Here is a 57671-nt window from a genome sequence, read left to right on the forward strand (position 1 = left end):
CTGTTCGAGGAGCGTGACCCGGGGCACGTCGAGCAGGTGCGGCTGGTGCCGGTGCTGCGCGCGGAGCCGACCGGGCACCCTCTCATCGACGAGCTGCTGCGCGAGCCGTCGAAGTGGCGCTGGGACGATCACGGCTACGTCATGGGCTGGTGGCCGTCGATGCTCCCGTCGCACCGTGAGGCCGTCTCCGTCAACTATCTGCCCCACCTGCTCTACCAGTGGAACCACCCGGGGGTCTACCCGCCATACCTGGAGGCCGTGGCGGACTCCGACGGCCCACTCGGGGACGCGACCGCGCTCATCGTGGCCTACTTCCTGGCCGAGCGTCGCCCCGACCCGGTCCCTTTGCTGCTGCGACTGGCGAGCCGGGGAGTCCTCCCCGCCGGGGCGGTCGGCCGTCAGCTCGCGCTGCTGATCCGCCGCACCTGGTTCGAGTCCCGTCCGGTGCTGGCATCGCTGCGGGAGGCCGCGCATCAGGGGGCGCACGAGCAGGTGTGGGAGATCTTGATGGCCCTGCTGCCGGATCTGCTGCCCGCTGCCGGAGAGCGGCCGAACGTCACTCATACCGAGGCGGTGACGCTCGCCGCCGACCTGGCCGCCTGGGTGGGCGCCCGCGGCGAGATCCCGATCGTGTCGGCGCACGCCGCCACCGGCCGGGCGAGCCGGGGAAGCCGCTTCGCCCGGGAGTGCGCGCGCCTGCGCGACCTGCTCGCCGGATGACGCCAGGCGCCGCCGGAAGCGATCTCCCCTAAGATCGTCCTTCTTTGTCCCGGAAAGGGCGCCGAGTGTTACGACAGCGTGCGGGGTGGATCGCGGCCGGGGCCTACCTGGCGGTCTCGGCCGTCGGCGCCGTGGTCACGGCCGCCACCGGGCGTCTCGACGCCCTCTGGGCGGCCGTCCTGTGGTACCCGCTCGACGACTACTCCTCGGACGGCCTCGCCGCGGCGGCCGCGGTGGGTCTCTTCACGATCCTCGCGCTCAAGACCTGGATGCTCCGCCAGGTCTTCACCTTCCCCCCGCGTGCGCCGCGGCCCGCCGACCGGCGGACGGTCTGGCTGCGGCGCCTGCTCTACCTGGCCGTCGCCCACGCCCTGATCCCCCCACTGCCGGCCGTACGGCTCCCCGGCCTCGTCGGCGAGGCGCTCACACTGGCCCTGTGGTGCCCGCTGCAGGTGCTGTTCGCACTTGCCCTCCGCGGACGGCTCCGGGTGTTCGCGCTCGTCACCGCCTTGCCGGGGTCGGCAGGCCTGGCGATGATCGCGATGGACGAGGTGCCCGGGGTGCGGGCGCCCCGGTTCCTCCTGCTCGCCTGCCTGGCGATGGCGGCGGCCTGGCAGGTGGCCGTCCTCTTCGGCCAGCACCGCGACGGCCGCTGGAGTCGCGACACCGTCACGGCCGGCTGGCGCCACGTCACGGTGTCGCTGGCGACCCCTCTCGCCGCCGTGGCCGTCCTCTGGGCGTTCACCTCCACCACCGTGCCGCTGATGGGGATGCTGGAGGAGTTCGACGTCTTCCTGGCGGTGTGGCTGGCCCGCTCCGCCCGCGAACTCACCGGCCCACGCGGCAGGCCCCGGGAGCGTACGCCGCTCCGCCCGTCCGGGCCGATCCTGCTGGCGGCGGTCCTGCTGCCGTTCCTCGTGCTGGTCGGGCCGGAGGAGACCGCGCGTCCCGCCTACAGCGACTCGTGGTACGACGCCGGGCCACCCGAGGCGACCCGGTCCGAGGACGGGGCACGCGCGGACCACGAGAGCGACGTCGTCGCGGAGGCCAACGCCCGCTGCCGGGACCCCTGGCCGCGGCTACGGGCCCGGCGGCAGGGCACGGCCGCGTACTTCCTGTTCGAGGGCGGGGGATACGGCGTGTACGACCCGGACGACACCACGGAGGGCGAGGACCCCTACACGAGCGTCGACGACGGGTTCCTCGGCGCGGCGGGCAGTTCCGCGGTCGTGATGACCTACGGCGAGAACGAGCCGATGTGCCTGACCGTGAAGGCGTTCGGCTCCGCTCCCCGGCTGCGGCTGAAGGGCTGGGAGCGGGTGGCCGAGGTCGGCCTGGTCAGCCGCAGCGGACGCCTGGAGGTGCCTTCGTACGCGGACGGCGGCGACGAGGGCGCGGGGGCCCGGCTGCCGAACCTGGCGTTGAAGGGCCCCGGACGCTATCGGCTGCGCGTCTACGCCCGGGGAGGCGAAACGGCCGAGGAGCACCTGGTCGTCGTGTTCCCCGGCCGATCGGTCAAGAAGGTCGTGTACCGGTGAGCCGGCGGCTCATCTGCACTGCTCCAGCATCGCCGCCTTGTCGGCGGAGGTCACCGGCAGGTCGTACTTGAGGGCCACCTGGGCGAATCGCACGGCGTAGGAGCAGCGGATGTCGCGGCTGGGCGGCAGCCAGGTGGCCGGACCGGAGTCGCCCTTGGAGCCGTTGGTGGAGCCGTCCACGGGGATCAGGTTGAGCGGGTCGTTGGCGATCTGCTTGCGCTTGCTCTCGCTCCACCGCGACGCGCCCATCTGCCAGTCGTACGACAGGGGCATGACGTGGTCGATCTGGACCTCCGCCGCGTGCGACTTGCTCCAGTCGATGGTCTTGCCGGTGTACGGGTCGTACAGGGTCATGGAGGCGATGACGCAGTTCGACCCGCTGCGATACTTGATGTCCCGGCCGTCCCGCTTGAGCAGGTCGTTGCGGGTGTCGCAGCCGTTGCGCCCCCACGGCACGTCGTCCACGTTGTCGGCCCAGGCGTAGCCGAACTTGTCGCGGTCGTAGCCGGTCTTCGCCCCCCGGCCCTTCGTCGCCACCTTGTCGATCAGATCGCGAGCCTTCGCCCGGTCCTTGTCCGACGAGATCGCCTTCAGGCCGGGGCCGGTGCCGTCGGGGTTGTCGAGCGGGTTGACGCCCCGCTCCGTCCCCGAGTCGCTCTTCGCGCCGCCGCCCTTGCCCGTGGGGTCGCCGTCTAGTTCGGGCATCGGCCCGCAACCCGCCAGTACGGCCACCGCCACCGAGATTCCGGCGATCAACCGGGTACCACGCCCGCCCACTGCCACCCCTAGGTAATGAAATATCCCTCTCAGATATAGCAAAGAGTAAAAAGGTGGCAAAGGAGGCGCGCAGAAGAGCCGCGGCATACGGCGAGGGGCGCGGCACGCCGTGCGCGCCACGCCCCTCGAACGGGCCCCGTGAACGGCCCGACGGATCAGATCCGGTGGATCAGGCCGGGATCCAGTCCTGCCAAACGATCTTGTTGGCGTCGACCCACTTCTTCGCGGCCGCCTCGGCGCTCATCTTGTTCACCGACATGTCGTAGGCCACGGCGTTCTGGTCGTCGTTGGTCCATGTCCAGTTCTTGATGAACTCGTACGCCTTGCCGCCGGTCTTGGCGAACTTCACGCTGACGATCTTGTCGAGCAGGTACGGCGGATAGTCGCACTTGATCGTCTTGACGTTGTCGTCACACCCGATGGCGTACGGCGGAAGGTTGATCTTGACGAGCTTGAGCTGGTTGAACAGCCACTGCGGCTCGTAGAAGTACATCAGCAGCGGGGTCTCGTTCTCGGTGGCCTTGCGAGCCGCCGCGATCAGCGCGTCCTCGCTGCCGGCGTAGACCACCTTGTAGGGCAGGTTCAGGTTCTTGATGAGCGCCTCGTCGTTGGTGACGAAGGACTTGTCGCCGGCGAGGAACTGGCCCAGACCCTCGCTCTTGTCGGTCTTGAACAGGTCCTTGTACTTGACCAGGTTGTGCCAGTCCGTGATGTCCGGATATTTCTGGACCATCCACTCGGGGACGTACCACCCGATGACGCCCTTGTTGCCGTCCTCACCCGCGGTGATCGCGACCTTCTTGTCTTCGATGTACTCCTTCTTCAGCTCCGGGTGGCTCCAGTTCTCCAGGACGGCGTCGACCGTGCCCTTCTCGAAGCCCTTCCAGGAGTCCGCCTCGGCGCTCTCGATCTTCTCGACCTTGTAGCCGAGCTCGTGCTCGAGGAGATAGGCGACGACCGCGGCGCTGGCCTCGTAGCCGATCCAGGGGTTGATCGCGAGTCGTACGGTCTTCGTGCCGCCCCCGGCGCCTGCTCCGGCGGCGTCATCCGAACTCCCGCCACTGCAGGCGGTCATGGCCAGCGCGAGCGTCAGCACGCCGGCAAGGAGACGGATCCTCATATCTAGCCTCATCTGATGTCGTACGGGCGGCGAACGCGAGCGGCGGGGCCGCGGCGACACCGGCAGAGTATTCCACAACAAGCGGGATCGGCCGCGATCGTGGAGATCGCGGCCGACGAGTGCTCAACTCCCGGACGGGCGCACGGGGGACACGTCCCGGATCACTTGGGCATCCAGGCCTGCCACTTGGCGGTGTTGGCCTCCACCCACTTCTTGGCCGCGTCCTCGGCCGACATGCCGTTGTTGGTGATGTCGTCGGCGACCGCGTTCTGGTCGTCGTTCGTCCACTGGAAGGCCTTGACCAGCTCGTAGGCCTTGCCGCCGGTGTCGGCGAACTTCTTGCTCACGATCTTGTCGAGGTCGTACGGCGGGTAGTCGCAGTCGACCTTCTTGGGGTCGCTGTCGCAGCCCTCCGTGTACGCGGGGAGGTTGACCTTCACCAGCTTGACCTGGTTGAACAGCCACTGCGGCTCGTAGAAGTACATGAGCAGCGGCTTCTTCTGCTCGGTCGCCTGCTTGGCGGCCTTGATCAGCGCGGCCTCGCTGCCCGCGTAGACCACCTTGTAGTCGAGCTTCAGGTTCTTGACCAGCGCCTCGTCGTTGGTGACGAAGGACGGGTCGCCGTCCAGCATCTGGCCCTTGCCGTCCGACTCGGAGGTCTTGAACAGGTCGGCGTACTTGTTCAGGTTCTTGTAGTCGGTGATGTCGGGGTACTTCTGCGCCATCCACTCGGGCACGTACCAGCCGATGACGCCCTTGTTGCCGGTGCTGCCCGCCTCGACGGCGACGTTCTTCTCCTCGATGTACTTCTTCTTGAGGTCCGGGTGGCCCCAGTTCTCGATGATGACGTCGACGTCGCCCGACTCCATGCCCTGCCAGGACGGCTCCTCGGCGAGCGTCACCTTCTCGACCTTGTAGCCGAGCTCGTGCTCCATCAGATAGGACACCACGGCGGCGCTGGCCTCGTAGCCGACCCAGCCGTTGATGGCCATCTTGACCGTGCCCGCCGCGGACGCGCCCGCGGAGCCCGCCGCGCTCGCGCTCGGCGCGGCCGCGGAATCGTCCTCGACCTTGGCGCCTCCGCAGGCGGCCGCGCTGAGGCCGAGAACGAGAATCCCTGCGATTAGGCGTAACTTCTTCATGCGTTCCTCTTCTTGTGGGGAGAGCGGCGCCCGTTGGCGCCTTGCGTGATCCGGTCGAGCATGATTCCGAGGAGGACCAGGGCGACGCCGGCCGCGAGGCCCTTGCCGTAGTCCTCCTGCTGCGCGAACCCGGCCACGACGTCGTATCCGAGGGCCCCCGCACCGACCAGCGCGCCGATCACCACCATCGCCAGCGTCATGACGATGCCCTGGTTCGCCGCCAGGAGCAGCGAGCCGCGGGCCATCGGAAGCTGGACCTTCCACAGCAGCTGCCGGTCGGTGGAACCGGCGGACTTCGCCGCCTCCATCACGGTCGCGGGGACCGCCCGCAGGCCGTCCTCGACCAGGCGCGCGACCACCGGCACCGCGTAGATGAACGCGGCCACGATCGCGGTGAAGCGGCCGTTGCCGAACAGGGCGACGGCGGGCAGCAGGTAGGAGAACGACGGCATCGTCTGCGCGGCGTCGAGGAGCGGCCGCAGCACGGCGGCGAACCACCGCAACCGCGCCGCCGCCGCGCCGAGCACGAGCCCGACCGCGATCGTGATCAACGAGCCGACCAGCACCATCGTCAGCGTCTCCATGCCGTGCTCCCACAGGCCGAGCGCGGCGACGCCCAGGAGGCAGGCGGCGGCGACCAGGGCGGGGCCCGCGCCGCTCACCCGCCAGGCGAACGCCAGCACCGCCGCCGTGACCAGCCACCAGGGAGCGCTGGTCAGCACGTCCTGCAGCGGGTTGAGCAGGCCGTACGCGACGGCGTCGTTGAGGAAGCCGGTGAAGGTGTACCAGTGCGCCTCGATCCAGTCGGCCACGTCGTTGATCGGCCGGACGATCTGCACCTGCCACCGCTCGGGGAACTCCTGCGCCAGCACGGGGGTCAGGGCGAGCCCGGCGGCCGTGAGGACGGCGAAACCACCCCAGCGGACGATCCTCGCCCGGCTCCCGCCCTCGCGCCGCTGCGCCGCCGCCCGCGTCATGCGGTCGAGCACGATGGCGATCAGCACGATCGCGACGCCGGGCACCAGCGCGGCGCCCACGTTGACCCGGGCGAGCGCGCGGAGCAGGTCCTCGCCAAGACCCGGCGCCGCGATCAACGCCGTCAACGGCACCATCGACAGAGCCGCGGCGATCGTCTGGTTGACGCCCAGCATGATCGTGTTGAGCGCCAGCGGCAGGCGGACCTTGCGCAGCGTCTGCCAGCGGGTGGCGCCCAGCGACTCCGACGCCTCCACCGTCACGCCGGAGACCCGCTCGATGGCCAGCGCGGTGATCCGGATCGCCGGCGGCATCGCGTAGATCATCGTCGCGATCGTCGACGACGCCGACCCGATGAGGAACAGCAGCACCATCGGCGACAGGTAGGAGAACGTCGGCATGATCTGCATGACGTCGAGCACCGGCGTCACGATCCGGCGGACGCGGGGCGAGCGGCCGGCCCAGATCCCCAGCGGGATGCCGAACAGCAGCGACAGCACCACCGCGGACAGCGTCAGCGCGAGCGTCTCGACGCTCGCCTCCCAGAACCCGAGCACGCCGAGGCCGGCGAAGCCCGCGAGCGAGACGAGCGCGATCCGCCAGCCGCCCGCGAGCCAGCCGAGGCCGGCGGCCAGGCCGACGAGCCCGGGCCACCCCAGCGCCACCAGGGCACCCTGGATCAGCGCGAAGACCTCCGCCGCACCCAGGCGGAGGTAGTTGACGACGTACAGGAAGATCGGGCTGCTGTTGCGGTTGGCGTCGACCCAGTCGCGGGCGTCGTTGAGCCAGTGGAAAAGGGTGGCGTCGTCGTCGTGCGGCAGCGTGGCCTTGGAGCGGAAGGCCACGTAGAGGGCCACCACGGCGACGACCCCGGCGACCGGCGCGACCCACCGCGGCAGGCGCCGGACCCGCGCCGGGGCCTGCACGGGCGGCGCCACCTGAACAGGCGCGCTCACCATCTACGCCTCCCCGGGCGCGCCGGCGGAGGCGACCGCCGCGCCCCCACGAGTCCTCGCCTTGGCGGTCGCGGAGGTGTCGCCCTCGTCCCGCGCCGGCTGCTCCTCCTGAACGTCCTCGCCGGACGGCTCCTGGTGGACGTCCTCACCGGACGGCCTCTCCTGAACGGCCTCGACGGCGGGGGCGTCCTCGCCTGCCCCTCCGGAGGCGACGGGCTCGTCGTCTCCGGACTCCTCCGAGCCGGCGGGTTCCTCGGCAGCGTCCTCTGCGGACTCGTCGGCGGCTTCCTCGGCGGGCTTCCCGGCGGCTTCCTCTGCGGACTCGTCGGACTCGTCGGCGGGCTTTTCTGCGGGTGCGGAGACGACCACGGATTCGGTCTCGGGCCGCACCGCGCCGAGGAGGTCGACGCGGCTCACCACGCCGACCAGTTCGCCGTCGGCGACGACCCGGATGGGCCGGTCGGACGCCATCGCGGCCGGGACCGCGTCGTGGATCACGGTGTCGGCGGGCAGTTCGGGACCGTCGAGCGGCTCGTCAGGCGCGGGGGCGCGGGAGATCCAGCGCAGCGACAGCACCTGCGCCCTCGGAACGTCCCGTACGAAGTCGGCCACGTAGTCGTCGGCGGGCGCCCCGACCAGTTCCTCGGGAGTGCCCAGCTGCACGATCGCGCCCGCCCGCATGATCGCGATGCGCTCGCCGAGCTTGAGCGCCTCGGACAGGTCGTGGGTGATGAAGACCATGGTCTTGCCGACCTCGCGGTGCAGCCGGATGACCTCGGCCTGCATGTCGCGGCGGATCAGCGGGTCGAGCGCGCTGAACGGCTCGTCGAACAGCAGCACCTCGGGGTCGACGGCGAGCGCCCGGGCCAGCCCCACCCGCTGCTGCATGCCGCCCGACAACTGCTCGGGATAGGAGTCCTCGTGGCCCTCCAGCCCGACCAGCGACAGGATGCGCCGGGCCTTCTCGTGCCGCTCGGTCTTTCCGACGCCCTGGATCTCCAGGCCGTAGCCGACGTTGTCCACGACCTTCCGGTGCGGCAGCAGCCCGAAGTGCTGGAAGACCATGCTCACCCGGTGACGGCGAAGCTCCCGCAACTGCCTGGCCGACATGGCGCGCACGTCCTGACCGTCGATGCGCAGCTCGCCCGCCGTCGGCTCGATCAGCCGGGTGAGACAGCGCACGAGCGTCGACTTGCCGCTGCCGGACAGGCCCATGACGACGAAGACCTCGCCCGGGCGTACCTCGAAGCTGACGTCCCTGACGGCGGCGGTGCACCCCGTCTTCGCCCGCAGTTGCGCGGGCTCAAGCTCGGCGTCGGGGCTGCCGATGATCCGGTCGGCCTTGGGACCGAAGATCTTCCAGAGCCCGCGAACCTCGATCGCGGCTGTGCCCACTCTGATTCCCCTCACTTGGCGCTCGCCCGCGAGGCGGCGTGGACGCCCGGAAACGCCAAAGCACGGCGCGAGGGCTGCCGCTCGCACGCCGTGAATGAAGAGCGGGGGGCCAACGACTCCTCAGGGCACACGCACAGGCGTTGCGCTACGCGCAACACGGATCCTGTTTTGACAACAGGTCTGAGGCTAGGGCCCTGCTGCCCCTCATATGGTGAAAAATGCCACCTAATCTCCATATCGTGATCGTCCAGTGATCTTTTGCCCCACGGGCCTTACCGGGCAGTGAGGGCGCGGCGGCACGGCGTGAGGGCCCGTCCCGGCGAGGTGGCACCCGGGGCCGGGCTCAGGTGGTGAGAATGCCTCCGTCGACCGGGAGCACCGCCCCGGTGACGTACGAACCGGCGTCGGAGGCGAGGAAGACGGCGGCGGCGACGAGTTCCTCCGGGTCACCCGAGCGCTTCATCAGGACCCGCTGCTCCCGCATGCTGTCGAGGTAGCCGTCGGGATACCGTGCGGTCATCTCCGAGTCGAAGAAGCCAGGCTCCAGGCAGTTGACCCGGATGCCCCGGCGCGAGGTCCACTGCTGGGCGAGGTCACGGGTCAGGCCGACGACGGCGGCCTTCGACGCGCTGTAGGCCGCCTGCGGCAGCCCGGCCGTGGTCTCGCCGAGCACGCTGCCGATGTTGACGATCGACGATCCCGGCCGCATGACCCGGGCGCAGGCCTGGGCCATCCAATAGGTGCCGTTCAGGTTGACGTCGAGCACGCGGCGGAACTCGCCGGGCGTCTCCCGCAGGGCGGGCACGGCCGTGCCGACGCCCGCGTTGTTGATCAGCACGTCGACGCGGCCGAACTCGCCCATGGCCGCGTCGACGAGGGCCTGGCACTCCTCGGGGACCGACACGTCGGTCGGGACCGCCAGGCAGCGGCGGCCGGTCTCCTCGACCAGCCGCCGGGTGCGCTCCAGCCCTTCGGGACGGCGGGCCCCGATCGCCACGTCGGCGCCCGCCTCCGCCAGGCCCCTGGCGAAGGCGACGCCGAGCCCCGACGAGGCCCCCGTCACGATGGCCACCTTGCCGTCAAGACGGAACCGGTCCAGGATCACGCCGCCTCCTCGCTCAAGAATCGAACCCGACTCTAGAGCAAGGTTTCGCCAGGGTGGCGGACTGGCGGATCAGAGGCCGTACTCCTTGGAGATCCGCTCGTGCCGCTCGGCCTCGATGCCGACCTCACGGGCGAGGTCGAGCCACGCCAGCGGGTGCGACCACTGCTCGGTGACGTCGTCGAGAACGGCGTCCAGCTCCGCCGGCCGCACGGCGGGCGGGATCGCGATCCAGCCGAACACGCCGGGAAGCTGCTCGCCGGTGGCCGGGTGGGTGACGCGGTAGTTCTCGTCGCTGTAGACCCACATCGGCCAGCCGCGCTCGGCGAGGACCTCGTTGAACTCGGCCCACTCGTCCTCCGACGGCGCCGCGCCGTCGAAGAACCAGCTCGTGTAGCCGCCCGGGCGCAGCATCGTCACCCCGGCGAACGGGATGACGAAGCTCTCCCGCTCCTGCTCGTTCTCGGGGATCGGCTCAAGCGGCCGGGGGTCGATCACGACGACGTCGCCCGCGTTGTACTCCATGCCGCGCGGCTGCGGGATCGCCAGGCGCGCGGTGGCCGGGCCGGTCCGTACGGCGAGCACCTCCCGCTGGCTGCCGTCGGGGGCGGGGAGGATCACCCGGACCAGGTGCCACTCCTCCTCGATCGGGCCCTCACCCGGCTCGATCGGCATGCCGAGCTTGGTGCCCGCGGCGCGGACGGTCGCCCAGTCCTCCACGGCGGTGGACAGGACGATGATCCGCCAGACGTCCTCCTCCTCGCCCTCGCCGGAGTCGAGCAGCGGCTTGAGGATCTCGGCCGCCTTGACGTTGTCGCCGAGCTGCTGGACGGCGCCCGACCACAGGCGGCGTGCCTCCAGCCCGCCCTCGTGGGCGACCGCCTGCTCGGCCTCGGCCGCCGTCTGCTCCCAGCGCTCGCGCGCGCGGTGGAGCCGGGCGAGCGCGAGGTGCGAACGGGTCTCCGGCAGCCGGGCCGCCAGGGTCTCCACCCGCTCGTCCTGCCCGGCCTCGATGAGCAGGCCGGTGAGGTAGGAGATGTCCTCGTCGCCGGCGGCGGCCGGGTCGCCGTCCTCGACGATCGTCTTCCAGTAGACGTCGGCGCCCACCGGGGCGTAACCGAGGAACCCGAGCGTCGTGGTGTGCCGCCGGGTCGCCTCGAGGTCGGTGCCGGACAGCGGCCACAGCCAGCCCACCCACCGCTCGGGGTCGGCCGTGCGGCCGTCGGCGGCGTCGAAGTAGGCCACCAGCTCGTCGCGGGGGCCGGGCGGCGGAAGCTCCTTGGCGGCGTCGGCCGCGGCGCGCAGCTCGGCCACCCGCTCGGCGAGTCCCTCGGTGGCGCGGAGGTCGGCGATCGCGGCCTCGGCGTAGTCGGCCAGCAGGCGGGCCTGCCACAGGCCCTGCCGGGCGACCGCCAGGTGCCCGGCCGTCAGCGCCAGCTCGAACCTGGCGCCGTGGCCGCCCACGCTCTCGAAGTAGGCGATCCACTGACGCAGGATGCGGCCGAGCTGCCAGGTGTTGGCGATGCCTTCGGTGAGCATCCGGACGGTGCGCGCCCATTCCACCCATTCGCGCGCGTGGTCGCCCACCACGTCGAGGTCGGGCAGCGCGTCCACGGCCTCCTGCATACGGCCGAGAGTGGCCAGCACCCGCGACCTGAGCAGGGTCTCGCGGCGGCCCTTCGCGACCGGGTCGTCCGGCTTGAAACCGGTCGAGGCGTCGAGCGCGGCCAGGGCGTCGTCCGGGCGCCCGGCGGCGAGCAGCGCCCGCGCGGAGGCGGCGCCCAGCTCCCAGCTCGCCTCGCGTCCCTCGCCGCGCAGGCGCTCGACCGCCGCCTCGGCGTACGCGACGGCCTCGGCCGCCTGGCCCGCGTCGATCAGCGCGGCGACGTACTGCGTGGCCAGGCCGGAGAAGGCGAGTGAGTCCGGGCCGACGCCGTCGAGGGCCGCGCCGAGGGCGGCCAGCCGGGCCTCGGCGTAGCCGGGGCCGTCGGTGTTGGCCTGGGCCATCGCCAGGACCTCCACGGCGCCGGGGGCGGCGGGACAGTCGCGGACGTCGTCACGCTGGGCGAAGTCCGCCAGCGCGACGGCGTCGTCGAGCGCGGCCGCGCCGATCGCCCGGTCGCCCACCCGGCCGAGCAGGTGCCAGTAGCGCGCGAAGAACTCCAGCCACGGCTTCTCCAGCGTCTCGGCGTTCTGCGCGATCGCCGGCGCCACGACGTCGAGCTGGGTGAAACGGCCCTCCAGCGCCTGCGCGGGCACGTCACCCAGCGCCATGGCCAGCCCCGTGTTGCCCGCCTCGTGCAGTTCACGCTGGGTGCCACCGACCCAGGCCCAGATGTCCACGTCCATGAGCAGTCAGTCTGCCAGGTCGCCGACCATGACCCAAACGAACGCGGCCTTCGGCTCACCGGCGCGTCAGCGCGCCCGGGCCGCCTGGGACGCCTCCCGGAGGAGGGTGCAGAGCTCGGCGAGCTCCGCCGGGCCGAGCGCCGCGTACGCGCGGGCGACGAGGTCGTCGGTCAGCTCCTCCGCCCTGGCCCTGCGCTCCGCCGCCTCCGCCGACGGCTCCGGGTAGGGCTCGGGCCAGGCGAGGAAGCGGGCGACGTCGGAGGTGCGGTCGTACGGGATCGGGGTCCCGGTGTCGTTCGCGCCCACGAGGGTGGCATCCAGCGGGCCGAGTCCGTGCGCCACCACGGCCGTCGCGTGCCGGGCGCCGCGCAGTTCCCGCACGACGTGCAGCAGGTGGGCCGCCAGGGCGGGCCCGCCGCCGGGCCGCGGCATGGCCCGCCATCCGGCGAACAGCGGCGCGCAGAACGGGTCGGCGCCGTCGGCGACGGCGGCGAGCAGCTCCGCCAGCCGGTCGGCGTTCCCGAACCCGGCGAGCCTGCGCCCTCCCCAGTCGTGGCAGGCGCCGGCGTAGAGCGCGGCGGCCTCCTCGGCCGGGAGCTTGCGCCCGCCCTCCCACGACTCGCGGACGTGCCGGGCCGGGAAGAAGACGACCGCCGCGAGCACGACGTCGGCGTCCACCTCGCCGAGGACGCCGCACCTGCCCCGGAAGTACATCTCCCGTGGACCGAGGCCGTGGCGCTCACACAGCTCCTTGACCTCCCGGGAGATCATGAAGCCCCCGCCGAGGGCCCCGATGGCCGCCTTCGTCTCCACCACCGCGTCACGCGGGTCCATACGCCCTCCTCGGTCTAATCTCCAGACCCAGAGTGGCGGATCAGAACAAGGTTCTGCAAGTCTCCGAAACGATCAGAGGACGGCGGGCCACTCCCCCGAGGCGACGAGGACGGCCGGCCCCGACAGGTAGCTCGTGTCCTCCTCCAGCGTGACGGTGACCGTGCCGCCGAGCACCCGGACCTCCCAGGTGCCGGTGGTCTCCCCGGCGGCCTGGGCGGCGGCGACGGCCGTCGCGACCGCCCCGGTGCCGCACGAGCGCGTCTCCCCCGAGCCCCGCTCGTGCACCCGCATGGTCACCTTGTGATCGCCCACGGCGTTGAAGATCTCGACGTTGACGCCCTCCGGGTAGTCCGCGCGGTCGAAGTCCGGCTCGCGGCCGAGGTCGAACCCGGCCACCGGCTCCTCCACGGCGCACGCCAGGTGGGGGTTGCCCATGTTCACGTTCACGCCGCGGCACTCGCGCCCGTCGACGACCGCGCGGCTGTTCCCCAGCACCCGCGGCCTGCCCATGTCCACGGTCACGTCGCCCGTCACCCCGAGCCGTACGCGCTTGAGGCCCCCGCGGGTGGCGACGGCGAACTCTCCGGGCGCCGCGAGGCCCGCGTCCACCAGGTAGCGGGCGAAGACCCGGACGCCGTTGCCGCACATCTCGGGTATGCCGCCGTCCGCGTTGCGGTAGTCCATGAACCACTCCGCCTCGCCGGCCTGCCCGGCCACCTCGGGGCAGAGCTTGGCGCGCACGACGCGCAGCACTCCGTCGGCGCCGATGCCCGCGCGCCGGTCGCAGAGCGCGACGACGTCCGCCGCGGACAGATCCAGCGTGGCGTCGGCGTCCGGCAGGATGACGAAGTCGTTCTCGGTGCCGTGGCCCTTCACAAACCGCATGGCAGCAGTCTAGGAGGCGCCGGTGATCACAGCGATCGCGCGGTCGGCCAGGTCGGGCGCGTCGAACGGCAGCCAGACCACCCGGGGGTCGCGGCGGAACCACGACTCCTGCCGCCGGGCGAACCTGCGGGTGGCCCGCACCGTCTCCTCCCGCGCCTGATCCTCGGACCACTCCCCGGAGAGGAAGCGCAGCACCTGCGCGTACCCGAGCGCCCGGCCGGCGGTCCTGCCCTCGGCCAGGCCGCGCGCGGCGAGCGCGCGCACCTCGTCCACCAGCCCGGCCTCCCACATCAGGGCGACCCGGCGCCCGATCCGCTCGTCGAGGACCGGCCGCGGCACCTCGACGCCGATCTGCACGCTGTCGTAGACCGCGTCGTACGACGGCATCGTGGCGGAGAACGGCCGCCCGGACAGCTCGATGACCTCCAGCGCGCGGACGATCCTGCGGCCGTTGCTCGGCAGGATGTTCTCCGCCGCCACCGGGTCGAGGCCCTTGAGCCGCTCGTACAGGGGCGCCGGGCCGGTCGCGGCGAGCTCCTTCTCCAGCCGGGCGCGCACGTCCGGGTCGGTGCCCGGGAACTCCAGATCGTCGATCGCGGCGCGCACGTAGAGCCCGGAGCCGCCCGCCAGCACGGGCACCCGGCCGCGGGAGCGCAGGTCCTCGATCAGGGGGCGGACGAGGCGTTGGTACTCGGCCACGCTGGCGGTCCGCGTCACCGGCCAGATGTCCAGCAGGTGGTGGGGGACGCCGCGCCGCTCCTCATGGGTCAGCTTGGCCGTGCCGATGTCCATGCCCTCGTAGAGCTGCATGGAGTCGGTGTTGATCACCTCGCCGCCCAGACGGAGCGCGAGCTCGACGGCCAGGTCGGACTTTCCCGCCGCGGTCGCGCCCACCACGGCAATCACAGGTAGCTGCCCCACACCCTCCAGTGTCCCAGCGGCGAGGAGGTCAGATGTCCCAGTCGAGGGTGGGAGGCAGGTGGCCTTCGAGGGTGAGCAGCCACCGCTTGGACTCCACTCCCTCGCCGCCGCTGAAACCGCCGAGCCCGTTGCTCGCGACGACCCGGTGGCACGGCACGATGATCGGGATCGGGTTGGCGCCCATGATCGAGCCGATGGCCCGCGCCGGGACCCCCGTGCCGCTCCGCGCCGCCAGCTCCCCGTACGTCACCACCTCGCCGTACGGGACGGTGGCGAACAACGTGCCGAGGACCTGCCGCTGCAGGGGCGACATGAGCCGCCAGTCCACCGGCACGCGGAACTCCTTCAGCTCGCCCCGGAAGTACGCCGCCAGCTCCTCCCCGGCGGTGGCCGTACGGTCCGGGTCGTCGGCGACGGCCATCCCGAGGCGATCGGCGATGCGCTCCCTGAGCAGGGGGCCGTCCTGGAAATGCGTCGCGGCGACCCCGTCCTCGGTGACGGCGGCGAGCACGTCGCCCAGCCTGGTCGGTACGGTCGCGAACGCCACCGTGCTGCTGTCCATACGTCCCATTCTGCGCGTGGCCGGGCGGGGTAGGGTGATCGGGTGCTGGTCGCCGCTGCCGTCTGCCCGCATCCTCCGCTGCTCGTCCCACAGGTCGCCGGGGCCGCCGCGCCCGAACTCGACGACCTGCGCGCGGCCTGCTCCGCCGCGGTCGGCCCGCTCCTGGACGCCCGCCCCGACGTGCTGGCCGTGGTCGGCGGCGCGGAGGTCACCGCGTCCTTCCCCGGGGACGCCGCGGGGACGCTGCGCCCGTGGGGCCCCGACGTCCGGGTCGGCCCGGGGGATCTCGTCCTGCCCCTGTCGCTCACGGTCGGCCGCTGGCTGCTGGAGCGGGCGCACGCGTCCGGGGACGGCCTGCCCGTGCTTCGGTTCGAGGCGGTCGGATTCGACGCGCCGCCCGCCGAGTGCGCCGCGCTCGGCCGCCGTCTGGCGGAGTCGGCGCGGCGGGTGGCGCTGCTGGTCATGGGCGACGGCTCGGCCAGGCGCACCGAGAAGGCACCGGGTTACATCCATCCCGACGCCGTGCCGTACGACGAGGTGCTCGCCGGCGCGCTCGCCTCGGGCGACGCCGGGCGTCTGCTCGGCCTCGACCCGGACGAGGCGCGGGAGCTGTGGGCGGCGGGCCGGGCGGCCTTCCAGGTCCTCGGCGGCGCGGCGCGGGAGACACCCCCGCCGGCCGCCTCCGAGCTGCTGTACGACGACGCGCCCTACGGCGTGGGCTACTTCGCCGCCCGCTGGGCCTGGTAGTCCGGGCGCCTCGGCACGGGGACGCGCATGAGGTCGCGGGCCGTCACGACGTCCCCCGAGTAGGACTTGCGCACCTCGTCCACGAAGCGCGGCTCGTCCGCCGTCGTGTACCGCTCGGAGAAGTGCGTGAGCACCAGCCGCCGCACCCCGCAGGCGGCCGCGATCTGACCCGCCTGGGCCGCCGTCAGGTGCCCGTACTGCGCGGCCATCGCGCTCTCGTCCGACAGGAACGTCGACTCGATCACCAGCAGGTCGACGCCGTCGGCGAGGGCGAACGCCCCGTCGCACACCCGGGTGTCCATCACGAAGGCCGCGCTCTGTCCCGGCTTGGGGGCGCTGCACTCGTCCAGCGTGACCGTCGAGCCGTCCGGCATCGTCAGCGAGCCGTGCCTCTGGAGCTCCCCGACCATCGGCCCGCGCACGCCCCGCCTGGCCAGTTCCCCGGGCAGCATGCGGCGCCCGCCCGGCTCGTCCACGCGATAGCCGTACGACTGGACGGGGTGCGACAGCGGCCGCGCGGTCAGCGTCACGGGTCCCGAGGGCCACCGGACCACCTCGCCGGAGACCGGCCGGGGCGCGATCACGTCGGTGTCGGCGAAGGCCGACGCGTTGCGCAGCCTGCGCCAGTACGTCTCGCCGCTCGCGGGGTAGGCCGCCCGCACCTCGTGGTTCACCTTGTCCCTGGCGATGCGCTGGACCACGCCGGGCACCCCCAGGCAGTGGTCGCCGTGGAAGTGGGTGACGCAGATCCAGGTGACGTCGTGCGCGCTCACCCCTGCGTGCAGCATCTGCCGCTGGGTGCCCTCTCCCGGATCGAACAGGAACCCCTCGCCGTCCCAGCGGAGCAGGTAACCGTTGTGGTTGCGGTGACGGGTGGGCACCGCGCTCGAGGTGCCGAGGACGACCAGTTCACGAACGGACACACCGCCGATGCTAAGACGTGTCCGGCGATCGGGCCCTGCCACGCTTCGACGGAAGCACCGTCATGCGCGGCCTTTCATCTGGTACGGCGCGGCTCAGTCAATATTCACCATCATTCAGGATATTTCTCTAAATAATGGCCGGGCGGCGTATTTGGAGTTCCCGGAAATCGACGGAACCACCGCTGGAATTCGCCCGCGGCGGGCAGACTGAGAAATCGGAAACAACCGACCGCCGCATGGAAGAACACGACCTTGCCGGATTTCTCCCCCACCCCACGGCACCGGCGCGACGGCCATCCCGTCCTCGCCCTGACGGGCGTGATCGGCGTGACCGCGATCGCCGGGCTCGGCGTCGTCCTGGCCGTCCTGCCCGCGCGGGATCCGGCGCCCTCCGCCGCCCGGCCGGTGGCCGCCGATTTGGGCACCGCGGTCTCACCGGCACGTCCGGCGCCGGGATTTCCCGCCGCCGGCCCCTTCTTCCCGCCGGCGACCGCCCCGCGGAAACCCGGATCCGAGCGGCCGGAAACGGAACCGGAACGCGCGGCGGAGCACCGGGAGGAGACGGGGGAAGCGGCGACGCGAGACGACCCGGAAAACGCAGAAAGCGAACAATCGAAGAGAGAACAGCCGGAGCGAGAGCGGCCGGCACGTCGAGGCGGTGCGCTGCCGCCCGGTCACGAGACCGGAGCGTCGCGGTCGTCCGGACGCCCTGACCGGACGGCGGGCCCCTCCTCCCGGTCCCGGCCGCCCTCGCCCGTCTCGTCGTCCCGGAGCGGCGGAAGCGACTCCACCGGCGCGGCAGGTCGCGCCGGGACGAGGGAGACGCACCGGCCCCGGCCCGCCCGCGTCGCTCCGCCGGACGCCTCGAAGCCGGCCGTACGGAGCTCTGCGACCGGCGACCCGGCGGGACACAACACCACCGAGAACAGAGCCGAGAACACAGCCGCCGAGAACCCCGCGGCCAAGGACGCGGCGGCCCGGGACACGGGCACGCGCGGCACGGCCGTGCCCCGGGCCGGGGCGGACGGCGTGACGCGCACCCGGATCCAGGACCCCTGCCTGCGGTTCGACGACGACCTGCGGCGCGCCTACTGCTACGAGGTCCTGAGCCGCCTCGGCCGGTGACCCCGCCGTCGCCGGACTCGGCGCGTCAGACGGCCGAGCAGGCGGACGGCTCCGCGGGCAGCGGAGCGGGACGGCCGATGGTGGGCATCCCCAGGCTGACCGCGCTGCCCCGCTGCGGAGCGGCCTGCCGCGCCTCCCACGCGTCGCCCGCGCGGGTCCGCCGCACGGACAGGACCTTGTCGGCCACCAGGTGATGCGGCGCGGCGTAGGTCACCTCGACCGTGACCATGTCGCCCGGACGGGCGCCGGCGGCGACATCGGACGCGGCGAGGTGGACGAGACGGTTGTCGGCGGCCCGGCCGGACAGGCGGTGGGTGGCGTCGTCCTTGCGGCCCTCGCCCTCGGCGACCAGCACCTCCAGAGTGCGCCCGACCTGCTTCTTGTTCTCCTCCCAGGAGATCTCCTCCTGGAGGGCGACCAGGCGCTCGTACCGCTCCTGGACGACGGCCTTGGGCACCTGGTCCTCCATGGTCGCGGCCGGGGTGCCGGGGCGGATGGAGTACTGGAACGTGAACGCGTTGGCGAAGCGCGACTGCCGCACGACCTCGAGGGTCTGCTGGAAGTCCTCCTCGGTCTCGCCGGGGAAGCCCACGATGATGTCGGTCGAGATCGCGGCGTCCGGCATGGCGGCCCGGACCCGCTCGATGATCCCAAGGTAGCGCTCGGACCGGTACGACCGGCGCATGGCCTTGAGGATGCGGTCGGAGCCGGACTGCAGCGGCATGTGCAGCTGGTGCATCACGTTCGGCGTCTCGGCCATGGCGGCGATCACGTCGTCGGTGAAGGCGGCCGGGTGGGGCGAGGTGAAGCGGACCCGCTCCAGGCCCTCGACGTCCCCGCAGGCCCGCAGCAGCTTGCCGAACGCCAGCCGGTCGCCGAACTCCACGCCGTAGGTGTTGACGTTCTGGCCCAGCAGAGTGATCTCCAGGACGCCCTGGTCGACCAGGGTGCGCACCTCGCTGAGGACGTCGCCGGGACGGCGGTCCTTCTCCTTGCCGCGCAGGGACGGCACGATGCAGAACGTGCAGGTGTTGTTGCACCCGACCGAGATCGCCACCCAGGCCGCGTAGGCCGACTCGCGGCGGCTCGGCAGCGTGGAGGGGAAGGTCTCCAGGGACTCCTTGATCTCGACCTGGGCCTCTTCGGCGATCCGGGCCCGCTCCAGCAGCACCGGCAGCGACCCGATGTTGTGGGTGCCGAAGACCACGTCCACCCAGGGGGCCCGGCGGACGATCTCGCCCTGGTCCTTCTGCGCCAGGCACCCGCCGACCGCGATCTGCATGCCCTTGCGGGCCATCTTGATCGGCCGCAGGTGGCCCAGGTTGCCGTAGAGCCGGTTGTCGGCGTTCTCGCGTACGGCGCAGGTGTTGAACACGACGACGTCCGGCGTGTCCCCTTCGGCCGCGCGGACGTATCCCGCGTCCTCCAGCAGCCCGGACAGCCGCTCGGAGTCGTGCACGTTCATCTGGCAGCCGTAGGTCCGCACCTCGTAGGTCCGCTCGGCGCCCTGTGTCGTCGCGCCTTCGGCGCCCTGTGTCGTCGTCACGCCCTCGGCGCCCTGTGTCGTCACAGTCTGTGTGGTCGCAGTCATCGCACTACAAGGGTAGGCGCTTTCCCACCCCCGCCCGTACCGGAACGTCGCGCACTCGATCGCGTACAAGCGGCGACGACAGCGGCGTCGCCGCCACATGCCGAGCCCTCCCGGAGCGGACCGGATCTTGGGTGCGGATCCGCGTCATGACCAGGGCTCGCATCTGCCATTACCCAGGCTTGTGAAAAGCGAAAAGTTCGCTTTATTGAATCATTCATGTCTATGTGGTGCCCTGGTGAAGGCACGAGACCCACACTCCCCACGGATTGGCCTACACCGATGTCGAACTGGAACCGATCATCCGTTCTCGTCCGCAGGACGGTCGGTTACTCCGCCGTCGCGGCACTGGTGTGCGCCGGGGTCAGCCTGCTCTTCCTCGTCGTCGTGGGCGGCAAGGACGCCGACGCGGCCCGGGCTCGTGTCACCGGGGCGTGGGACCGGGCGGTGCCCCTCATCAGAGAGGGGTTCCTCCCCTCCGTGCTGCCGGCGGGCAAGGACATCGCGATCCAGGTCCTGGACACACGGCACCAGGTCGTCGCGGCGACGCCGCAACTCGCCCGCAAGCCCCCGATGGCCACCTTCCACGCGACCAGCGCAAGCGTGCACTCCGAACGGGTGCTGTGCCCTCCGGCCGGGCTGAAGGGCTGTATGACCGTCTTCTCCTACAAGGTCTATCAGCCGGACGGGCCTTGGCTGCTCTACGTGGCGGTGCCCACGGTCCCCTGGTACGGGAACACGGCGGCGCTGTCCTTCGCGATCGGCATGTCCCTGCTGATGACCACGATGACGGCAGCCGGGACTTTCCATGTGGCCAAAAGGGATATGACCGCGGTGGACGCCATCCGCACGGAACTGGCGGAGATCACCGCCACCCATCTCCACCGCCGGGTCCCCGTGGCGCACAACAACCAGGAAGAGATCAAGCTCTTGGCCGGAACGGTGAACGACACCCTGGACCGGCTCGAGGGCGCGTACAAGCAGCTGCGGCAGTTCACCTCTGACGCCTCTCACGACCTGCGCAGCCCCCTCACCGCCATGCGGGCCCAACTCGAAGAGGCCCTCATGCATCCGGACGACGCCGACTGGCCGAGGACGACCGCGGCGGTGCTCGCCGGAGTCGACCGGCTGCAGGCGATCGTGACCGACCTGCTGACCCTGGCCAGGCTGGACGCCCGCGCCCCCCTCGACCTCAGTCCGACCGACCTCGGCCGGCTGGTCGGTGGCGAGCTCGACCGCCGCACCTACCGGATGGAGATCGTGAGGGATCTCCAGCAGAACGTCTTCGTCGACTGCGACCGGTTGCGGATCACCCGGCTCCTGGTGAACCTGCTCGACAACGCCGAACGGCACGCCACCTCACAGATCACCGTCAGCGTGCGGGCCGACGGGCCGACGGCGACGCTGGAGGTCCTCGACGACGGCGCCGGCATCGCCCCGGAACACCGGGAGACGGTCTTCGACCGCTTCACCCGGCTGGACGCCTCACGCGACCGGGACTCAGGGGGGACCGGGCTGGGGCTGGCGATCGCACGGGAGATCGCAGAAGCACATCAGGGCACCTTGACCATCCAGGACAGCGAACGGGGAGCACGGTTCGTCCTGCGCCTCCCCGTCCGCGAAGCGCCTCAGATCGCCGGACGAAGCGAGCATCGTGCCGGTCACGCCGGCCTTTTCAGTTTCCCTGTCCCACGATGAGCAGCTGTCCCACGATGAGCCGCTACCCGGAACCGCGACGCCCGGCGATGAACAGGACGGCGACGCCGTCCGCCGGCCAGGTTCCGGCGCAGCGAGGCCCCGGGACGTCCTGGGACATCGTCCTGTTCGTCTGGGCATTTCGGTCGCTAGCCTGAGCCCGACTCGGCGGTCGCGCCGGAGGCGCGGAGGAGGCGGGCAGTGCGGCGTACGGCGTGGGCGGTCTGCGTGCTCAGCCTGCTCCTGGTCGTCGCGGCCCTGGTCTTCGGTCACCGCAACGGCGCCGGGCTGTTCGCCCAGAGCCACCTCCTCTTCGTCGCCGCCTGCGCGCTGGTGGGCGGCCTGATCACCGCCGAACGTCCGGGCAACGCCGTCGGCTGGCTGATGGCGGCCTGCGGCCTGTGCTTCGCGCTGCTGGACGCGACCGGCCACTACGCCCTGGCCGGGCTGCCGTTCGCGACCCCGATGGCCTGGCCGCAGACGTGGCTGTGGGTCCCCGCCAACCTGTCGGTCGCCGCCGTGCCCGCCTTCTTCCCGTCGGGACGGCCGTCGTCGCCGGGGTGGCGGGCGACCCTGTGGGCGCTCGCCGCGGTCGCCGCCGTGACGACCGGGCTGAGCGCCCTGCTGCCCGGCCCCAGCCACCAGCTCGGATGGGGCACGCCGCTGCCGAACCCCCTTGGGGTGCCCGCGCTCGCCGTGGTCTCCCCGTTCGTCGAACCGCTGACGACCGGGCTGATGGCTGCCCTGTTCGTGGCGGGCGCGGCCGGTCTCGTACGCCGGGCCGGGCGCGGCGACGCCGACGAGCGGATCCAGCTCAAGTGGCTCGGGTACGCCGCGGGGCTCGCCGGGCTGATCGTCGCGGGGCGGGTGGCCGCGGGGTTGTCGGACGGCGACCCGCGCTCCATCTGGCCCATCACCAGCCCGTTCTGGGAGGTTCTGGGGACGTTCGCGGCCTGCCTGCTGCCGGCCGCCGGCGCGGTGGCGGTGCTGCGGCACGGTCTGTTCGACATCGACCTCGTCATCAACCGCACGCTCGTCTACGTGCTGCTGTCGGCGTGCGTGTTCGGCGGTTACGTGCTCGTGGTCACCTATCTCGGCGCGGTGTTCCGCACGGCGGGCGGGCTGCCGGTGTCGGTGGCCGCCGCCGGCGTGGTCGCCCTCGTCTTCGCGCCGCTGCGCGAGCGGCTGCAACGCGCCGTCAATCTGGTGATGTACGGCAGGCGCGACGATCCGTACGCGGCGCTGGCCCTGCTGGGCAGGCGCCTGGAGGAGGCGGCGGAGCCGGGCGCGGTGCTGGCCGCGGCGGCCCGGTCGGTGGCGGAGGCGCTGCGCCTGCCGCACGTCGCGGTCGAGGTGGCCGGAGGGCCGACCCACGCGTACGGCGTGCCCTCCCCCGGCGCCGTACGGCTGCCGCTCGTGCACAGGGGCGAGCCGGTGGGCGACCTGGTCCTGTCTCCGCGTCAGGGGGAGAGCGGGCTCGGCGCGAGAGATCGCCGGGTTCTCGCCGACCTCGCCCGCCAGACGGGGATCGCCGTGCACGCCGTGCGGCTGTCGGCGGACCTGCAGCGCTCGCGTGAACGGCTCGTGGCGGCCCGCGAGGAGGAGCGGCGGCGGCTGCGGCGCGACCTGCACGACGGCCTCGGGCCGACGCTGGCCGCGTTGACCATGCGCGCGGAGGCCGTGCAGGACATGGTGCGCGACCCGGACGCCCTGGCGATGCTCGAAGAGATCATGACGGACGCCCGCACGGCGATGGGCGACGTACGGACGCTGGTGGAGGGACTGCGGCCACCGGCCCTCGACACGCTGGGCCTGGCCGGGGCGATCAGGTCGCACGCGGCCCGGCTGCCCGGCGTCGAGATCGAGGTCGAGATCGACGGATCCCTCCCGGCGCTGCCCGCGGCCGTCGAGGTGGCGGCATACCGGATCGCGGCCGAGGCGCTGGCGAACGCGCGCCGCCACGCCGGAGCCGGGCGGGTGCGCGTACGGCTCGGCATGACCGGCGGGACTCCTGCCGGCGTGCTCGAAGTGGAGATCGCCGACGAGGGCGGCGAGCCGCACGCGGACGGCGGTGGCAGCGGGGTCGGTACGGCGTCGATGCGCGAGCGGGCGGCCGAGCTCGGCGGCACCTGCGCGATCGGTCCGCGGCCCGGTGGCGGGACGCGCGTGCTGGCCCGCCTTCCGGCCCGGAACACGGCCGAGAACACGGCCGAGAACACAGCCCAAAGCACAGCCCAGAGCACACGCCTGAACACGGCGCAGGACACGGCGCAGGACACGGCGCAGGACACGAGACGGGAGGCGGGCGATGGAGCCGATCCGCGTGCTGCTGGTTGACGATCACGCGGCCTTCCGGGCGGGGCTGCGCGCGCTCCTGCGGCCGGTGGAGGAGATGGAGGTCGCCGACGAGGCGGCCAGCGGCGAGCAGGCCCTCGCCCTCCTCCCCCGCGTGCAGCCCGACGTCGTGTTGATGGACCTCGCCATGCCCGGCATGGGCGGGGTGGCCGCGACCGAGCGGATCACGAGGGACAACCCGCACGTGCGGGTCCTGGTGCTCAGCATGGCGGACGACGACGACGCGGTCTTCGCGGCACTGCGCGCGGGGGCCCGCGGATACGTGCTCAAGGGCGCGCGGCGGGCCGAGCTCGTGCGTGCGATCCTGGCCGTGGCCGAGGGCGAGGCGATCTTCGGCCCCGCCCTCGCCGGGCGGCTGATGGGCTACTTCTCCGATCTCGGCCGCAGGCCCGAGCCGAGCTTTCCCGAACTCACCCCGCGTGAACGGGAGATCCTGGGCCTGGTCGCCGGCCATCTGACGAACGTCCAGATCGCGGCCCGGCTCGGGCTGAGCCAGAAGACCGTGCGCAACCACGTGTCCAGCATCTTCGCGAAGCTGCGCGTGGCCGACCGGGCCGAAGCGATCATGCGGGTCAGGGAGTCGGGCCTGTAGCGGACGGGCGGGCGCCCGCGGGTGCTCAGGCGGCCCGCCAGTCGTCCACGGGCATGCGCAGGACCTTCAGCCCGACCGCGCCGAACGCCGCGAGGTGGAACAGCGACCCGATGGCCTGGACGGCCGGCGGCTGCCCCATCGTGAGGAACGGCCCGCAGGTCCCCGCGAGCGCCGCCGCAGGGACCCACCACGGCGCCCGCCGGACCGCCGCCAGGCCCGCCAGGAGCACCAGCAGGCCCACGTGGAGCAGGAAGCCCGGCAGGAGGATGCCGTACACGAACCCGCCGAGCGCGCCGGCCACCTCGGTCACCCGGGCGGCCGGGGCGTCCGGAAGGGTGAGCGCCAGCGCCAGGTCGTAGAAGTCGGTCATGAACAGGCAGGTGGCGGTGACCGCGCCGGTGAGGCCGACGGCCGCGCCGATGTTGCCGGTGCGCGGCGCCCGCGCGCCGAGGAGGTGGGCGAGCCCGAGGATCACCGGGACCAGGCAGACGGTCGCCCACTGGAACAGCAGCGCGCTGGCCTGCACCTGCACCGGGCTGGCGCGGAACACCGCGGGATCGTGCTCGGTGCCCGGCGGCGAGGTCAGAAAGGCCAGGCCGAGCAGGACGGGCCACGCCAGCATGGCCGCCGCCGCCACGGTCTTCCGAAACAGGTCCGGATTTTTCAGCATCTGTGCTCCTACACGGTGAGAGGTCGGCAGGAGCCAACCGGGACCGCGTCCCGGGCCGCATGGGGCGGGCCGTACGGACAAACCGGGAGTGATGTCCTGAGCAGCCGGGATGTGATCTATTCGGTACCGGCCCGTTAGTGACTCGGCGGCATTGACCCCCCTACGTTGTTGACCATGACGGAGATCAGTGGTTCCGACCCGCTTGTCAGGCTGGAGGGAGTCAACAAGCATTTCGGTCCCCTGCATGTGCTCAGGGACATCGACCTGAGCGTGGGCCGGGGCGAGGTGGTCGTCGTCATCGGCCCGTCCGGCAGCGGCAAGTCGACGCTGTGCCGGGTGATCAACCGCCTGGAGACGATCGACACCGGGACCATCGTCTTCGACGGGCGGGAGCTGCCCGCGGAGGGCAGGGCCCTGGCCCGCCTGCGGTCCGAGGTCGGGATGGTGTTCCAGTCCTTCAACCTCTTCTCCCACAAGACGATCCTGGAGAACGTCACGCTCGGCCCGACCAGGGTGCGGAAGGTCTCCCGGCAGCAGGCCGAGCAGCGGGGCATGGAACTGCTCGAACGGGTCGGCATCGCCTCTCAGGCGGGCAAGTATCCCGCCCAGTTGTCCGGCGGCCAGCAGCAGCGCGCGGCCATCGCCCGCGCACTGGCCATGGACCCCAAGATGATCCTTTTCGACGAGCCCACCTCGGCCCTCGACCCGGAGATGGTCCAGGAGGTGCTCGACGTGATGACCGGCCTGGCCAAGGACGGCATGACGATGATGGTCGTCACCCACGAGATGGGGTTCGCCCGCCGGGCGGCCAACCGGATCGTGTTCATGGCCGACGGCCAGATCGTCGAGGAGGGGTCGCCCTCGGAGTTCTTCACCCAGCCGAGCACCGAGCGCGCCCGCGACTTCCTCTCCAAGATCCTCACTCACTGATCCCAGCTCACGACAAGCTCCACAAGAAGCGAAAGGTGACGCGGATGCGATTCGGAGCCGGCCTGCTCGCGCTGGCCGCCCTGGCCACCGGCCTGACGGCCTGCGGCAACTCCGGTGCGGACTCGATAGCCGACAAGGCCAAGAACGACAAGAAGCTCGTGATCGGCATCAAGATCGACCAGCCGGGCTGGGGGCTGAAGAAGCCCGACGGCAGCTACGGCGGGTTCGACGTCGACGTGGCGAGGTACGTCGCCAAGGAACTCGGCGTGCCGGAGAGCGGGATCACGTTCAAGGAGGCCCAGTCGGCCAACCGCGAGCCGTTCATCCAGCAGGGCCAGGTGGACATGGTCGTGGCGACCTACTCCATCACCGACGAGCGCAAGAAGAAGATCTCCTTCGCCGGGCCCTACCTGATCACCGGCCAGGACATCCTCGTCCGCGCCGACGACACCTCGATCACCGGGGTCGAGTCCCTCAAGGACAAGAAGGTCTGCGGCGCGCAGGGCTCCTCGTCGCCGAAGCGCCTCGCCGACAAGTTCGGGGCGGAGTGGGAGTCCAAGAACCTCACCCAGCAGCAGGGGTACGGCGCGTGCCTGCCGCTGCTGGAGAACAAGCAGGTCGACGCGATCTCCACGGACGCGACGATCCTCGCCGGGTTCGCCGCCCAGTTCCCCGGCAAGTTCAAGCTGATCGGCCAGCCGTTCAGCGAGGAGAAGTACGGCATCGGCATCAAGCTGGACGACAAGGCCGGCCGCGACGCGATCAACAACGCGATCGAGAAGTTCTTCAAGGACGGCAGCTGGCGCAAGGCCCTCGACGCCAACCTCGGCGAGTTCGGCAAATACTTCACCTCGCCGCCGTCCGTCGAACGGTACTAGAGCACCGATAGCGGCACTGGAAGGAGGCAGGCGGTGGAGGCCGTCGTCGACGAGCTTCCCGTCATCCTCGGCGCGTTCTGGCTGACGGTGAAGCTCACGGTGGTCAGCGGGGTGATCTCGCTGATCTGGGGGATCGTGCTGGCGGCCATGCGCGTCAGTCCGCTGCCGGTGCTGCGAGGGGCGGGTGCGCTGTACGTCAACGTGCTGCGCAACACGCCCCTCACACTGATCATCGTGTTCTGCGGTCTCGGCCTGGGCACGGTGATGAACGTCCAGTTCTCCCGGGACGACCTGTCGCTCAACAGCTTCTGGCTGTCGATCATCGGGTTGTCCGCCTACACCTCCGCCTTCGTGTGCGAGGTCGTGAGGTCGGGGATCAACACCGTGCCGCTCGGGCAGGCGGAGGCGGCCCGGGCGATCGGGCTGACGTTCCTGCAGACGCTCCGCCTGGTGATCCTCCCCCAGGCGGTGCGCACGGTCATCGCGCCGCTCGGGAGCCTGCTGAACGCGCTGGTCAAGAACACGACTGTCGCGGCCGCGATCGGCGTCATGGAGGCGGCGCTGCGGATGAAGAACCTGTTCGACGCCCACGGAGACGCGATCATTCCCATCTTCCTCGGCTTCGCCGCCGGGTTCGTCGTGCTGACCCTTCCCATGAACCTGCTGTCCGGCCGGCTGGCCCGGCGCCTGGCGGTGGTCCGATGACCGGGCGCGGCGCCAGCGTCCTCTACGACGTCCCGGGCCCGCGCGCCCGCCTGCGCAACAACGTGCTGACCCTCGCGTTCGGCGTCGTCCTGCTGCTGGTCGCGTACTTCGTCTGGACGAAGTTCGAGGAGAAGGGCCAGTGGGACGGCACGCTGTGGCAGCCGTTCCTGCGGGCCGACACCTGGACCGAGCTGATCCTGCCCGGGCTGCTCAACACGCTGGCCGCCGCCGCGGTCGCCGCGGTGCTCGCGCTGCTGTTCGGGGCCGTGTTCGGCATCGCCCGCCTGTCGGACCACCGCTGGGTGCGGATCCCGGCCGCGGTGATCGTCGAGGCCTTCCGCGCGGTCCCGGTGCTCATGCTGATCTTCTTCGCCCAGTACGGCGGGAGCCTGGCCGGGCTGGTCGTGACCGAGTTCGCGGCCGTCGTCTTCGGCCTCACGGTCTACAACGGGTCGGTCCTCGCGGAGATCGTGCGCGCGGGCATCCTCGCCGTGCCGCGCGGCCAGGCCGAGGCGGGATCCGCCATCGGTCTGCGCAAGAACCAGGTGATGCGGCTGATCCTGCTGCCGCAGGCGGTGACCGCGATGATGCCCGCGATCGTCAGCCAGCTCGTGGTGCTGCTCAAGGACACCGCGCTCGGGTTCGTCGTGGCGTACGCCGACCTGCTGAACGCGGGTGCCCGCGTGGTGCCGGCCAACTACGCCAACCTGATCCCCTCGGTCATCGTCATCGCGGTGGTCTACATCGCGATCAACCTGGCGCTGGGCTACCTCGCCACCTGGCTGGAACGGCGCAGCAGGCGCAGCCGCAAGATCTCGGCCGACCCGGCCGCCGCCGAGGTGGCCGCGGGCGGCGAGGTCGCGCTGATGAGCTGACACCCTCCCGCCTGACGCCGCGCGGGTCAAGGGTTCTTTGCCGTGTCGCTGCTGGCGGGGGGACGCGCGCGACCTCGATATTGAGCGCGTGTGGCGTGGCGTTGCCGTGGTCGGCGTCCTGGCGGCCGCGTTCCTGACCGGTGGATGCGGGAACGACGGCACGCTGGTGGTCGGCGTGCGTCCCGGGCAGCCGGGCCTGGTCACGCGGCTTCCCGACGGGCGCTACAGCGGCTTCGACATCGAGGTCGCGCAGTACGTCGCCCGGGCGCTCGGTTATCGCGACGACCAGGTCGTCTACACGCTCGACACCGCGCGGGCCGATCTCGTCGTCGGCGCCACCGGTCCGCCGGGCTCCCGGTATGTCGCCGGCCCCTACCTCGTCACCAGCACCGACGTCCTCGTCCGGGCTCACGACCTGTCCATCCGCCGCCCGCGCGACCTCGCCCGCAAACGCGTCTGCGCCACCCGGGAGTCCGCCGAGCCGCTCGTGCGGAGGTTCGGCACCCGCTGGCGGCAGTTCTTCCTCGCCGAGGCGAACCTGCCCGCCGCCTGTGCGCCGCTGCTCGCCTCCGGCAGGACCGACGCGATCGTTGCCGACGCCCCCGTGCTCGCCGGGCTGTCGGCGCAGTATCCCGGCAGGTTCCGCTTCAGCGGCAGGTCGCTGGCCACCGAGAAGTACGGCATCGCCACCGGGACGGCCGCACTGCGCGACCAGGTCGAGGAGGCGCTGCGCCGGATGTTCGAGGACGGCACCTGGAAGCGGACGGTCATCGACCAGCTCGGTGCGCTCGCCACCCGCTACACCACCCCTCCGTCCCTCGACTGATGCGTTGCCGCATTCGCACCCGCGGGAGCGGGCTCGTCCGGCAGGATGCGGTCATGCCCCCCACGCCTGGCCCGAGGTCGTTCTCGCCACGGCCATCGCCCATCTCCACCACCGACGTGGCACGTGCCGGTCTGCGGCTCGGCTTCCCGACCGTGCTGGGCCGGGAGACGTGGTGGGAGGAGGACCGCGCCGCAGAGGGCGGCCGCCGTACGGTCGTCCACCGGGCCGCCGACGGCGCTCTCACCGACCTGCTTCCCGCGCCCTGGGACGCCCGTACGCGCGTCCACGAGTACGGCGGGCGGTCGTATGTCGTGGTCCCGGGCCACGGGCTCGTCTTCGCGCACCACCCCGACCAGCGGCTCTATCTCGCCCGGCCACGGGCCGGCGGCGAGCCGGGCTCGGGCGCCGAGCGGCCTCGCCCGGTCACGCCGGAGCCCGACGAGCCGGGCGCGCTGCGCTACGCCGACCTGCGGGTCCAGAACGGCCCGGACGGGCCCCGGGTGTGGTGCGTCCGGGAACGCCACCACCAGGACGCCAAGGTCACCCGATCGATCGTGTCGGTGGCGCTGACCGGGGCCGGCGACGTCACCGAGCAGGTCACCGGCAGCGACTTCTACGCCTCGCCCACGCCGTCCCCCGACGGCCGGCACCTCGCCTACATCTGCTGGAACCACCCGCACATGCCCTGGACCGGCACCGAGCTGCGGGTCACGCGGCTGTCCGACGGCGTCACGCGGACGGTGATGGGCGGGCCGGCCGAGTCGGTCCTCGCGCCGCTGTGGTGCGACGAGAGGCGCCTGTACGCGGTCTCCGACCGGTCCGGCTGGTGGAACCTCTACCGGGCCGACATTTCCGGCTCGTCGTGCGAGGCCCTCTGCCCGGCGGAGGAGGAGTTCGCCGGGCCGCTGTGGCAACTCGGCGGCCTGCCGTACGCCGTGCTGGGCGACGGGCGGCTCGCCGTGCTGCACGGACGCGGCGACCTGCGCCTAGGCGTCCTCGATGCGGAGACGGGCACGCTGACCGACCTCGACGTCCCCTTTCAGGGGTGGGCGCCCGTGCTGGACGCGGACGGCGACGTGCTCGTCGGCCTCGGCTACCGGGCGGGCGCGCCGCGTTCGGTCGTCCGGATCGACGCCGCCGGTGGCTCCCGTGCCCCCGGTGACGCCGGTCGGGCCGAGGAACTGCGACGGGAGATCGAGGACGTTCCCGCCGGCGTCCTCCCGGTGCCCCGGACCGTGGAGTTCGAGGCTGTGGGGTCCGAGGCTGTGGGGTTCGAGGCCGGGCCCGGCGCGCGGGTCCACGCGTACCTGTATCCGCCGGAACAGCCGGACGTGGGCGGCGCGCCGTACGTCGTCTTCGTGCACGGCGGGCCTACCGGGCACGCGACGAGCGAGCTCAGCCTGGAGAAGGCCTTCTTCACCAGCCGCGGCATCGGCGTGATCGACGTCAACTACGGCGGATCCAGCGGGTACGGCCGGGCCTACCGGGAGCGCCTGCGCGGCCGGTGGGGCGTGACCGACGTGGAGGACGTGATCGCCGCGGCGAAGTGGCTGGTCGCGGAGGGCCTCGCCGACCCCGCCCGGATCGCCGTACGCGGGGCGAGCGCGGGCGGGTGGACGGTCATGGCCGCCTGCGGCGCGTCGGACGTCTTCGCGGGCGGCGTCTCGATGGCGGGCGTCAGCGCGCTCGGGCCGCTCGTCGCGGCCACCCACGACTTCGAGTCGCGATACGTGGAGTGGCTGGTCGGTCCCGAGGACCGCTACGGCGAGCGTGAGCCGCTGGCCCGGGCCCACCGGGTGAACTGTCCGATGCTGCTCATGCAGGGGCTCGCCGACCCGGTCGTGCCGCCGGCCCAGTCGCAGGCGTTCGCCGAGCGCCTGATGGCGCGCGGCGTGCCCTGCACCTATCTGACGTTCGAGGGCGAGGCCCACGGGTTCCGGCGGCTGGAGACCAAGGCGGCGGCCCTCGCCGCCGAGCTGTCGTTCTACCTGCAGATCTTCCGATGAGCGGGGCCGGTCACCCGTCCGTCCCGGCGAGTAGCGTGCGCATGCGGTCGATCTCGATGCGCTGGTCGGCGTCGACATGGGTGACCTCGGGGGGCGTCCCACCGGGGCGTCCCCCGCACGACCGGGGCCCCCGCCCAGCGATGGGCGGGGGCCCTTGACAGGCGCTTGGATGAGGCGTGACGGCCGAGGCCTTACCGGGCGAACTCCGTGGCGCGGGACTCGCGGACCACGGTGATCCGAATCTGGCCGGGGTAGGTCAGCTCCTCCTCGACCTGCTTGGCGACGTCCCTGGCGATGACCTGGGCCTGGATGTCGTCCACGTTCTCCGGCCGGACCATCACCCGGATCTCGCGGCCCGCCTGCATGGCGAAGACCTTGTCCACGCCGTCGTACGACTGGGCGATCTCCTCCAGGCGCTCCAGCCGCTTGACGTACGCCTCCAGGGACTCGCGCCGGGCGCCGGGGCGGCTGCCGCTGATCGCGTCCGCGGCCTGGGTGAGGACCGCCTCGACGGTCCTGACCTCCACCTCGTTGTGGTGCGCCTCGATGGCGTGGACGACGTCCTCGTGCTCGCCGTACCGCCGGGCGATCTCCGCGCCGATCATCGCGTGGCTGCCCTCGACCTCGTGGGTGAGCGCCTTGCCGATGTCGTGCAGAAGCGCACAGCGCTTGACGAGGTCACGGTCGAGCCGCAGCTCGGAGGCCATGATCCCGGCGATGTGCGCCGACTCGATCAGGTGCTTGAGCACGTTCTGGCCGTAGGAGGTGCGATAGCGGAGCTGGCCCAGCAACGTGACCAGCTCGGGATGCATCTCGGTGATGCCCAGCTCGACCAGCGCGTCCTCGCCCGCCCGCACGCACAGGTCCCGCACCTCGGCCTTGCTGCGCTCGTACGCCTCCTCGATGCGCTGGGGGTGGATCCGGCCGTCGAGCACGAGCTTCTCCAGCGTCAGCCTGGCCGTCTCCCGACGGACCGGGTCGAAACACGACAGCAGCACCGCCTCCGGCGTGTCGTCGATGATCAGATTGACCCCGGTGGTGGACTCGAAAGCCCTGATGTTGCGGCCCTCGCGGCCGATGATGCGGCCCTTCATCTCGTCGCCGGGCAGATGGAGGACGCTCACCACCGACTCGGCCGTCTGCTCGGTGGCGACCCGCTGCACGGCCAGCGTCACGATCTTGCAGGCGCGCTTCTCGCCCTCCTTCCGGGCCTCGCTCTCGATCTCCCGGACGATCAGCGCGGCCTCACGCTTGGCCTGGTTCTCGATCTCCCTGACCAGCTCCGTCTTGGCCTGTTCGGCCGTCAGTCCGGCGACCCGCTCCAGGATCTCCTGCCGCCGCTCGGCCACCCGCTCCAGCTCCTCGCGGCGGTCGGCCAGCTCGGTCTCGGTCTCGGCCAGCTTGCGGGCCCGCTCGGTCTGCCTGCGTGCCTCCTCGTCGAGCCGCTGCTCGCGCTCGGCCAGCCGGTTCTCGCGGCGTTCGAGGTCGGAGCGCAGCTCCTTGAGCTCCGTCTTGAGGATTCGCGCCTCCTCCTCGACCTCCTTGCGCATCAGCGCTGCGCTCTCGGCGAGTGTCTCCGACTTCTTGAGGATCTCCCCCGCGTCACGCTCCGCCTTCGTGCGGATCTCCTCAGCCTCGCGTCTGGCCCGTTCGAGTTCCTCGTTGACCTCGGCCTTCACCTCGGCAAGCTGCTCGGGCGAGGGGCCGGGCGGTGCGACGGCTCCGGTGCGGCGCATGACTATGACGAGGGCGGCGATCATCACGAGAGCCAGCAGCACTACCGCAACCGCAAGAACGATCACGATCGTGTCCATGCGCGCTCACCCCTCACGACAACTCTTGGCAGGGGTCACACGCGCAGCACGGCAGCGCCCGGTGGCGTCACCAGGACAAATATCGTCGCAATGCCCAGGCGCCCCGAGGGGCGGCCCATATGGCCCGAAGGCCGGTCAATGTCTCTCGTCCGTCGTGGTTCACCGTTATGGCAATCCGCGCTGCGCGGAGTAACTCCTCACTGCGGTCGAGATTAAGCGTCAGAGAGGTAACGAGCAAGCAAAGATGCCCTGTCAAGTGACTTTTGCGTGGTGCTATGGCTCACTCGAAGGTATCCGGAAGCCCATCTGACGGGCTGCCCTCGGCCTCGATCGCCTCTCGGACCACGCGGAAGGCCAGTCCCGGCGAGTAGCCCTTGCGGGCCAGCATGCCGACCAATCGTCGCATGCGCGCCTGCGGCTCCACCCCGCGGGTGGCGGCCAGCTTCCGATCCACCAGCCTGCGTGCGGTCTCGGCCTCCTCGTCCGGATCGAGCCGTCCGACGGCGTCCTTGACCGTCTCCTCGGCCACGCCGCGCCGCCGCAGTTCCTGGGCGAGCGCGCGGCGGGCGAGCCCGCGACCAGTGTGCCGGGAGCTCACCCACGCGGCGGCGAACGCCTCGTCGTCGATGAGCCCGACCTCGGAGAACCGCTCCAGCACGGCGTTCGCCGCCTCCTCGGGCACGTCCCGCTTGCGCAGGGCGTCCGCGAGCTGGGCCCGGGTCTTGGGTGCCATCGTCAGCAGCCGCAGGCAGATGGCTCTGGCCACCGCCTCGGGGTCGGCCGGCGGGCCCTCGCCCGCCGCGGTGCCCTCCTGAGGCCCGTCGGGAAGCCATCCGCCGGACCTCCCACGCTTTCCCCGGCCTCTCGGCGCTCCCCGTTCTCCCAGGCCTGCCCAGGCTCCCAGAGCCGCCTGTTCTCCCGGAGCCGCCTGTTCCCCCAGCCCTGCCCAGTCTTCCGGAGCTGTCTGTTCTCTCAGGCCTGCCCGGTCTCCTCGCCGGCCACCACGTCCCTGGCGCCGGCGTCCGTCCCGGCCGGCCTCCTGGCCCGCCTCCGCACGCCCGATCTCCGCGCGCCCGATCTCCGCGCGCCGAATCTCCTCGCGCAGGGCGGCGATCGTCGCGGAGGCGTCCTCAGCCGATCCGGGCAGCTCTTCGGCCGGCCCCCAGAGTCCCGAGTTCCAGTCCCCCGGCCCGACCCCGTCATCCGGGCCGGGGGGCACATCGCGCCTCATGCCTGCGCTCAGACGTCACCCGGCTTGGGCGCACTGGCCGCCTTGCTGCCCCGGCCGGACGTGGGGGCGGGCGGCGCCGCCGGAGCGGCGGGGGGCTCGCTCGGCGAGTCGAGCCGCGGCCCGACACCGAGCTTCTCCTTGATCTTCTTCTCGATCTCGTTGGCGATGTCGGGGTTGTTCTTCAGGAAGTTGCGGGCGTTCTCCTTGCCCTGCCCGAGCTGGTCGCCCTCGTACGTGTACCAGGCTCCGGCCTTGCGCACGAACCCGTGCTCGACGCCCATGTCGATCAGCCCGCCCTCGCGGGAGATGCCGATGCCGTAAAGGATGTCGAAGTCGGCCTGGCGGAAGGGCGGGGCCATCTTGTTCTTGACGACCTTCACCCGGGTCCGGTTGCCGACCGGCTCGGTGCCGTCCTTGAGCGTCTCGATCCTGCGCGCGTCCAGCCGCACCGACGCGTAGAACTTCAGCGCCTTACCACCCGTGGTGGTCTCGGGGCTTCCGAACATGACGCCGATCTTCTCGCGGAGCTGGTTGATGAAGATGGCGGTGGTCCGGGTCTGGTTCAGCGCACCGGCGATCTTGCGCAGGGCCTGCGACATGAGGCGGGCCTGGAGACCGACGTGGCTGTCGCCCATCTCACCCTCGATCTCGGCCTTCGGCACGAGGGCCGCCACGGAGTCGATCACGATGATGTCGACGGCGCCGGAGCGGATCAGCATGTCCGCGATCTCCAGCGCCTGCTCACCGGTGTCCGGCTGGGAGACGAGCAACGCGTCGACGTCGACGCCCAGCTTCTTGGCGTACTCGGGGTCGAGGGCGTGCTCGGCGTCGATGAACGCGGCGATGCCGCCGCCCTTCTGGGCGTTGGCCACGGCGTGCAGGGCGACCGTCGTCTTACCGGAAGACTCGGGGCCGTACACCTCGACGATCCTGCCGCGGGGATAGCCGCCGATGCCGAGGGCGACGTCGAGAGCGATAGAACCGGTGGGGATGACCTCGATCGGCGCACGCGCGTCGTCTCCGAGGCGCATGACGCTGCCCTTGCCGAACTGCCGCTCGATTTGCGCGAGGGCGGTCTCAAGGGCCTTCTCGCGGTCGTTGATTGCCATTGGGTGCCCCCTGAAGGGTGGTCGTCTGCTCGGTCACCGAAAAGCTACGGGGTGCCACCGACATTTTCCGGAGCTTCTCGCAGCCCGCCCCGGAAGGCGGGCCGGGAGCCCGTCGCGCCCCGGCGACCTGACGGCGCGCACCCCGGCGGCGACCAGTCCAATATAGCCGAACGACTGTTCGATCACATGCCCGAACCGCCGCCGAGGCCGGGACGAACGGCGTCCCAACCGCGCCGTTACATTCCCGGGCGTTACTCTGCCATGGTTGCCAGCGCGCTGACCTGGGACGATCCTTGTAGCAAAGCTGGATCTCCCCGCTGGAGGGGCCACGTGACGGGCACCGGCGACTACAGCGGACAGCGCCTGGCCCGCCTTGAGGCGCTCGCGGCGCGGCTCCCCGAGCACGGTCTCTCCGCGCGACTGCTCGGCACGGACGATCCGGTCCTGTCCGTCTGGCACCCGGGCACCGGCAGGCAGACGATCGTCTTCGCGACGCCCGCCAAGGGCGGCTGGATGTTCCTGTGGGCGCCGGGCGGCCAGGAGAGCGCCGACGACCCCGGCCGTGCGGCCGAATTGATCGGTCGGACGCTCTCCCGGCACCCCTGATCGTCCGCCGGCGCCCCGGCCGTCAGCGGACGACCTCGCCCAGCTTGACCCGGGCGCCGGTGCGGAGCACCGCCCGCTGATAGACGCGGGCCGCGCCCAGGAGGACGGCCACCACGGCCACGACCATGAGCGCTCCGGCGATGAGGATCTCCCCCAGCGGCACGTCGACGGCCGCCGTACGCACGGGCATGACCATCGAGGAGAACGGCGGCACGAACGACAGCACGCGCGCGACCGTGCCCGTCGGCTCGACGGCGGCGAAGTAGGCCGTCAGGTAGGTGAACATCATGAGCATGGTCATCGGCGTCAGGACGGTGTTGAGCTCCTCCTGCCGCGACACCAGGGAGCCGAAGGCGGCGGCGAGCGCCGAGAAGAAGGCGTAGCCCAGCACGAACCAGACGACCGCGCTCACCACGATTCCCCCCATTCCGGGCGGCAGGTCGGCTGTGAAGCCGGTCGCGAACGACGCCGCCAGACCGGCGGCGATGACCACGACGAGGTTGACCAGCCCCAGCGAGCCCAGCCCGACGATCTTGCCGCCCAGGAGCTGCCAGGGACGCACCGAGGTGAGCAGGATCTCCACGATGCGGCTGCCCTTCTCCTCCACCACACCCATGGCGACGAACATCGAGGAGTAGATGAGCAGGAAGAACAGCACCATCACGATCAGCGTGGCGATGCCGGTGCGCACGCCCTGGTAGCGGGCGTCCGCGCCGGCCGACTCCACCGTCAGCGGCGTGATCGTGAGACCGGACGCCTTGATCTGGGCGTCACGGTGGGCGCTCTCCAGGATCAGCCCCAGCCGCTGGTCGAGTTCGCCGTTGGCGAGGACCTTGTCCCCGTTGATGAGGGCCGCGTCGAGGTCCCCGTCGACCACGGCCTTCCGGGCGGCCGCCTCGTCCGGCCACCGGGAGTACGCGAGCTGGGCGGCGGGCGGGGGCGCGTCGCCCACCACGCCGACGTCGTAGGTGTCGTCGCCGCCCAGGACCTTGGGCAGGAACGCGAGCGCCGCCACCAGGACCGCGCTGACCGCCAGACTGATCAGGTAGGACTTCGTCCTGACGCGCGTGCGGATCTCCCGCTGGGCCACCAGCCACAGGCCGTTCATGCCACCGCCTCCCTGAAGATCTCGGCCAGCGTCGGCTGCCTGCGGCCGAAGTGCTCCACTCTGCCCGCCCCGATCGCCGTACGCAGGATGTCCTGGTCGTCGCCCTCCTCGCACAGCAGGACGTCACGGTCGCCCTCGCGGGTGAGCTCGCCGGGCAGGCCGTCGGCCCAGCCGGGCGCGGCGTCCCTGACCACGACCCGCAGCACCCCGCGGCCCTCCCGCTCGCGCAGCTCGCCGACCGGTCCGTACGCCACCATGCGGCCCGCCGAGATGATGCCGACCGAGTCGCAGAGCTGTTCGACCAGGTCGAGCTGGTGGCTGGAGAAGATCACCGGCACGCCCGCGGCGGCGCGGTCCTTGAGCACCTCCGCGAGCGCGTCGACCGCCAGCGGGTCGAGGCCCGAGAACGGCTCGTCGAGGATCAGGACCGCCGGCTCGTGGACGAGCGCGACGGCGAGCTGCACCCGCTGCTGGTTGCCGAGCGACAGCGCCTCCACGGCGTCGTCGCGCCGCTCGACCAGGCCGAGCCGTTCGGTCAGGGCGGCGGTGGCCGAGCGCGCGGCGGCCGGGGCGAGCCCGTGGAGCCTGCCGAAGTATTCGATCTGCTCGGCGACCTTCATCTTCTGGTAGAGGCCGCGCTCCTCCGGCATGTAGCCGAACGTGCGGCGGTCGTCGTACGTCACCGGGCGCCCGTCCAGGCGCACCTCGCCGGAGTCGGCGTCGAGCACGCCCATGACGATCCGCATCGTCGTCGTCTTGCCCGCGCCGTTGGCGCCGACGAACCCGAACATCTCGCCCGGCCGTACGGTGAAGCCCACCCCGTCGAGGGCGGTCTTGTCTCCATAGCGTTTGCGCAGGCCGTCGATCTCAAGCACGGGGGGTCGCCTCCACAATTCGTCGCAGAACGTCCATGTATGTCTCGAAGGCCCTACGCCCCTGGTCGGTCAGCGAGAGCCAGGTGCGTGCGCGCTTGCCGACGAAGGTCTTCTCCACCCGGACGTAGCCGGCCTCTTCGAGCGTGAGGATGTGCTTGCTGAGAAGCGAGTCGCTGACCTCGATGGTGTCGCGGAGGAAGCGGAAGTCGGCCTTGTCCGCCGCCGCCAGGGCCGCCATGATCGACAGCCGCACGGGCGCGTGAATGATCTCGTCGAGCTCGTGACGCGGGTGAGCCGTCATCGGTTCCTCATCACGCGGAGTCCGCCGTACACCAGGGGCAGCCCGGCGAGCACCGACAGCGCGACGAGCGCCGCCGTCCAGCCCGCCGTGGGCCGGTCGGGCCGCAGCCAGACGCCGAAGACGAACGGCAGCATCATCGTCACCACGTACGCGGCCGAGACCGGCCCGTTGATCCGCTGCATCAGCCGGTCGTGCACCCGCAGCCGGGCCCAGTACACGCACAGGGCGACCGTAAGGACGATCCAGCCGAGCCCGGCGAGCAACGGCAACGGATGGCCGCCGAGGAACATCGCCGGCCAGTAGACCATCGTGGCCAGTCCCACGAACAGGTATGCCCGTCCGGGCCCGCGCGAGGAACGCCGGACCCGCCGCCCCACGCGCCCGATCTCCTGGAGAGCCTCATCGGGAGTGAAGTCGTCTCCGCTCATATGCCTTCCTCCGTGTTCATCTGCTCAACACGGTAGCAAGCACTCAACCGGCATTCAAGTAGTTGCCGTAGACGACGGAGGACATGAGTCATGGACGGAGCGGCACGTGACGGGATCACACCGCCGCGCTCGCGGGGTGGAGTCGACGGAGACCGCCGCCGAGCGGTAGCCCCCGGCGCGGTCCGCCGGTAGGCGGGAGAGGGAGTGTCAGCGCAGCCTGGGGTCCACGTCGACCTCCTGGCAGACGGCCTGCCAGACCCGCTTGGCCGCCACGCCCTCCGCGAGAGCCTGCTCGACCGTACGCCCGCCGAGCCCGGCGATCACGTAGTCCTTCGCCCACGACTCCGCGTACGCCTCGCCGAAGTGGCGGCGCATCCTGTTCCAGAAGTCTGTGAGGCGCATGCGTTCAGTATGACGCCGCGGCCCGGATGTCCCGTCCCGGCCGCGGCGTCGCGGTCGCCGCCCCACCGGCAGGGGACGGCGTCACATGACGCGGGTGCCGTACATCTCGCCGAGCGGGTCGGCGAGCAGCTCCAGGCGGGCGCCGTCGGGGTCCTGGAAGTAGATCGAGCTACCGCTTTCCACCTGGTGGGGGACACCGGCGGCGTCGAGCTTGCCGCGCAGGCGCTCCCACGTCGCCCGCTCCACCGAGATCGCGATGTGGTGGAGCCCGCCGAGGACCTCCTTGTACGGCTCCAGGTCGAGGCCGGGGAGGTCGAAGAACGCCAGCAGATTGCCGTTGCCGATGTCGAAGAAGAAGTGGTTGGACCCGCGGTAGTCGCGGTTCTCGAATATCTCGGTCAACGGGAACTCGAGGAGCTCGTGGTAGAAGCGGATCGTCCGCTCGACGTCAGACGAGATCAGTGCGAAGTGGTGCAGGCCCCTCGCGCTGCTTGCGGCACGGCGCTCGCTCAGGTAGCGCTCGCGGATCCGCGCGCGCTCCGCCTCGATGGCCGCGTAGTCGATTTCCATACTGAGGAAGTTTGGCCCGATGGCGGCATCTCATGCTGTCCGGGGTCAGGGGAGCAGCCATCTTCGCCAGCTCACCCATTCCACGCGTTCCGCCCGCAGCGCCTCGTATCGCGACTCGCGGGCCAGGCGGGCCTGGTGGGCGAGGTACTGCCGGTCGGTGCGGCTCGTCCTGCGGAACATCTCGTTTCCCTTCGTCGAAGGTCGTGGTCGTGGTCGTGTCGTACGGGATCAGCCTGCCTGGGCCGGCTTGCCCCGCACTTGCCTCACCTGGTGACGGGATGGCGGCGCGGCGTTTTCTGTCGGTGGGGCGATGCATGATGGGCAGGTGGGTGCGCTCGACGGCTTCAGCCTTGTGACCAGGGAGTGGTTCACCGGCGCCTTCGCGACGCCGACCGCCGCGCAGGAGGGCGCGTGGTCGTCGATCGCGCGGGGTGAGAACACGCTCGTGGTCGCTCCCACCGGGTCCGGCAAGACGCTCGCGGCCTTCCTGTGGGCCATCGATCGGCTCGCCGTCGAGCACACGACCCGCCCGGCCTCGCCGGGAGCCGAGGTGGGGCGGCCCGGCGGCCGCCGCGGTGCGCGACGCGGCCGGAAGGACGACGGGGAGCCGCCCCGGCCCTGCCGGGTCGTGTACGTCTCCCCCCTGAAGGCCCTCGCGGTGGACGTCGAGCGGAACCTGCGGGCCCCGCTCACGGGCGTCCGGCAGACGGCGCTGCGAATGGGCCTGCCCGCCCCCGACATCTCGGTGGCGATCCGCTCCGGAGACACCGCGGCCGAGGAGCGGCGCCGTTTCGCCGCCCGGCCCTCCGACATCCTGATCACGACGCCCGAGTCCCTGTTCCTGATCCTCACCTCGCAGGCGCGCGAGGCGCTGCGCGGCGTCGAGACCGTGATCGTGGACGAGGTCCACGCCGTCGCGGGGACCAAGCGCGGGGCGCACCTCGCGCTGACCCTGGAGCGGCTCGACGCCCTGCTGCCCGCTCCGGCCCAGCGCATCGGGCTGTCGGCGACCGTGCGGCCGGTCGAGGAGGTGGCGACGTTCCTCGGCGGGTCCCGCCCGGCCACGGTCGTGCAGCCGCCCTCCGAGAAGGTCATCGAGGTCGACGTCGTGGTGCCGGTGGAGGACATGACCGAGCTGGCGCCGCCTCCTCCCGGCGCTGACGGCGAGTCGCCGGAGCACCGCAGGAGCATCTGGCCGCATGTCGAGGAGCACCTTCTCGACCTGATCGAAGCCCATCGGTCCACGATCGTCTTCGCCAACTCGCGGCGTCTGTCGGAGCGCCTGTGCACCCGGCTCAACGAGCTCGCCTGGGAACGGCGGACCGCGCCCGCGCCGGACGAGGGTGCGAGCCCGGGCCTCGGAGATCCGGCCCACTGGTCGGATGCCTTCGAGGAGTTGCACGCGCAATGGTCGGACCGGCACGAAGGACCTGACGCCCAACACGCGGACAGCGCGCACGAGGACAGCGAGCCCGGGGACAGCCGGCACAAAGACAGCGCGCACGGGGACAGCGAGCCCGGGGGCACCGGGCGGACGGACGCCCTTCGGCCTGATGCCCGGCGCGGGGATGCCCGGCGCACCGGCCCGCCGGCCATGCCGTCGGAGATGATGGCCCAGGCGGGAGCCTCGGGCGGCGCGATCCCCGAGGTGGTGCGGGCACATCACGGCTCCGTCTCCAAGGAGGAGCGCTCCCAGATCGAGGAGGCGCTGAAGTCGGGCCGTCTGCCCGCGGTGGTCGCCACCTCCAGCCTGGAGCTGGGCATCGACATGGGGTCGGTCGACCTGGTGGCCTGCGTCGAGGCGCCGCCCAGCGTGGCGAGCGGCCTGCAGCGCATCGGCCGCGCCGGGCACCAGGTCGGGGCCGTGTCCCGCGGCGTGATCTTCCCCAAGTATCGGGGCGACCTGGTCCAGACGGCCGTCGTGGCCGAGCGCATGCGCACGGGGCAGATCGAGGAGATCCGCTATCCGCGCAACCCCCTCGACGTGCTGGCCCAGCAGATCGTCGCGATGACCGCGCTCGACGAGTGGACGGTCGACTCGCTGGAGGAGCTGGTGCGCCGGGCCGCGCCGTACGCCACGCTGCCGCGCAGCGCGCTGGAGGCGACGCTCGACATGCTCGCCGGGCGCTACCCGAGCGAGGAGTTCGCCGACCTGCGGCCGCGCATCGTGTGGGACCGGGTGACGGGCACCCTCCAGGGCCGTCCCGGGGCCCAGCGCCTGGCGGTGACCAACGGGGGCACCATCCCCGACCGCGGGCTTTTCGGCGTGTTCCTGGTGGGCGACAAGGCGTCGCGCGTGGGCGAGCTGGACGAGGAGATGGTCTACGAGTCCCGCGTCGGCGACGTGTTCGTGCTGGGCGCGACCTCGTGGCGGATCGAGGACATCACCGCCGACCGGGTCCTGGTCTCCCCCGCCCCCGGGCAGCCGGGCAAGCTGCCGTTCTGGCACGGAGACGCGCCGGGCCGGCCCGCCGAGCTCGGCCGGGCGATCGGCGCGTTCCTCCGCGAGCTGTCGGCCGCCGGAGCGGGCGGCCGGGGCGACGCGGCGTCGGCGCGCGAGCGGATCCGCGCGGCGGGGCTCGACGACTACGCCGTCGGCAATCTGCTCTCCTACCTGACCGAGCAGCGGGAGGCGACGGGCTATGTGCCCGACGACCGCACGCTCGTGGTCGAGCGGTTCCGCGACGAGCTGGGCGACTGGCGCGTGGTGATCCACTCCCCCTTCGGCGCGCGGGTCCACGCCCCCTGGGCGCTCGCCATCGGGCGGCGGCTGCGCGAGCGGTACGGCGTCGACGTCCAGGCCGTCCACTCCGACGACGGCATCGTGCTGCGCGTGCCCGACACCTTCGAGGACGCGCCGACCGACGTCGCGGTGTTCGACGCCGAGGAGATCGAGCAGGTCGTGATCGAGGAGCTGGGGGGCTCCGCCCTGTTCGCCTCCCGGTTCCGGGAGTGCGCCGGACGCGCCCTCCTGCTGCCCCGCCGCTCGCCCGGCAGGCGCAGCCCCCTGTGGCAGCAGCGCCAGCGGGCGGCCCACCTGCTCGGCGTCGCGAGCAAGTACGCCGGGTTCCCGGTGGTGCTGGAGACGATGCGCGAGTGCCTGCAGGACGTCTTCGACGTGCCGGGCCTGGTGGAGCTCATGCGGGACGTCGCCGCCCGCCGGGTGCGGGTGGTCGAGGTGGAGACCTCCCAGGCGTCCCCGTTCGCGGCGTCGCTGCTGTTCAACTACATCGGCGCGTTCATGTACGAGGGTGACGCGCCGCTGGCGGAGCGGCGGGCGCAGGCACTCGCCCTCGACACCGCGCTCCTCGCCGAGCTCATGGGGCAGGCCGACCTGCGGGAGCTGCTCGACCCGGATGTCGTCGCCGAGACCGAGCGGGAGCTGGCCCGGCTGGACAGGCCGTTGCGCGACGCCGAGGACCTCGCCGACCTGCTGCGCTCGCACGGCCCGCTGCTCGCCCAGGACGTCTCGATCCGCGAAGGAGATCCCGGCTGGCTCGCCGACCTGGAACGGGCGCGCCGGGCCATCCGGGTACGCGTGGCGGGCCACGAGCAATGGGCCGCGGTGGAGGACGCCTGGCGCCTGCGCGACGCGCTCGGGGTGCCGTTGCCGGTGGGCGTCCCGCACGAGTTCCTCGAAGCGCCCCTCGCCGGTGGGTCCGGCGGGCCGGGGCGGGCCGCCGCCCCCGATCCGCTCGGCGACCTGGTCGCGCGCCACGCCCGCACCCGCGGGCCGTTCTCCTCCGGCACGGCCGCCGCGCGCTTCGGCGTGGGCGTCGCCGTGGTGGACGAGGCGCTGCGCCGTCTCGCGGCGGCGGGCAGGGTCGTCGCGGGCGAGTTCCGCCCCGGGGGCCGGGGCGAGGAGTGGTGCGACGCCGGGGTGCTGCGGCTGCTGCGGCGCCGGTCGCTGGCGCGGCTCCGCAAGGAGGTCGAACCGGTCCCCCCGGAGACGCTGGCGGCGTTCCTGCCCGCCTGGCACGGCGTCGTCCCGCAGAGCGTCACGCCGGCCGACGGCGGGCAGGGCGGGAACGGCGGCCGGACCGGGCTCTCGAGGCCCGGCGCCGAGAACGGCCAGGGCCACGGCCCGGCGCGGGCCATGGACGCTCTGATCACGGCGGTCGAACGGTTGCAGGGGGCGGCCGTCCCCGCTTCCGCCTTGGAGTCGCTGGTGCTCCCCGCGCGAGTGCCCGGATACTCCCCCGCCCTGCTCGACGAGCTGACCTCGTCCGGGGAGGTCGTCTGGATGGGCCAGGGTTCCCTGCCCGGCGGCGACGGGTGGGTCGGTCTCTACTTCGCCGACACCGCACCCCTGCTGCTCCCCGCGCCGTCGGAGATCACCATGACTCCGCTGCACGAGCAGGTCCTGGAGATCCTGAGCGGGGGCGGAGCGCTGTTCTTCCGCGAGTTGTCCAACCGGATCGCGGCGGCGGCGCTCGGCGAGCAGGTGCCGCCCCTGTCCGGCCAGGACGCCGCCTCGGCGCGCCGGGCCAGAATCCTCGGCCGCGTCCCGGACGAGGCGGCGGGTGTCGCGCGTGCGAGCGCGGTGCCGGACGACACGACGCTCGCGGCGGCCCTATGGGACCTCGTGTGGGCGGGCCGGGTCACCGGCGACACGCTCGCCCCGCTTCGCTCGACGCTGGGCACCGGGCGGCCCGCCCACCGGCCGTCGGCGACCAGGCGCCGCCGCGCGGTGCTGCCGACGAGAAGCGGCCCGCCGACCGTGAGCGGCCGATGGTGGCCGCTGCCCTCGCCGTCGGCCGACGCCACCCAGCGGGCCCACGCGCAGGCCGAAGTCCTGCTGGAGCGGCACGGCGTGCTGACGCGGGGCGGCATCTCGGCCGAGCGCCTGCCCGGTGGTTTCTCCGCCGTCTACCAGGTGCTGCGCGCGTTCGAGGAGAGCGGCCGGTGCCGCCGGGGCTACTTCGTCGAAGGTCTGGGCGGTGCCCAGTTCGCCCTGCCGGGCGCGGTCGACCGCATGCGCGCCATGTCCTCCACGCGTCCCGCTCCGGTTGAGGACCTGTGGTCGATCCCCGCCCCGCCGCCGCCCCGCCGTGCGGTCGTGCTCGCGGCGACCGACCCGGCCAACCCGTACGGCGCGGCCCTGCCCTGGCCGGACCGCACGGACGACGTGACCCACAAGCCGGGCCGCAAGGCCGGCGCGCTGGTGGTGCTGGTGGAGGGCGCGCTGATCCTTTACGTCGAGCGCGGCGGGAAGACCCTGCTGTCGTTCGGGCCCGAGGAGGACCTGCGGTCCGCCGTGCTGGCCCTGGCGGTCGCCGTCAAGCGGGGAGCCCTGGGGAAGCTGACGGTCGAGCGGGCCGACGGCACCGCCATCGCCGACTCTCCCCTCGCGGCGGCGCTCGAAGCCGCGGGCTTCCACCCCACCCCCCGCGGTCTGCGCATCCGCGCCTGAATCCACCCTCCGCCACGGCTCGGCAGGCACCGCCTAGGGGGCTCCGGCCACTGATGGGTTCGGACAGAGGGCGACACGCGATTTCCGGCCGCCACCCGCGCAGGCGAAAGCAGGCATGGCGTTGCCGGCCGTCTTCCCTGGACATGTAATTTTCAGCCGATCCTCTGATCACGCGAAGGCGCGACACCTCCCGTGGGCGGCACAGGAACGGCGCCATATCGATTGTCCGGCCGTCCGCCGCCGACATGTCCGTTGACGCTTGACCCGCCCCCTGCGTACGGTCCGCCGGGAAACGCAAAGTTTCCGCGTAGGAAATCGTTTGTCGGACTCCTCGGGAGCGGCGGTGACAACAAACCCGGCAGGTGAAGTGCTTGATGGCTTTCCTGTCCGGCCTCCTGCCCTCCTATCGGCAACCGACCGGCAACCGATGTCCCAGCTGTTGTCATCCCCGCCGGAACCGTCCGGGCGGGGCCTCGCGGGGCGGATGAGCCGGCACGCGCGCGAGCCGGCCGAGGGTGGCGGTCCGGTCGATCGCCGCCTGCCGGCGTCAACCGCCGGATCAGAACGGCCGCTCCGCCGCATCAGGCCACGCCCGCTCAGTGCTCCACGTCAGCGGCTCTCTCATGGGCTCCCTTCTCCCGTCAACGCACCCACCGTCTTCAAGGAGACAGATGCGACTCTTCTCCCACCGGTTAGGACTGGCGCTGGCCGCCGTCGTCTGCGCCGGGACCGCCGGCGCTGTTGCGCCCGCCCTGACCGCCCAGGCCGCGACCGGCTGTCAGGTCACCTACACGATCACCAATCAGTGGCCGGGCGGCTTCGGTGCGAATGTTAGCGTTAACAACATCGGTGATCCGGTCAACGGCTGGAAGCTGACCTGGTCGTTCGATGCCGGGCAGACCATCACTGAGCTCTGGAACGGCAGCCACACCCAGTCGGGAGCGCAGGTCACCGTCAACGACGCCGGCTACAACAGCTCCATCCCCACCAACGGCACGACCAGCTTCGGCTTCAACGGCTCCTGGAACGGTTCCAACCCCGTTCCCACCGACTTCGCCCTCAACGGCACCCCCTGCACCGGCACCGTCGCCAGCCCATCGGCGAGCCCCACGCGGTCACCCGACTCGAGTCCGAGTGCGTCGCCCAGCCCGTCCGCCGGCCCCTCCACGAGCCCGTCCGCGAGCCCGTCGCCGACCCCTTCGGTCAGCCCCTCCGGCACCACGCCGCCGACGAACCCCGTGGGGAAAGTGCTCACCGTGGCAGCCGGCTCCCCGTTCCGGCCGGTCACGCATGTCGCCACCGGCGGTCTGTACGGCCTGGCCGAGAACAGCAAGCCAGCCGACTCGACCCTGCTGCCGCTGAAGGTCAACTCGCTGACGCAGCCCGCCCCGGGCGTGGGCCAGAGGCCCAACGGCCAGCCGCCCGGCGGCGACTCGCTGCTGGTAGCCCCGCAGGCCACCCGGGTCGGCGCCGGGGAGTACATCCGGATGCCGGACATCTACCCCAACTTCCCCTACCAGTGGGTGAGCTGGGACGACTGGCTGGCCAAGGTGAACACGATGGTCCGGGCCAGGCTCAACGCGACCTCGGTGACCAACATCGAGGGCTGGGAGCTGTGGAACGAGCCCAACTGGACCTGGAACACCTCCGCCGCCGGGTCGTTCAACGACGGCTGGACGCGCACCTACCGGGCGGTCCGGGCACTGGACACCACGACGCCGATCGTCGGCCCGAGCATCGCCTACTACAACCGCTCCTGGTTGTCGTCGTTCCTGAGCAGCGCCAAGGCCGCGGGCACGCTGCCCGACATCATCTGCTGGCACGAGCTGAGCGACCCCACCGCCATCGCCGCGCACATCGCCGACTACCGCTCCCTGGAGTCCTCGCTCGGCATCAGCCCCCGGCGCATCTCGATCAACGAGTACGCCGCCACCAGTGAGGTGGACGTCCCCGGCCGCATCGCCAGCTACGTGGCCAAGTTCGAGCGCGCCGGCGTCGAAACGGCGCACCGGGCGTTCTGGTACGAATACGGCACCATGAACGGCCTGGTCGTCAACAACAGCCAACCCACCGGCACCTGGTGGCTGTACAAGTGGTACGGCGACATGGCCGGCCGCATGGTCACCACCACCCCGCCCGCCCAGACCGGGCTGGACGGCTTCGCCTCCTATGACTCCACCCGCAAGATCGTCAACGTGGTCCTGGGCGACGAGTCCGGCACCAACACCGTCCGCCTGACGGGCATCGGCGCGCTCGGTCCCTCCGTCCGGGTCACGCTGGAGTCCACGCACACGCCGAACCGCTTCACCTCGGTCCCGGCGGCCACCGCCATCTCCGACATCGTCTACCGGGTGACCGGCGATCAGCTACTGGTGACGGTGCCGAACATGGCCACCTCCAACGCCTACCACGTGGTCGTCCAGCCGGCCGCCGGGGTGCCGTCCTACCAGCAGCGCTACGAGGCGGAGAACGCGTCGGTCTTCCGCGCCCAGCGGCAGACGGGCTCCAGCGCGTCCGAGGGCGGCTATGTGGGCCGCATCGACAACAACACGAGCACGCACCGGACGGACAGCTACGTGGACTTCGTGGTGAACGTGCCGACCGCCCGGACGTACACGATGACCATCGGCTACGCCAACGGCGACGACGCCACCGCCACCCAGGGCCTGGCCGTGAACGGCGGGTCGTGGAGCACCGTCAGCTACCCGGCCACCTCCGGGTGGGGCCAGTTCGGCGCCACCGTCAGCACCAGTGTCGGTCTCAAGGCCGGATACAACGTCATCCGCCTGGCCAAGGGCTCCCCCGGCTTCTCCGGTGGCACCGGCTATGCCGAGCTGGACTACATCCAGCTCACCTGAGCCACGCCGTCCTACCGAACCGCCCGCGCCGGCACGTCGGCGCGGGCGCACGCCTGACCCCGCACCGTCGATCGGGCCGTCCCTACAACTCGACCGGGCCGTAGATGGCTGCGGGGGCGCGGCGGGTCATCGCCCAGTAACGATCGCCGTACGACCAGTGCCACCACTCGGTCGGGTAGTTGACCAGCCCGGCCGCCTCCAGGGCGGCGCGCAGCACGTCGCGGTTGCGCCGCGCCTCGGCGCCCACAGGGGCGTCGGTGTAGCACGCGCCGCCGCTCTGCTCCGGGGTCGCGTTGACGGCCGTGCCCATGTCGAGCTCCACCCCGTGGTCGTCGCACAGCGTGAGGTCGACGGCCGCGCCCGCCGTGTGCGGGGCCACCTCGATCGGCGAGACGTACCGGCTCGCGGCGACGTGCAGCTCGGCGCCCGACATCCGGGGGAACGCCGCCCGCAACTCGTCCTTGTAATCCTCGAAGTACTTCGTCTGCAGCGCCGGCGGGCGGTAACCCTCGACCACCACCAGGTTGCACCCGGCGGGCAGGCGCTCCTGTGCCTCCTCCAGGCGGGCGAGCAGGCCCTCGCGCAGGTGGGCGTAGGCCCCGGCGGGGTCGGCGAGCCGCCCGTCCACCCGCAGCCGCCCCCGTACGTCGCTCAGCTTCTCCCCGCACTCGCTCACGCCGATCGAGGTCACGCGGGGGTCGGAGATGAGCACCGGACCCTCGGCGAGGCCGGGCACGGTGGAGCGATCACGCGGAGAGTCGGGCACAAGGATCAACCTATCGTCAGACGGTGTCCGAAAAGACCTCTTCACGCGCTCGGTCCAATGCCGCGACGATCGCACCCATGAGAACTGGATTGCCCTCCACTTCGGTCGCCACCACCGTGGGACGGCTCGGACACACCCGGGCCACCGCCTCCTCGACGCGCTCCGCGAGGTGAACGCCGCCGGCCCTGCCCACGTCACCGCCGAGCACGACGAGTCCCGGGTCGAGGACCACGGAGACCGCCGCGACCCCGACGGCGAGCCGTCCGGCCAGATCCTCGACGAAGTCCTCGTTGCCGGCGTCGATGGCCGTACGGACGAGGTCGGCCACCTCGGCGGCCCGCACGTCCGGGGCGGCGAGGCCGTGCGCGCGGGCCAGGTTCCACAGCGCCTCTCCTCCGACGAGGCGCTGGAAGGAGCCGGTCTGCGGCGCGGTGACCTCGCTCGGCAGCGGTTCCCCGGGGACGGGCAGCCAGCCGATCTCGCCCGCGCCGCCGGTGATGCCCCGATGCAGCCGGCCGCCGAGCATGACGCCGAGGCCCTGGCCGACGCCGGTCCACAGGATCACGAAGTCGTCGGCGCCCCGCGCGGCGCCGTACGTCTGCTCGGCGAGGGCCGCCAGGTTGACGTCGTTCTCGATGATCACGCACTCGCCGAGCAGGGTGCGCAGCCCGGCCAGGATGCCGACGTGCCAGGTGGGCAGGTCGACGGAGTAGCGCACGTCGCCGGTGATCGGATCGACCACTCCGCGCGTGCCGATGACGAAGCAGCGCAGCCGGGTGAGTTCTATCCCGGCCGTCCCGCAGGCCCGCTGGACGGCCTCGTGGACGATGCCCACGGGATCGCGGGCCTCGCTCGGGTCCACGGTCACCTGGGCGACGACCGTGCCGGTGATGTCGGCGACGGCGGCCGTGACGCTGTCCGGCAGCACCTCCAGCCCGGCGACGTACGCGCTGGAGGGGTTGACCCCGTACAGCGCGGCGTTGGGGCCGCGTCCGCCGGGCCGCTCCCCCGCGGTCGTGACCAGCCCGCGCGTCTCCAGCCGGGCCAGGAGCTGGCCGGATGTGACCTTGGACAGCCCGGTAAGCTCTCCCAACTCGGCCCTGGTCAGCGGGCCTCTGGAGATGAGGAGTTCCAATGCGGCGCGGTCGTTGATCTGCCGAAGCAGCCGAGGCGTACCCGGTCGTTGAGGCACCGGCTGGTTCCCCTCTCGTCACGATCCGCTAACGCGGTCTTTTTTATAAGAAAGTTTCTTGTTAGTTTATCGCCTGCCAGCCCGGAGGCAACCGATCAGCCTCGGGACGCCAGAGCGCCGACCGAAAGGAGAGCGCCTTCCAGCAGGTGAGCGGTCCGCCGACACCCCCCACGAGGCGCACCCCCGACGCGAAGCCGGGAAGGGAGAGACCCATCGTGAAGATCGTGAAGATCGCGGTCGCGACCACCGCGACCGCTGTCCTGGCCCTGGGACTCGCCGCTTGCGGAAGCGACGACTCCGGTAGCACCACCGCCCCGTCGGCCTCCGCGGCCGCGAGCGGTCCGAAGTTCGCCGGCCAGACTCTTACCGTGTGGCGACTCGGTGCCCCCACCGACGTCTTCACCAAATACATGGACGACCTGAACGCCGCGTTCAAGGAGAAGACGGGCGCCGAGGCGAAGGTCCAGTGGATCCCCTGGCCCGACGCCCAGAAGAAGTGGACCACCGCGCTCGCCGGCGGCGAGGGCCCGGACGTCACCGAGTTCGGCAACGACCAGGTCGCCGCCTGGGTGGCGCAGGACGCGCTCGCCGACATCACCGACGCCGCGAAGGGCGACCCCGAGCTCCAGCAGATCCCGCAGAACCTGTGGAGCTACGAGACCATCGACGGCAAGATCTACGCCGTGCCGTGGGGCGGCGGCACCCGCGCCGTGCTCTACCGCAAGGACTGGTTCGACAAGCTCGGCATCGAGGTCCCCAAGACCTGGGACGACCTGGTCGCCGCGGGCAAGAAGATCGTGGACAAGCAGGGCAAGGACGTCGACGGCTTCGCCTTCAACGGCGGCTCCGACGCGAACATGTCGCTGTCGCCGTTCGTCTGGTCCGCCGGCGGCGACTTCGCCAAGTTCGAGGGCGGCAAGTGGGTGGGCCAGCTCACCCAGCCGGCCTTCAAGGAGGGCTTCCAGTTCTACACGGACCTGGTCGCCAAGGACGGCGTCTCCGGCAAGGGCCGCCTGACGCAGAACTCCGTCGACATCGCCCAGCGCTTCGCCGCCGGCAAGGTCGGCATGTACGTCACCGGCGGCTGGGACATCGCCGCGATCAAGGAGCAGAGCAAGGGCAAGGTCGACGAGTCGAAGATGGGCTTCTTCTCGCTGCCCGCCAAGGACGGCTCCGGCCCGGCCCCGGCCTTCCAGGGCGGCAACGACATCGCCGTCTGGAAGGACGCCAAGAACCCCGAGCTCGCCCTCGAGTACGTCAAGCTCGCCGCGGGCAAGGAGTTCGGCGTCCGGTACGCCAAGGAGGGCGGCCTGCTCCCGCTCTACCCCGACGCGCTCGCGGAGATGGGCGGCGACCCCGCCCAGAAGCCGTTCACGGACACCTTCAAGGTCGCCAAGGGCTTCCCGGCCAGCCCCAACTGGGCGGAGGCCAACGACACCAAGGCCGTGCTGCAGAACGCGGCGCGTGAGGTGATCGAGGGCAAGAAGAGCGTCGACCAGGCTCTGACGGACGCGAACACCGAGCTTGAGACGATCCTCAACCAGTAGATCATGACTCAATCGTCAACCCTCGCCCGGGGCGGAGCCGACACCTCCGCCCCGTCGCGGCGCAGTCGCAAGCGGGCGCGCAGGCCGGGGCTCTCCCCGAAGGCCGTCCCGTACGTCCTGCTCCTGCCCGGCTTCCTGGTCATCGCGGTGCTGCTGCTCTACCCGCTGTACCAGATGGTCGAGATGTCCTTCCACAAGGTCGGGCTCCGGCAGATCAAGGCCGTCAACCCCGCGCCCGCCGAGTTCATCGGCTGGGACAACTACTCGCAGATCCTCGACTCGGACCTGTTCTGGTCGTCGCTGCGCAACACGGTGCTCTTCGCCGTCGTCACCGTCGCGCTGACGCTCGTCCTCGGAACCCTCGTCGGCCTGCTGCTCAACAAGCTCGGCCCGAAGATGTCGACCTTCGTGATCGTCGGCATCATGGCCGCCTGGGCCACCCCGCCCACCGCTCAGGCGATCGTGTGGAAGTGGCTGTTCGACTCCGACTCGGGCATCGTCAACTGGACGCTGAACCTCCTGCCCGACTGGCTGTCGAACCCGCTGTTCGGCCGCGCCGACTGGAGCGGGCACCCGTGGTTCAACGACACGCTCACGCTCTACTTCGTGCTGATCGTGGCCGTGGTGTGGGCGTCGTTCCCGTTCATCGCGGTGTCGGTGCTCGCGGGGCTCAAGAGCATCCCCTCGGAGCTGTACGAGGCGGCGAAGATGGACGGCTCGGGCGCGGTCCGCACGTTCAGGAGGATCACGCTTCCGCTGCTCAAGCCGGTGTTCTCGGTGCTGGTCGTGCTGTCGATCATCTGGGACTTCAAGGTCTTCACGCAGCTCTACCTGCTGGCCGGCGGCACGGTGAACCGCGACGCGTTCAACCTGTCGCTGTGGAGCTACGCCGAGGCGTTCAGCAGCCCGCCGAAGATGGGCCTGGGCGCCGCCATCGCGGTCGTGCTGACCGTGATCCTGCTGCTGATCACCTTCGTGTACGTGCGTCAGATCGTGAAGACGGAGGACGACATCCGATGAGCCCGCTCGCCCGCAGGAGGCTCGGACGGGCCGCGCTGAACGCGGCCGGGGTCGTGGTGTTCCTCTTCGCGGTCTTCCCCGTCTACTGGATGGTCACCACGGCCTTCAAGCCGAACGACCAGATCTTCACCACGAGCTTCATCCCGTTCCCCAGCCCGCCCTCGATGGACCACATCTCGCGGGTCTTCACCAAGGGCGTCGCCGGCCACTCCATCTGGCAGTACCTGTTCAACAGCACCCTCGTGGCGCTCAGCGCCGTCGTGCTCGGCGCGGTGTTCGCGCTGCTCGCGGCGACCGCGGTGGCCAGGTTCCGCTTCCGGTTCCGCACCTCGTTCCTGATCCTGCTGCTGATCGTGCAGATGGTGCCGGCCGAGGCGCTGCTGATCCCGCTGTTCACCATGGTCAAGCGGCTCGGCCTGTACGACCAGCTGCTCGGCCTGATCATCATCAACGTCGGCCTGACGCTGCCGTTCTCGGTCTGGATGCTGCGCACGTTCGTCGCGGCCGTGCCCAAGGAGCTGGAGGAGGCCTCCTGGATCGACGGCGCGGGCCGGTTCACCACGTTCTGGCGGGTGCTGTTCCCGCTCGTCGCGCCCGGCCTCGTCGCGACCAGCATCTTCGCGTTCATCACCACCTGGAACGAGTTCGTCTACGCCCTGACCCTCATCGGCGACCAGGGCAAGTACACGATGCCCGTCGCGCTGCAGTTCTTCGTCGGCCAGCGCTCGACCGACTGGGGCGGCATCATGGCCGCCTCCACCCTGATGACCATCCCGGTCCTCGTCTTCTTCCTGCTGGTCCAGCGGCGGATGGTCTCCGGCCTCGTCGCGGGCGCGGTCAAGGGATAACCCCACCGCTCACCGGCACCCCCACTCTCCTGAAGGCCGCTTGTACGGCCACCGCACCCGGTGGCCGTACGAGCCCTGCCCGCGCGTCCTCACTCCCACTGTCACCTAAGGAGCCGAGACACCATGTCCGCCACCCGCGACCCCCTGACGGGGGCCGCCGACCTGTCCACGCGTACCGGCGACCCGGGCCTGCACCGGCTCGCGGCGGGCGCACTGCTGATCTCGTTCCAGGGCACGACCGCGCCGGACTGGGTCCTGCGCGGCCTGGAGGACGGTCTGGGCGGCGTCTGCCTCTTCGGGTTCAACGTCGCGGGCGGCGAGCAGGTCGCCGCGCTCAGCGCCCGCCTGAACGAGGCGGGCCGCCCGGTCGTCTCCCTCGACGAGGAGGGCGGGGACGTCACCCGGCTGGCTTACCACACCGGGAGCGCCTACCCGGGCAACGCGGCGCTCGGCGCGGTGGACGACGTGGCCCTGACCGAGCGGGTCTACCATGCGATGGCCGCGGACCTGGCGCGGTGCGGGGTGAACCTCGACATGGGCCCGGTGGCCGACGTCAACACCGCCGACGACAACCCGATCATCGGCACCCGGTCGTTCGGCTCGTCGCCGGGCCTGGTGGCACGGCACACGGTCGCCGCCGTACGCGGCCTGCAGTCGGCGGGGATCGCCGCCTGCGTCAAGCACTTCCCGGGCCACGGCGCCACCCATCAGGACTCCCACCTGGAGATCCCGCTGGTGGACGCCTCGCTCGACCTGCTGAGAGAGCGTGAGCTGGTCCCCTTCCTCGCGGCGATCGAGGCCGGAGTGAAGTCGATCATGACGGCGCACGTGGCCGTTCCCGAGCTGACCGGCGACCTGCCCGCCACGCTCAGCGCCCAGGCGCTCACCGGGCTGCTGCGCCGCGAGCTGGGCTACGACGGCGTCGTGCTCACCGACGCCCTCGACATGCACGCGATCAGCAAGAACGTGGGGCTCGCGGAGGGCGCGGTGCGGGCCCTGACCGCGGGCGCCGACCTGCTGTGTCTCGGGCCGCTGCCCACGTCGGAGGACGTGCGGAGCATGGTGGACCACATCGTGGACGCCGTCGCCGAGGGCAGGCTCACGGCCGAGCGGCTGGAAGAGGCCGCCGCGCGGGTGGAGCGGCTGCGCGACTGGTTCGCCGGCGCGCACCTGCCATCAGGGAGCGGGCCGGCCGGGGAGGTCGCGGAGGGCGACGCCGTCGGCCTGCACGCCGCCCGGCGCGCCGTGTCCCTGACGGGCTCGGCGGGGCCGCTGGTCGATCCGTTCGTGGTCGAGATCGACACACCGCCGACGATCGCGGTGGGCGAGGTGCCCTGGGGGGTTGCGCCGTGGCTGCCGGAGGCCGAGATCGTCCGGGTCACACCCGCGGAGGCCGACGCCGGGGCGCTGCTCGGCCGGGCCCGGGAGCGTTCGCTGATCGTGGTCGTCAAGGACGCCCACCGCCACCCGGAAAGCCGCGCGCTGATCTCGGAGCTGCTCGCCACCCGCCCGGACGCCGTCGTGATGGAGATGGGCCTGCCGATCTGGCGGCCCGACGCGGGGGCCTACATCGCGACGTACGGCGCGGCCCGCGCCAACGCTCAGGCCGCGGTGGAAGTGCTGAGCGGTGGTCCCTCGGCAGCGGGGCTGTAAAGGGCGGAACCGACCGGCCCATCGGCCGGTCGGTTCCTGTTCACTACGGTGGCGCCCCCGGTACCTACACCGTGATCGCCGCGCCGGCCCGGTCAGCCGCAGCTGATCGCGTTGTAGCCGCTCTCGTAGGACGTGGTGACCTTCTCACCGTCGATGAACGACGTCCCGGTCACGGTGGCCTTGCCCGCGCCGATCTGCTTGGCCCGCGTGTTGAAGGATTGGTACGCCTGCTTGCCCGGGGCCACGTCGGCCACGGTCCTGGAACCGTACGGGGTGGTCAGCGTCACGGTCGCCGGCACCTCGCCGTCGTTGACGGCCGTGACAGCGACGTACACCGACGTGCCCACGCAGCGGGACGAGGCGGTGACGGTCAGCGGCGTCTCGGCGGGCGGCGGCGCCACGACGACCGTGAAGTGGGCCGTGGCGACGTCGGAGGTGTTGCCGGCCTTGTCGGTCGCCCGATAGCTCACGGTGTGCTCGCCGACCTGGTTCACCGGCACCGGAGCCGTGTAGGCCTGGAACGCGCCGCCGTCCAGGGCGTACTCCACCGTGTCCACCCCGGACTCGGTGTCGGTCGCGGAGATGGTCACCGTGGCGGAATCCACGTAGTCGCCATCGGCGTCCTTCGTGCCGGACACATCCGCCGACACCGTCGGCGGGGTGGTGTCCTTCGGCTGCGGGGCCACCACCGTGAACGTCACCGACTGCACCTCAGAGGTGTTGCCGGCCTTGTCGGCGGCCCGGTACCGCACAGTGTGCTCGCCGACCTGGTTCACCGGCACCGGAGCCGTGTAGGCCTGGAACGCGCCACCGTCCAGGGCGTACTCCACCGTGTCCACCCCGGATTCGGTGTCGGTGGCCGAGACGGTCACCGCCGCGGAACCCACGTAGTCGCCATCCGCGTTCTTCTCGCCCGACACCGACGCCGACACCTGCGGCGGCGTCGTGTCGGTGGGGCCGGCGCTGGTGACCACGATCTCGCCGACCATTCCCGAGTGACCGGGGATCGCGCAGTAGTAGCGGTACGTTCCAGGGGTGAGGTTCACCTGAACCTCGTGCCTGCCCCCATTCGTGTCGAATGGGCTGGCGACGATGTTGACGTTGACGTCGTGGTTGTAGCCGGGGCTGGAGACGTCGAACGTCAGCGTGTGCGTCATCCCGGAGGTGTTGCCGGTCGACGCGTCGGTCTCGAAGATGATCGTCGCAGGGCCGGCCGTCGCCGTGGTCGGCGCGGACTTGTACTCGGTGTAACTGTTGTCGGCGGTCCAGACGAGCGTCTGCTCCGCCGCCTGGCCGACCTGCTGACTCTGTTCCTGTGCCGCGGCCCCCACTCCCGACAGCCACACCGTCGGCAGTGCCACTGCCACAATCACCAGGGCTATGCGTCCGAGCGTGGCAGGGGTTCTGAGCGCCCTCCGCAAATCACCGAGGAAGCCCGAGAAAAATCTGATGCGCATTTACCGTGTACCTCTCATGATCTGATGCCTCGGCCGGCGGACACCGCGCTTTGGCCGACGTCACTCGGAGGGCGTGCCGGGTGGGAGAGCTCGCGTGCACGGGCGTCGCGGAACTCGGCCAGGCGGTGTCGGCCTCGGAGCGGTGGTAGGTCGGGCGGTCATGACGCGCGGCGTCGTCACGCCCAGAGTCAGGGCGACGTTTCCCTTATGATCACGGCGCGGCGCCAGGCGGGTGGCCGGGGTGTGCGAAGAGGTCTCTTCGGCCCATCGTCCGCTCCTTCGGTTGTGGGGGGCAACAGCAACCTTCGGAAGAACTGCCTGATCGGCCGCGGTGGTCACTGGACTCGCCGATGGCGGACGCGGCGCCGACCTTGCCGGTCTCCTCGTCCCTGCGCCGATCGATCATTCCCGGTGACGGCAGCGGTGCCGTGACGTCCTACATCCCTTCAGAGGCTGATGGCCGCTCCTCAGGCGCTTCGGCTGGAAACGTAACAGTCTGGCTGCATTTAGTCCACATCAATTACTAAGTTGACTAGTTCGTTACCATACTTACCGAAGAAATCAGCTAAAGACTCGTTACGCATCGGTGGAAGTGCCCTTAGACCTGCGCGAATTCCTCCGGACCGGCATGGCCGCGCCTCGACCCCGACCCCCATGTCGTATCCGCCGGCATCACGGACCACCCCCCGCTCGCCGCGCCCGGGCGAGCGCCGTCACCGATTGGGAACCATGACCGAGAAAAGCAGTGATGTGACGCGACGCCTGCTCTCCCGGCGCGCCTTCACCGCCACCGCGGCGACAGCCGCCGCGATCGCACCGTTCGCCGTGGCGAGTCAGGCCACCGCGGAGCCCGCCGGCAAGACCGCCGGCAAGACCGCGGGCGAGCCTGGCGACGTCCGCCGCATCACCCTCTACGCGGACAACCTGCCGGACGGTCAGATGGGCTACGGCCTCGAGCCCGGCAAGCCCACGATCCCCGGCCCCCTCATCGAGATGATCGAGGGCGAGACCCTCGAGATCGAGCTGGTCAACAACACCGGCGTGACCGCCAGCCTGCACGTGCACGGAGTGGATTACCAATGGGACAGTGACGGCACGCGGATGAACGCCAGCGTGGTGGAACCGGGAGGCCGGTACGTCTACACCTGGCGCACCCACACCCCGGCCACCCGCCCGGACGGCACCATGGAGCCCGGCAGCGCGGGCTACTGGCACTACCACGACCACGTCGTGGGCACCGACCACGGCACGGGCGGCATCCTGCGCGGACTCTACGGGCCAC

General features: G+C 71.4%; 47 protein-coding genes and 1 pseudogene (2 of these 48 only partly in view). 21 read left to right on the forward strand and 27 right to left on the reverse strand.

The genetic code is table 11. From position 1 onward, the window contains the following. Together HHX35_RS03715 and HHX35_RS03720 are read left to right on the forward strand one after the other, a co-directional pair. Positions 1 to 720 carry the 3' portion of a DUF6493 family protein gene (locus HHX35_RS03715; protein WP_182897557.1) on the forward strand. The gene continues 2421 nt to the left of window position 1, outside the view, so the window shows 720 of its 3141 coding nt (coding positions 2422-3141); its start codon lies off the left edge, out of view; it ends in the stop codon at positions 718 to 720. A gap of 65 nt (positions 721 to 785) precedes the next feature. Beyond that, on the forward strand, positions 786 to 2258 hold the full coding sequence (locus tag HHX35_RS03720; RefSeq protein WP_182897558.1) for a hypothetical protein: 1473 nt from the start codon (positions 786 to 788) through the stop codon (positions 2256 to 2258). Between the two features lie 9 nt (positions 2259 to 2267). On the opposite strand, the gene HHX35_RS03725 is transcribed toward HHX35_RS03720, so the two are convergent. The 11 genes and pseudogenes from HHX35_RS03725 to HHX35_RS03775 form a co-directional block, all read right to left on the reverse strand. Next, positions 2268 to 3014 (reverse strand): HNH endonuclease family protein, encoded by a 747-nt coding sequence (locus tag HHX35_RS03725; protein ID WP_259404696.1) that lies wholly within the window; start codon positions 3012 to 3014, stop codon positions 2268 to 2270. Between the two features lie 190 nt (positions 3015 to 3204). After that, entirely contained in the window at positions 3205 to 4155 is a 951-nt protein-coding gene (locus HHX35_RS03730; protein ID WP_139576169.1) for an ABC transporter substrate-binding protein, read from the reverse strand. Positions 4156 to 4316: 161 nt separating this feature from the next. Further along, positions 4317 to 5297, reverse strand: a complete 981-nt coding sequence (locus tag HHX35_RS03735; RefSeq protein ID WP_182897559.1) for an ABC transporter substrate-binding protein — start codon at positions 5295 to 5297, stop codon at positions 4317 to 4319. Beyond that, positions 5294 to 7231: a proline/glycine betaine ABC transporter permease gene (locus tag HHX35_RS03740; RefSeq protein ID WP_182897560.1), complete on the reverse strand. Its 1938-nt coding sequence runs from the start codon at positions 7229 to 7231 to the stop codon at positions 5294 to 5296. The genes HHX35_RS03735 and HHX35_RS03740 overlap by 4 nt, the downstream gene beginning before the upstream one ends. A gap of 384 nt (positions 7232 to 7615) precedes the next feature. Continuing rightward, positions 7616 to 8638, reverse strand: a pseudogene (locus HHX35_RS03745) (glycine betaine/L-proline ABC transporter ATP-binding protein); the annotation flags it as partial. A 328-nt stretch (positions 8639 to 8966) separates the two neighbouring features. Further along, positions 8967 to 9728 carry an SDR family oxidoreductase gene (locus HHX35_RS03750; protein ID WP_310738882.1) on the reverse strand — a complete coding sequence of 254 codons (762 nt, stop codon included), beginning with the start codon at positions 9726 to 9728 and terminating at the stop codon, positions 8967 to 8969. 69 nt (positions 9729 to 9797) lie between these two features. Continuing rightward, positions 9798 to 12074: a tetratricopeptide repeat protein gene (locus HHX35_RS03755; protein WP_182897561.1), complete on the reverse strand. Its 2277-nt coding sequence runs from the start codon at positions 12072 to 12074 to the stop codon at positions 9798 to 9800. A gap of 66 nt (positions 12075 to 12140) precedes the next feature. Beyond that, positions 12141 to 12908 carry an SCO6745 family protein gene (locus HHX35_RS03760; protein ID WP_182897562.1) on the reverse strand — a complete coding sequence of 256 codons (768 nt, stop codon included), beginning with the start codon at positions 12906 to 12908 and terminating at the stop codon, positions 12141 to 12143. A 72-nt stretch (positions 12909 to 12980) separates the two neighbouring features. Continuing rightward, positions 12981 to 13793, reverse strand: a complete 813-nt coding sequence (gene dapF / locus HHX35_RS03765) for a diaminopimelate epimerase (protein ID WP_182897563.1) — start codon at positions 13791 to 13793, stop codon at positions 12981 to 12983. A 9-nt stretch (positions 13794 to 13802) separates the two neighbouring features. After that, on the reverse strand, positions 13803 to 14714 hold the full coding sequence (gene miaA / locus HHX35_RS03770; protein WP_182897564.1) for a tRNA (adenosine(37)-N6)-dimethylallyltransferase MiaA: 912 nt from the start codon (positions 14712 to 14714) through the stop codon (positions 13803 to 13805). Between the two features lie 28 nt (positions 14715 to 14742). After that, positions 14743 to 15276, reverse strand: a complete 534-nt coding sequence (locus tag HHX35_RS03775) for a methylated-DNA--[protein]-cysteine S-methyltransferase (RefSeq protein WP_182897565.1) — start codon at positions 15274 to 15276, stop codon at positions 14743 to 14745. Between the two features lie 42 nt (positions 15277 to 15318). Between HHX35_RS03775 and HHX35_RS03780 the strand changes: the two genes are divergently transcribed. Next, positions 15319 to 16023 carry a class III extradiol dioxygenase subunit B-like domain-containing protein gene (locus tag HHX35_RS03780; protein ID WP_182897566.1) on the forward strand — a complete coding sequence of 235 codons (705 nt, stop codon included), beginning with the start codon at positions 15319 to 15321 and terminating at the stop codon, positions 16021 to 16023. On the opposite strand, the gene HHX35_RS03785 is transcribed toward HHX35_RS03780, so the two are convergent. Continuing rightward, positions 15996 to 16946 carry a ribonuclease Z gene (locus HHX35_RS03785; RefSeq protein ID WP_182897567.1) on the reverse strand — a complete coding sequence of 317 codons (951 nt, stop codon included), beginning with the start codon at positions 16944 to 16946 and terminating at the stop codon, positions 15996 to 15998. The genes HHX35_RS03780 and HHX35_RS03785 overlap by 28 nt on opposite strands. Positions 16947 to 17198: 252 nt before the next feature. Between HHX35_RS03785 and HHX35_RS03790 the strand changes: the two genes are divergently transcribed. Continuing rightward, positions 17199 to 18071, forward strand: a complete 873-nt coding sequence (locus HHX35_RS03790) for a hypothetical protein (protein WP_182897568.1) — start codon at positions 17199 to 17201, stop codon at positions 18069 to 18071. 25 nt (positions 18072 to 18096) lie between these two features. Here the strand turns inward: HHX35_RS03790 and miaB are convergent, their stop codons facing one another. Next, positions 18097 to 19557, reverse strand: coding sequence for a tRNA (N6-isopentenyl adenosine(37)-C2)-methylthiotransferase MiaB (gene miaB, locus HHX35_RS03795; protein WP_310738897.1), 1461 nt, complete (start codon positions 19555 to 19557; stop codon positions 18097 to 18099). A 384-nt stretch (positions 19558 to 19941) separates the two neighbouring features. On the opposite strand from miaB, the gene HHX35_RS03800 reads away from it, so the two are divergent. From HHX35_RS03800 to HHX35_RS03810, 3 genes are all read left to right on the forward strand, one after another. Next, positions 19942 to 21357 carry a cell wall metabolism sensor histidine kinase WalK gene (locus HHX35_RS03800; protein ID WP_182897570.1) on the forward strand — a complete coding sequence of 472 codons (1416 nt, stop codon included), beginning with the start codon at positions 19942 to 19944 and terminating at the stop codon, positions 21355 to 21357. A gap of 198 nt (positions 21358 to 21555) precedes the next feature. Then, the gene (locus HHX35_RS44475; protein ID WP_182897571.1) at positions 21556 to 23691 is read left to right on the forward strand and encodes a sensor histidine kinase; all 2136 of its coding nucleotides are present in this window, start codon (positions 21556 to 21558) and stop codon (positions 23689 to 23691) included. Next, complete coding sequence (locus tag HHX35_RS03810; protein WP_182897572.1) at positions 23663 to 24301, forward strand: response regulator transcription factor; 639 nt, start codon at positions 23663 to 23665, stop codon at positions 24299 to 24301. The genes HHX35_RS44475 and HHX35_RS03810 overlap by 29 nt, the downstream gene beginning before the upstream one ends. Before the next feature lie 25 nt (positions 24302 to 24326). Here HHX35_RS03810 and HHX35_RS03815 read toward each other — a convergent pair whose 3' ends face one another. Then, the gene (locus HHX35_RS03815) at positions 24327 to 24971 is read right to left on the reverse strand and encodes a hypothetical protein (RefSeq protein ID WP_182897573.1); all 645 of its coding nucleotides are present in this window, start codon (positions 24969 to 24971) and stop codon (positions 24327 to 24329) included. 174 nt (positions 24972 to 25145) lie between these two features. Here HHX35_RS03815 and HHX35_RS03820 point away from each other — a divergent pair, with 174 nt between their 5' ends. The 6 genes from HHX35_RS03820 (at position 25146) to HHX35_RS03845 (ending at position 31191) form a co-directional block, all read left to right on the forward strand. Next, a complete protein-coding gene (locus HHX35_RS03820; protein WP_139576152.1) occupies positions 25146 to 25901 on the forward strand; it encodes an amino acid ABC transporter ATP-binding protein in 756 nt (251 codons plus the stop codon). A gap of 44 nt (positions 25902 to 25945) precedes the next feature. After that, entirely contained in the window at positions 25946 to 26779 is an 834-nt protein-coding gene (locus HHX35_RS03825; RefSeq protein ID WP_139576151.1) for a glutamate ABC transporter substrate-binding protein, read from the forward strand. A 33-nt stretch (positions 26780 to 26812) separates the two neighbouring features. Then, positions 26813 to 27484 (forward strand): amino acid ABC transporter permease, encoded by a 672-nt coding sequence (locus HHX35_RS03830; RefSeq protein ID WP_139576150.1) that lies wholly within the window; start codon positions 26813 to 26815, stop codon positions 27482 to 27484. After that, on the forward strand, positions 27481 to 28359 hold the full coding sequence (locus HHX35_RS03835; protein ID WP_182897574.1) for an amino acid ABC transporter permease: 879 nt from the start codon (positions 27481 to 27483) through the stop codon (positions 28357 to 28359). Before HHX35_RS03830 ends, HHX35_RS03835 begins: the two co-directional genes overlap by 4 nt. A gap of 88 nt (positions 28360 to 28447) precedes the next feature. Further along, the gene (locus tag HHX35_RS03840; RefSeq protein WP_182897575.1) at positions 28448 to 29185 is read left to right on the forward strand and encodes a transporter substrate-binding domain-containing protein; all 738 of its coding nucleotides are present in this window, start codon (positions 28448 to 28450) and stop codon (positions 29183 to 29185) included. 53 nt (positions 29186 to 29238) lie between these two features. Further along, a complete protein-coding gene (locus HHX35_RS03845; protein ID WP_182897576.1) occupies positions 29239 to 31191 on the forward strand; it encodes a prolyl oligopeptidase family serine peptidase in 1953 nt (650 codons plus the stop codon). A gap of 191 nt (positions 31192 to 31382) precedes the next feature. On the opposite strand, the gene rny is transcribed toward HHX35_RS03845, so the two are convergent. The 3 genes from rny to recA form a co-directional block, all read right to left on the reverse strand. Beyond that, the gene (gene rny, locus HHX35_RS03850; RefSeq protein WP_182897577.1) at positions 31383 to 33005 is read right to left on the reverse strand and encodes a ribonuclease Y; all 1623 of its coding nucleotides are present in this window, start codon (positions 33003 to 33005) and stop codon (positions 31383 to 31385) included. Positions 33006 to 33285: 280 nt separating this feature from the next. Then, positions 33286 to 33891, reverse strand: coding sequence for a recombination regulator RecX (recX, locus tag HHX35_RS03855; protein ID WP_396779671.1), 606 nt, complete (start codon positions 33889 to 33891; stop codon positions 33286 to 33288). Positions 33892 to 34244: 353 nt separating this feature from the next. Then, positions 34245 to 35345: a recombinase RecA gene (gene recA, locus HHX35_RS03860; RefSeq protein WP_030506474.1), complete on the reverse strand. Its 1101-nt coding sequence runs from the start codon at positions 35343 to 35345 to the stop codon at positions 34245 to 34247. A 330-nt stretch (positions 35346 to 35675) separates the two neighbouring features. Between recA and HHX35_RS03865 the strand changes: the two genes are divergently transcribed. Next, complete coding sequence (locus tag HHX35_RS03865) at positions 35676 to 35951, forward strand: hypothetical protein (protein WP_310738883.1); 276 nt, start codon at positions 35676 to 35678, stop codon at positions 35949 to 35951. A gap of 22 nt (positions 35952 to 35973) precedes the next feature. Here HHX35_RS03865 and HHX35_RS03870 read toward each other — a convergent pair whose 3' ends face one another. The 7 genes from HHX35_RS03870 to HHX35_RS43125 form a co-directional block, all read right to left on the reverse strand. Then, complete coding sequence (locus HHX35_RS03870) at positions 35974 to 37059, reverse strand: ABC transporter permease (RefSeq protein ID WP_182897579.1); 1086 nt, start codon at positions 37057 to 37059, stop codon at positions 35974 to 35976. After that, positions 37056 to 37934 carry an ABC transporter ATP-binding protein gene (locus tag HHX35_RS03875; RefSeq protein ID WP_182897580.1) on the reverse strand — a complete coding sequence of 293 codons (879 nt, stop codon included), beginning with the start codon at positions 37932 to 37934 and terminating at the stop codon, positions 37056 to 37058. The genes HHX35_RS03870 and HHX35_RS03875 overlap by 4 nt, the downstream gene beginning before the upstream one ends. Further along, positions 37927 to 38235: a transcriptional regulator gene (locus HHX35_RS03880; RefSeq protein ID WP_139576141.1), complete on the reverse strand. Its 309-nt coding sequence runs from the start codon at positions 38233 to 38235 to the stop codon at positions 37927 to 37929. Before HHX35_RS03880 ends, HHX35_RS03875 begins: the two co-directional genes overlap by 8 nt. Further along, positions 38232 to 38663, reverse strand: a complete 432-nt coding sequence (locus tag HHX35_RS03885) for a hypothetical protein (protein ID WP_182897581.1) — start codon at positions 38661 to 38663, stop codon at positions 38232 to 38234. The genes HHX35_RS03880 and HHX35_RS03885 overlap by 4 nt, the downstream gene beginning before the upstream one ends. A gap of 207 nt (positions 38664 to 38870) precedes the next feature. Then, positions 38871 to 39065 carry a DUF3046 domain-containing protein gene (locus HHX35_RS03890; protein WP_139576139.1) on the reverse strand — a complete coding sequence of 65 codons (195 nt, stop codon included), beginning with the start codon at positions 39063 to 39065 and terminating at the stop codon, positions 38871 to 38873. An 81-nt stretch (positions 39066 to 39146) separates the two neighbouring features. Further along, positions 39147 to 39635 (reverse strand): VOC family protein, encoded by a 489-nt coding sequence (locus HHX35_RS03895; RefSeq protein ID WP_139576138.1) that lies wholly within the window; start codon positions 39633 to 39635, stop codon positions 39147 to 39149. 45 nt (positions 39636 to 39680) lie between these two features. Continuing rightward, complete coding sequence (locus HHX35_RS43125; RefSeq protein WP_259404698.1) at positions 39681 to 39815, reverse strand: hypothetical protein; 135 nt, start codon at positions 39813 to 39815, stop codon at positions 39681 to 39683. A 130-nt stretch (positions 39816 to 39945) separates the two neighbouring features. Here HHX35_RS43125 and HHX35_RS03900 point away from each other — a divergent pair, with 130 nt between their 5' ends. Next, positions 39946 to 45048: a DEAD/DEAH box helicase gene (locus HHX35_RS03900; RefSeq protein WP_182897582.1), complete on the forward strand. Its 5103-nt coding sequence runs from the start codon at positions 39946 to 39948 to the stop codon at positions 45046 to 45048. 671 nt (positions 45049 to 45719) lie between these two features. Further along, the gene (locus HHX35_RS43130) at positions 45720 to 47906 is read left to right on the forward strand and encodes a cellulose binding domain-containing protein (RefSeq protein ID WP_259404699.1); all 2187 of its coding nucleotides are present in this window, start codon (positions 45720 to 45722) and stop codon (positions 47904 to 47906) included. 82 nt (positions 47907 to 47988) lie between these two features. Here the strand turns inward: HHX35_RS43130 and HHX35_RS03915 are convergent, their stop codons facing one another. Then, a complete protein-coding gene (locus HHX35_RS03915) occupies positions 47989 to 48672 on the reverse strand; it encodes a M15 family metallopeptidase (protein WP_310738885.1) in 684 nt (227 codons plus the stop codon). Positions 48673 to 48688: 16 nt separating this feature from the next. Next, positions 48689 to 49864 carry an ROK family transcriptional regulator gene (locus tag HHX35_RS03920; RefSeq protein ID WP_182897583.1) on the reverse strand — a complete coding sequence of 392 codons (1176 nt, stop codon included), beginning with the start codon at positions 49862 to 49864 and terminating at the stop codon, positions 48689 to 48691. Positions 49865 to 50079: 215 nt separating this feature from the next. On the opposite strand from HHX35_RS03920, the gene HHX35_RS03925 reads away from it, so the two are divergent. From HHX35_RS03925 to HHX35_RS03940, 4 genes are all read left to right on the forward strand, one after another. Then, positions 50080 to 51411, forward strand: coding sequence for a sugar ABC transporter substrate-binding protein (locus tag HHX35_RS03925; RefSeq protein ID WP_182897584.1), 1332 nt, complete (start codon positions 50080 to 50082; stop codon positions 51409 to 51411). Between the two features lie 3 nt (positions 51412 to 51414). Then, positions 51415 to 52431, forward strand: a complete 1017-nt coding sequence (locus tag HHX35_RS03930) for a carbohydrate ABC transporter permease (RefSeq protein ID WP_182897585.1) — start codon at positions 51415 to 51417, stop codon at positions 52429 to 52431. Next, positions 52428 to 53279: a carbohydrate ABC transporter permease gene (locus tag HHX35_RS03935; protein ID WP_139576133.1), complete on the forward strand. Its 852-nt coding sequence runs from the start codon at positions 52428 to 52430 to the stop codon at positions 53277 to 53279. The genes HHX35_RS03930 and HHX35_RS03935 overlap by 4 nt, the downstream gene beginning before the upstream one ends. A gap of 123 nt (positions 53280 to 53402) precedes the next feature. Beyond that, positions 53403 to 54932: a glycoside hydrolase family 3 protein gene (locus HHX35_RS03940; RefSeq protein ID WP_182897586.1), complete on the forward strand. Its 1530-nt coding sequence runs from the start codon at positions 53403 to 53405 to the stop codon at positions 54930 to 54932. Between the two features lie 92 nt (positions 54933 to 55024). On the opposite strand, the gene HHX35_RS03945 is transcribed toward HHX35_RS03940, so the two are convergent. Then, positions 55025 to 56293 carry an OmpL47-type beta-barrel domain-containing protein gene (locus HHX35_RS03945; protein ID WP_220504915.1) on the reverse strand — a complete coding sequence of 423 codons (1269 nt, stop codon included), beginning with the start codon at positions 56291 to 56293 and terminating at the stop codon, positions 55025 to 55027. Between the two features lie 846 nt (positions 56294 to 57139). Here HHX35_RS03945 and HHX35_RS03950 point away from each other — a divergent pair. Further along, a protein-coding gene (locus HHX35_RS03950; protein ID WP_220504916.1) for a multicopper oxidase domain-containing protein crosses the window boundary here: on the forward strand, positions 57140 to 57671 show its start. It continues 683 nt past the right edge of the window; 532 of the gene's 1215 nt are visible here — the first part of the coding sequence; its start codon is at positions 57140 to 57142; the stop codon falls past the right edge of the window.

The organism is Microbispora sp. H10830, from assembly GCF_014161375.1.
Classification (GTDB): Bacteria; Actinomycetota; Actinomycetes; order Streptosporangiales; family Streptosporangiaceae; genus Microbispora; species Microbispora catharanthi.

Excerpts from the sequence above, each read along its gene's own strand:
- HHX35_RS03880 (WP_139576141.1), bottom strand. The coding sequence starts at position 38,235 with ATGACGGCTCACCCGCGTCACGAGCTCGACGAGATCATTCACGCGCCC.
- HHX35_RS03810 (WP_182897572.1), top strand. The coding sequence starts at position 23,663 with ATGGAGCCGATCCGCGTGCTGCTGGTTGACGATCACGCGGCCTTCCGG.
- HHX35_RS03775 (WP_182897565.1), bottom strand. The coding sequence starts at position 15,276 with ATGGACAGCAGCACGGTGGCGTTCGCGACCGTACCGACCAGGCTGGGC.
- HHX35_RS43130 (WP_259404699.1), top strand. The coding sequence starts at position 45,720 with ATGCGACTCTTCTCCCACCGGTTAGGACTGGCGCTGGCCGCCGTCGTC.
- recA (WP_030506474.1), bottom strand. The coding sequence starts at position 35,345 with ATGGCAATCAACGACCGCGAGAAGGCCCTTGAGACCGCCCTCGCGCAA.
- HHX35_RS03930 (WP_182897585.1), top strand. The coding sequence starts at position 51,415 with ATGACTCAATCGTCAACCCTCGCCCGGGGCGGAGCCGACACCTCCGCC.
- HHX35_RS03760 (WP_182897562.1), bottom strand. The coding sequence starts at position 12,908 with ATGGACCCGCGTGACGCGGTGGTGGAGACGAAGGCGGCCATCGGGGCC.
- HHX35_RS03900 (WP_182897582.1), top strand. The coding sequence starts at position 39,946 with ATGCATGATGGGCAGGTGGGTGCGCTCGACGGCTTCAGCCTTGTGACC.
- HHX35_RS03800 (WP_182897570.1), top strand. The coding sequence starts at position 19,942 with ATGTCGAACTGGAACCGATCATCCGTTCTCGTCCGCAGGACGGTCGGT.
- HHX35_RS03885 (WP_182897581.1), bottom strand. The coding sequence starts at position 38,663 with ATGAGCGGAGACGACTTCACTCCCGATGAGGCTCTCCAGGAGATCGGG.
- HHX35_RS03845 (WP_182897576.1), top strand. The coding sequence starts at position 29,239 with ATGCCCCCCACGCCTGGCCCGAGGTCGTTCTCGCCACGGCCATCGCCC.
- HHX35_RS03835 (WP_182897574.1), top strand. The coding sequence starts at position 27,481 with ATGACCGGGCGCGGCGCCAGCGTCCTCTACGACGTCCCGGGCCCGCGC.
- HHX35_RS43125 (WP_259404698.1), bottom strand. The coding sequence starts at position 39,815 with ATGTTCCGCAGGACGAGCCGCACCGACCGGCAGTACCTCGCCCACCAG.
- HHX35_RS03730 (WP_139576169.1), bottom strand. The coding sequence starts at position 4,155 with ATGAGGATCCGTCTCCTTGCCGGCGTGCTGACGCTCGCGCTGGCCATG.
- rny (WP_182897577.1), bottom strand. The coding sequence starts at position 33,005 with ATGGACACGATCGTGATCGTTCTTGCGGTTGCGGTAGTGCTGCTGGCT.
- HHX35_RS03755 (WP_182897561.1), bottom strand. The coding sequence starts at position 12,074 with ATGGACGTGGACATCTGGGCCTGGGTCGGTGGCACCCAGCGTGAACTG.
- HHX35_RS03815 (WP_182897573.1), bottom strand. The coding sequence starts at position 24,971 with ATGCTGAAAAATCCGGACCTGTTTCGGAAGACCGTGGCGGCGGCGGCC.
- HHX35_RS03940 (WP_182897586.1), top strand. The coding sequence starts at position 53,403 with ATGTCCGCCACCCGCGACCCCCTGACGGGGGCCGCCGACCTGTCCACG.
- HHX35_RS03890 (WP_139576139.1), bottom strand. The coding sequence starts at position 39,065 with ATGCGCCTCACAGACTTCTGGAACAGGATGCGCCGCCACTTCGGCGAG.
- HHX35_RS03825 (WP_139576151.1), top strand. The coding sequence starts at position 25,946 with ATGCGATTCGGAGCCGGCCTGCTCGCGCTGGCCGCCCTGGCCACCGGC.
- HHX35_RS03935 (WP_139576133.1), top strand. The coding sequence starts at position 52,428 with ATGAGCCCGCTCGCCCGCAGGAGGCTCGGACGGGCCGCGCTGAACGCG.
- HHX35_RS03820 (WP_139576152.1), top strand. The coding sequence starts at position 25,146 with ATGACGGAGATCAGTGGTTCCGACCCGCTTGTCAGGCTGGAGGGAGTC.
- HHX35_RS03870 (WP_182897579.1), bottom strand. The coding sequence starts at position 37,059 with ATGAACGGCCTGTGGCTGGTGGCCCAGCGGGAGATCCGCACGCGCGTC.
- dapF (WP_182897563.1), bottom strand. The coding sequence starts at position 13,793 with ATGCGGTTTGTGAAGGGCCACGGCACCGAGAACGACTTCGTCATCCTG.
- HHX35_RS03895 (WP_139576138.1), bottom strand. The coding sequence starts at position 39,635 with ATGGAAATCGACTACGCGGCCATCGAGGCGGAGCGCGCGCGGATCCGC.
- HHX35_RS03740 (WP_182897560.1), bottom strand. The coding sequence starts at position 7,231 with ATGGTGAGCGCGCCTGTTCAGGTGGCGCCGCCCGTGCAGGCCCCGGCG.
- HHX35_RS03735 (WP_182897559.1), bottom strand. The coding sequence starts at position 5,297 with ATGAAGAAGTTACGCCTAATCGCAGGGATTCTCGTTCTCGGCCTCAGC.